Source organism: Extensimonas vulgaris (assembly GCF_003337425.1).
In the GTDB taxonomy this organism is placed as follows: Bacteria; Pseudomonadota; Gammaproteobacteria; order Burkholderiales; family Burkholderiaceae_C; genus Extensimonas; species Extensimonas vulgaris.
Map to the genome: position 1 here is coordinate 1 of NZ_QPJU01000005.1, position 57,671 is coordinate 57,671.

45 protein-coding genes and 1 pseudogene (1 of these 46 running past the window's edge) are annotated in these 57,671 nt (G+C 63.1%); 26 read left to right on the forward strand and 20 right to left on the reverse strand.

Going from position 1 to position 57,671, the window contains the following annotated elements; translation table 11 throughout:
• The first annotated feature begins 95 nt into the window (after positions 1-95).
• The 7 genes from DFR45_RS08335 to DFR45_RS08365 are packed head-to-tail and all read left to right on the forward strand — an operon-like array spanning position 96 to position 9,923.
• Positions 96-2,237, forward strand: a complete 2,142-nt coding sequence (locus tag DFR45_RS08335) for a glycosyltransferase family 2 protein (protein ID WP_114483256.1) — start codon at positions 96-98, stop codon at positions 2,235-2,237.
• A 34-nt stretch (positions 2,238-2,271) separates the two neighbouring features.
• Positions 2,272-4,035 (forward strand): HAD family hydrolase, encoded by a 1,764-nt coding sequence (locus DFR45_RS14360; RefSeq protein ID WP_144686947.1) that lies wholly within the window; start codon positions 2,272-2,274, stop codon positions 4,033-4,035.
• A 27-nt stretch (positions 4,036-4,062) separates the two neighbouring features.
• The gene (locus DFR45_RS08350; RefSeq protein ID WP_114483259.1) at positions 4,063-5,493 is read left to right on the forward strand and encodes a UbiA family prenyltransferase; all 1,431 of its coding nucleotides are present in this window, start codon (positions 4,063-4,065) and stop codon (positions 5,491-5,493) included.
• Positions 5,487-6,866, forward strand: a complete 1,380-nt coding sequence (locus DFR45_RS08355) for an FAD-binding oxidoreductase (RefSeq protein WP_114483260.1) — start codon at positions 5,487-5,489, stop codon at positions 6,864-6,866. The genes DFR45_RS08350 and DFR45_RS08355 overlap by 7 nt, the downstream gene beginning before the upstream one ends.
• 22 nt (positions 6,867-6,888) lie before the next feature.
• Positions 6,889-7,641, forward strand: a complete 753-nt coding sequence (locus DFR45_RS08360; RefSeq protein ID WP_114483261.1) for an SDR family NAD(P)-dependent oxidoreductase — start codon at positions 6,889-6,891, stop codon at positions 7,639-7,641.
• Positions 7,642-9,510 (forward strand): hypothetical protein, encoded by a 1,869-nt coding sequence (locus tag DFR45_RS14365; RefSeq protein ID WP_144686948.1) that lies wholly within the window; start codon positions 7,642-7,644, stop codon positions 9,508-9,510.
• A 14-nt stretch (positions 9,511-9,524) separates the two neighbouring features.
• Positions 9,525-9,923 (forward strand): GtrA family protein, encoded by a 399-nt coding sequence (locus DFR45_RS08365; RefSeq protein WP_114483424.1) that lies wholly within the window; start codon positions 9,525-9,527, stop codon positions 9,921-9,923.
• 30 nt (positions 9,924-9,953) lie between these two features.
• On the opposite strand, the gene cysN is transcribed toward DFR45_RS08365, so the two are convergent.
• Positions 9,954-11,864, reverse strand: coding sequence for a sulfate adenylyltransferase subunit CysN (gene cysN, locus DFR45_RS08370; protein WP_114483262.1), 1,911 nt, complete (start codon positions 11,862-11,864; stop codon positions 9,954-9,956).
• On the reverse strand, positions 11,864-12,766 hold the full coding sequence (gene cysD / locus DFR45_RS08375) for a sulfate adenylyltransferase subunit CysD (protein WP_241659456.1): 903 nt from the start codon (positions 12,764-12,766) through the stop codon (positions 11,864-11,866). Before cysD ends, cysN begins: the two co-directional genes overlap by 1 nt.
• A gap of 734 nt (positions 12,767-13,500) precedes the next feature.
• On the opposite strand from cysD, the gene DFR45_RS08380 reads away from it, so the two are divergent.
• A complete protein-coding gene (locus tag DFR45_RS08380; protein ID WP_114483263.1) occupies positions 13,501-14,280 on the forward strand; it encodes a sulfite exporter TauE/SafE family protein in 780 nt (259 codons plus the stop codon).
• A 21-nt stretch (positions 14,281-14,301) separates the two neighbouring features.
• Here DFR45_RS08380 and DFR45_RS08385 read toward each other — a convergent pair whose 3' ends face one another.
• Together DFR45_RS08385 and DFR45_RS08390 are read right to left on the reverse strand one after the other, a co-directional pair.
• Positions 14,302-15,399 (reverse strand): DUF1972 domain-containing protein, encoded by a 1,098-nt coding sequence (locus DFR45_RS08385; protein ID WP_114483264.1) that lies wholly within the window; start codon positions 15,397-15,399, stop codon positions 14,302-14,304.
• 77 nt (positions 15,400-15,476) lie between these two features.
• Positions 15,477-16,526, reverse strand: a complete 1,050-nt coding sequence (locus DFR45_RS08390) for a glycosyltransferase (RefSeq protein WP_158636999.1) — start codon at positions 16,524-16,526, stop codon at positions 15,477-15,479.
• A gap of 220 nt (positions 16,527-16,746) precedes the next feature.
• Between DFR45_RS08390 and phaZ the strand changes: the two genes are divergently transcribed.
• Both phaZ and DFR45_RS08400 read left to right on the forward strand, forming a co-directional pair.
• Positions 16,747-18,330 carry a polyhydroxyalkanoate depolymerase gene (gene phaZ / locus DFR45_RS08395; protein ID WP_114483266.1) on the forward strand — a complete coding sequence of 528 codons (1,584 nt, stop codon included), beginning with the start codon at positions 16,747-16,749 and terminating at the stop codon, positions 18,328-18,330.
• 5 nt (positions 18,331-18,335) lie between these two features.
• Positions 18,336-18,995: an RnfABCDGE type electron transport complex subunit B gene (locus DFR45_RS08400; RefSeq protein ID WP_114483267.1), complete on the forward strand. Its 660-nt coding sequence runs from the start codon at positions 18,336-18,338 to the stop codon at positions 18,993-18,995.
• Between the two features lie 301 nt (positions 18,996-19,296).
• Here the strand turns inward: DFR45_RS08400 and DFR45_RS08405 are convergent, their stop codons facing one another.
• The 4 genes from DFR45_RS08405 to puuE form a co-directional block, all read right to left on the reverse strand.
• Positions 19,297-21,594: an NADP-dependent malic enzyme gene (locus DFR45_RS08405; protein WP_114483268.1), complete on the reverse strand. Its 2,298-nt coding sequence runs from the start codon at positions 21,592-21,594 to the stop codon at positions 19,297-19,299.
• Positions 21,595-21,718: 124 nt separating this feature from the next.
• A complete protein-coding gene (locus DFR45_RS08410; protein ID WP_174564695.1) occupies positions 21,719-22,987 on the reverse strand; it encodes a M20 family metallopeptidase in 1,269 nt (422 codons plus the stop codon).
• A gap of 66 nt (positions 22,988-23,053) precedes the next feature.
• Positions 23,054-24,895, reverse strand: coding sequence for a 2-oxo-4-hydroxy-4-carboxy-5-ureidoimidazoline decarboxylase (gene uraD, locus DFR45_RS08415; protein WP_114483270.1), 1,842 nt, complete (start codon positions 24,893-24,895; stop codon positions 23,054-23,056).
• Between the two features lie 121 nt (positions 24,896-25,016).
• A complete protein-coding gene (gene puuE / locus DFR45_RS08420; protein WP_114483271.1) occupies positions 25,017-25,973 on the reverse strand; it encodes an allantoinase PuuE in 957 nt (318 codons plus the stop codon).
• Between the two features lie 101 nt (positions 25,974-26,074).
• On the opposite strand from puuE, the gene uraH reads away from it, so the two are divergent.
• Positions 26,075-26,425: a hydroxyisourate hydrolase gene (uraH, locus tag DFR45_RS08425; protein WP_114483272.1), complete on the forward strand. Its 351-nt coding sequence runs from the start codon at positions 26,075-26,077 to the stop codon at positions 26,423-26,425.
• 33 nt (positions 26,426-26,458) lie between these two features.
• On the opposite strand, the gene DFR45_RS08430 is transcribed toward uraH, so the two are convergent.
• Complete coding sequence (locus DFR45_RS08430; RefSeq protein WP_421782678.1) at positions 26,459-26,974, reverse strand: hypothetical protein; 516 nt, start codon at positions 26,972-26,974, stop codon at positions 26,459-26,461.
• 19 nt (positions 26,975-26,993) lie between these two features.
• Between DFR45_RS08430 and xdhC the strand changes: the two genes are divergently transcribed.
• On the forward strand, positions 26,994-27,884 hold the full coding sequence (gene xdhC / locus DFR45_RS08435; RefSeq protein ID WP_114483427.1) for a xanthine dehydrogenase accessory protein XdhC: 891 nt from the start codon (positions 26,994-26,996) through the stop codon (positions 27,882-27,884).
• 94 nt (positions 27,885-27,978) lie between these two features.
• On the opposite strand, the gene DFR45_RS08440 is transcribed toward xdhC, so the two are convergent.
• A complete protein-coding gene (locus DFR45_RS08440) occupies positions 27,979-30,060 on the reverse strand; it encodes a sodium-translocating pyrophosphatase (RefSeq protein ID WP_114483273.1) in 2,082 nt (693 codons plus the stop codon).
• A 240-nt stretch (positions 30,061-30,300) separates the two neighbouring features.
• Between DFR45_RS08440 and ppa the strand changes: the two genes are divergently transcribed.
• The gene (gene ppa / locus DFR45_RS08445) at positions 30,301-30,843 is read left to right on the forward strand and encodes an inorganic diphosphatase (protein WP_114483274.1); all 543 of its coding nucleotides are present in this window, start codon (positions 30,301-30,303) and stop codon (positions 30,841-30,843) included.
• 64 nt (positions 30,844-30,907) lie between these two features.
• On the opposite strand, the gene DFR45_RS08450 is transcribed toward ppa, so the two are convergent.
• From DFR45_RS08450 to DFR45_RS08490, 10 genes and pseudogenes are all read right to left on the reverse strand, one after another.
• Complete coding sequence (locus tag DFR45_RS08450) at positions 30,908-32,125, reverse strand: CaiB/BaiF CoA transferase family protein (RefSeq protein WP_114483275.1); 1,218 nt, start codon at positions 32,123-32,125, stop codon at positions 30,908-30,910.
• A gap of 139 nt (positions 32,126-32,264) precedes the next feature.
• Positions 32,265-33,431, reverse strand: coding sequence for an acyl-CoA dehydrogenase family protein (locus DFR45_RS08455; protein ID WP_114483276.1), 1,167 nt, complete (start codon positions 33,429-33,431; stop codon positions 32,265-32,267).
• A gap of 282 nt (positions 33,432-33,713) precedes the next feature.
• Positions 33,714-34,517 carry an enoyl-CoA hydratase/isomerase family protein gene (locus tag DFR45_RS08460; protein ID WP_114483277.1) on the reverse strand — a complete coding sequence of 268 codons (804 nt, stop codon included), beginning with the start codon at positions 34,515-34,517 and terminating at the stop codon, positions 33,714-33,716.
• A 136-nt stretch (positions 34,518-34,653) separates the two neighbouring features.
• Positions 34,654-35,511, reverse strand: coding sequence for a MaoC/PaaZ C-terminal domain-containing protein (locus DFR45_RS08465; protein ID WP_114483278.1), 858 nt, complete (start codon positions 35,509-35,511; stop codon positions 34,654-34,656).
• Positions 35,512-35,524: 13 nt separating this feature from the next.
• A complete protein-coding gene (locus DFR45_RS08470; RefSeq protein WP_114483279.1) occupies positions 35,525-36,445 on the reverse strand; it encodes an SDR family NAD(P)-dependent oxidoreductase in 921 nt (306 codons plus the stop codon).
• A 27-nt stretch (positions 36,446-36,472) separates the two neighbouring features.
• Positions 36,473-36,583 (reverse strand): annotated as a pseudogene (locus DFR45_RS14815) (thiolase C-terminal domain-containing protein); the annotation flags it as partial.
• Positions 36,584-36,653: 70 nt separating this feature from the next.
• On the reverse strand, positions 36,654-37,829 hold the full coding sequence (locus DFR45_RS08475) for an acyl-CoA dehydrogenase family protein (RefSeq protein WP_114483280.1): 1,176 nt from the start codon (positions 37,827-37,829) through the stop codon (positions 36,654-36,656).
• Positions 37,826-38,992, reverse strand: coding sequence for an acyl-CoA dehydrogenase family protein (locus DFR45_RS08480; protein ID WP_114483281.1), 1,167 nt, complete (start codon positions 38,990-38,992; stop codon positions 37,826-37,828). The genes DFR45_RS08475 and DFR45_RS08480 overlap by 4 nt, the downstream gene beginning before the upstream one ends.
• Before the next feature lie 108 nt (positions 38,993-39,100).
• A complete protein-coding gene (locus DFR45_RS08485) occupies positions 39,101-40,267 on the reverse strand; it encodes an acyl-CoA dehydrogenase family protein (RefSeq protein ID WP_114483282.1) in 1,167 nt (388 codons plus the stop codon).
• Positions 40,268-40,284: 17 nt separating this feature from the next.
• Positions 40,285-42,327 (reverse strand): oxidoreductase, encoded by a 2,043-nt coding sequence (locus DFR45_RS08490; RefSeq protein WP_114483283.1) that lies wholly within the window; start codon positions 42,325-42,327, stop codon positions 40,285-40,287.
• 324 nt (positions 42,328-42,651) lie between these two features.
• Between DFR45_RS08490 and DFR45_RS08495 the strand changes: the two genes are divergently transcribed.
• The 13 genes from DFR45_RS08495 to DFR45_RS08555 form a co-directional block, all read left to right on the forward strand.
• Entirely contained in the window at positions 42,652-43,815 is a 1,164-nt protein-coding gene (locus DFR45_RS08495) for an acyl-CoA dehydrogenase family protein (protein WP_114483284.1), read from the forward strand.
• Positions 43,816-44,604, forward strand: coding sequence for an enoyl-CoA hydratase/isomerase family protein (locus DFR45_RS08500; RefSeq protein ID WP_114483285.1), 789 nt, complete (start codon positions 43,816-43,818; stop codon positions 44,602-44,604). It abuts the gene before it with no gap.
• An 88-nt stretch (positions 44,605-44,692) separates the two neighbouring features.
• Positions 44,693-46,300, forward strand: coding sequence for a carboxyl transferase domain-containing protein (locus tag DFR45_RS08505; RefSeq protein WP_114483286.1), 1,608 nt, complete (start codon positions 44,693-44,695; stop codon positions 46,298-46,300).
• A gap of 90 nt (positions 46,301-46,390) precedes the next feature.
• Positions 46,391-48,400 (forward strand): acetyl/propionyl/methylcrotonyl-CoA carboxylase subunit alpha, encoded by a 2,010-nt coding sequence (locus DFR45_RS08510; protein ID WP_114483287.1) that lies wholly within the window; start codon positions 46,391-46,393, stop codon positions 48,398-48,400.
• Between the two features lie 28 nt (positions 48,401-48,428).
• On the forward strand, positions 48,429-49,397 hold the full coding sequence (locus tag DFR45_RS08515) for a hydroxymethylglutaryl-CoA lyase (RefSeq protein WP_114483288.1): 969 nt from the start codon (positions 48,429-48,431) through the stop codon (positions 49,395-49,397).
• Between the two features lie 162 nt (positions 49,398-49,559).
• The gene (locus tag DFR45_RS08520) at positions 49,560-51,164 is read left to right on the forward strand and encodes an acyl-CoA carboxylase subunit beta (RefSeq protein WP_114483428.1); all 1,605 of its coding nucleotides are present in this window, start codon (positions 49,560-49,562) and stop codon (positions 51,162-51,164) included.
• Positions 51,165-51,195: 31 nt separating this feature from the next.
• Entirely contained in the window at positions 51,196-51,993 is a 798-nt protein-coding gene (locus tag DFR45_RS08525; RefSeq protein WP_114483289.1) for a crotonase/enoyl-CoA hydratase family protein, read from the forward strand.
• Positions 51,990-54,071 (forward strand): ATP-binding protein, encoded by a 2,082-nt coding sequence (locus DFR45_RS08530; protein WP_241659452.1) that lies wholly within the window; start codon positions 51,990-51,992, stop codon positions 54,069-54,071. The genes DFR45_RS08525 and DFR45_RS08530 overlap by 4 nt, the downstream gene beginning before the upstream one ends.
• Positions 54,068-55,219 (forward strand): acyl-CoA dehydrogenase family protein, encoded by a 1,152-nt coding sequence (locus tag DFR45_RS08535; protein WP_114483290.1) that lies wholly within the window; start codon positions 54,068-54,070, stop codon positions 55,217-55,219. The genes DFR45_RS08530 and DFR45_RS08535 overlap by 4 nt, the downstream gene beginning before the upstream one ends.
• The gene (locus DFR45_RS08540) at positions 55,216-56,286 is read left to right on the forward strand and encodes an MBL fold metallo-hydrolase (protein WP_114483291.1); all 1,071 of its coding nucleotides are present in this window, start codon (positions 55,216-55,218) and stop codon (positions 56,284-56,286) included. The genes DFR45_RS08535 and DFR45_RS08540 overlap by 4 nt, the downstream gene beginning before the upstream one ends.
• A gap of 9 nt (positions 56,287-56,295) precedes the next feature.
• Positions 56,296-56,778, forward strand: a complete 483-nt coding sequence (locus DFR45_RS08545) for a PaaI family thioesterase (protein ID WP_114483292.1) — start codon at positions 56,296-56,298, stop codon at positions 56,776-56,778.
• Positions 56,775-57,209: a PaaI family thioesterase gene (locus DFR45_RS08550; protein WP_114483293.1), complete on the forward strand. Its 435-nt coding sequence runs from the start codon at positions 56,775-56,777 to the stop codon at positions 57,207-57,209. The genes DFR45_RS08545 and DFR45_RS08550 overlap by 4 nt, the downstream gene beginning before the upstream one ends.
• Positions 57,210-57,243: 34 nt before the next feature.
• On the forward strand, positions 57,244-57,671 hold the 5' end (the start) of the coding sequence (locus DFR45_RS08555; RefSeq protein ID WP_114483294.1) for an SDR family oxidoreductase. 451 nt of this gene lie beyond the right edge of the window; 428 of the gene's 879 nt are visible here — the first part of the coding sequence; its start codon is at positions 57,244-57,246; the stop codon falls past the right edge of the window.

Genomic DNA, 57,671 nt, shown 5'->3' on the forward strand with positions numbered 1-57,671 from the left:
GAGAGGTTGAAGGGATTGCCAGACATCATTCGCGGATTCTTTAGGCATCCTGAATGCGGGTTTGTGAACTAATTTTGTTTATTGCTTAGTATCTTATGGTGAACCCTGATGTCGCAGCGGCGGTAGCGCGCGGTGATTTCATATCCGGAGCTGAGCATTATCGACTATACGGTAAAAACGAAGGTAGGGTTGCGTCGATAGATGCTTATATTACATATTTAGCCAACACGATTGCCGCCCAAAAAAACGCCATCGCTGAATTAGAGGAGGGAATGAAAAACCGAGAGCGCGAGGTTGCCTTGCTCTCTTTGACAATCCAAAAATATGCGTCGTCTAGAAGCTGGCGAATCACCAAGCCATTACGATGGCTGACTGCGGCAAGCCGTGGCGGCAGTTTGCTTATGCGTCGCGCCTATACCAAAGCAAAAACTGAAGGTTTGTCTGCTGCAATGGCGCGTGCCGTGCAAATCTGCAGAAAAGAAGGTTTGCTTCATGCAGTTTCACAAAGAGCACTCCCCCCCCCTGCCGAAGCCGGGCAGAGCATAGGCACTGGCTCTGTTTTGCACGGGGGCTATACCTATATCGAGCCGGCAGCGCCTGCAGACCTGAATGTGCAGTTGGAAAAAATGGCAATCAAGCCCATGTTTTCCATTGTCGTTCCGGCATATAACACGCCGCCGGCCTTGTTGACCGCCGCGATCGAATCGGTAAAAAAGCAATGGTACCCGTATTGGGAGCTGATATTGGTCAACGATGCCAGCCCTGCACGTGAAACACGCGCGGCGCTTGAGCGAGTCGATGACAAACGCATCAAGATTCTTCATTTGGGAAAAAACGCTGGAATTTCTGGCGCTACTAATGTGGGATTGGATGCGGCAAGCGGTGATTACATTGTTTTCATGGATCATGATGATGAAATCACGCCAGACTGTCTTTATGAACTAGCAGCTTGCATCAACCGTGAAGACCCCGACTTTATTTACAGTGACGAAGATAAACTAACCGAGACAGGTGAATTCACCGAGCCGCATTTCAAGCCTGATTGGTCCCCTGACACGATGATGAGCACGATGTTCACTTGCCACGTGTCCTGTGTGCGCCGCAGTGTCCAGAAAGCGGTAGGTGGCCTGCGCTCGGAAGTCGATGGCTGTCAGGATTGGGACTTTGTGCTGCGTCTGGTGGAGCATACATCGCGCATCAGTCATATCCCCAAGGTGCTATACCATTGGCGGATGATTCCAGGCTCGACTGCAATTGATATTGCTGCTAAATCATATATTTTAGAGTCGTCAAAAAAAGTGCGTGAAGACGCACTTGCCCGCCGAGGTTTGGCTGGTCGTGTGGAGCCGGTAGCGCAGGTGCCAGGATATTTTCGTGTGGCTTATGCCCTGCGCGGCACTCCGCTGATATCGATCATCATCCCCACGCGTGACAATGAGAAGATTCTTCGCCAGTGCATAGACTCGATTTTCACGCGGACGCAATACGAGAATTTTGAAATCATCCTGCTGGACAATGGTTCAAAAGATTCTGCCACGCTGGCATATCTGGAGACGCTGCAAGCACATGAAAAAATCATGGTTGTGCGACATGATGCACCGTTCAATTATTCTGAACTGAACAATATAGGTGCACGCCATGCGCGCGGAGAGTTGCTCTTGTTCCTGAATGACGACACAGAGGTGCTGCAAGCCGATTGGCTGGAGCGCTTGGGAGGATATGCCCAGTTGCCGCACGTCGGCGCCGTGGGTGCCAAACTGCTTTACGCTGGCGGGAAACAAGTCCAGCATGCTGGACTTGTGAATCTGGAGACAGGACCTGCACATGCCATGCTGCGCATCAATGTCGATGCGCCCGGATATTTCATGCGCAACCTGCTCGAATACAACTGGCTTGCCGTGACCGGAGCCTGCCTGATGGTGGAGCGCGCCAAGTTCATGCAGGTGGACGGCTTTGCTGAGAGTTTGCCTGTTGCCTATAACGATGTCGATTTTGGCATGCGATTGCATGCCGCGGGCTTTTACAATGTTGTCGTGCCGGCGGTGCATTTGATCCACCATGAATCGGTGAGCCGTGGCAGCGATCATATGGACCCCGAAAAACTGTCTCGACTGAAACGTGAAATGCGTGCGTTGTATGCGCGCAACCCGAGGTATTTTCAGTACGACCCATTTTTTAACATCAACTTCCATCCAAACGGCATCAATTTCGACATTCCGGCATGTCGAGTCAATTAGGTCGTACCGAGTAGTAATAGATTGGAGGGCGGGAATGGATGTTCATGCCTTGATGGCTTCGGCAGAACTGATTTCGTTTGATTTTTTTGACACGCTTTTTTTCCGGCGGGTGAAAATTCCTGAAACCGTTTTTGATCTCATTGGAAAAAAGCATGGTCTGCCAGATTTCAAGCAGATGCGCGTGGCGGCGCAGCAAGAAGCCTTTCGGCGGATGATCAAGGATGGCAGACGTGAAATCAGCTTGCGAGACATCTACGATTGTTTTCCAGTAACGAGTGTTCCTACTGATGTCTTGATGGCGGATGAATATGCGCTGGAAATTTCCCTTCTGGCGCCCAATGCTGAGGTCGTGAGCTGGCTTGAATCAGCCATTGCAGCCGGCAAGCGTGCGGTGGTTACCTCCGACATGTATTTACCGCGAGATTTCTTTGAGCATGCACTGGTGACGCATGGAATCGGGCAACTGCCGCTTTATGTTTCTGCCGATCGCAATGCGACAAAGCGCGATTTTGGCGAGCTTTTTGATTTGCTTGCCGCGGAGCAAAAGGTAGCGCATGCAAGCATTTTGCATATTGGCGACAATCCAATGGGTGATGTTCAGCGTGCAAAAGAAAAGGGCTTGAAGGCGCATCATTATGTACCCGCTGCGGATCGCGCATTGCATAAATCCGCTTCGCTGGCGAGCTCTGTTGCGCATGGCTTGTTGCAGTCGGCGGGCCATATGGAAATTCAAGCCGGCAGCTTTGAGGAGTTTGGTTATCTTTATGGCGGCCCCGCCATGGTCGGCTTCCTGGAGTGGATCAAGAAGCAGAGCCTGAAAGCCGGATTTGAGCATGTTTTATTTTTGGCCAGAGATGGATTTTTGCTGGACAAAATAGCGCGCCACCACTCTCCCGATGGCTTGCCTCCGTTTTTATATTTCATGGGCTCGCGCACTGCCTTCTCTTTGGCAGCGATGACCGATGAAAATTTCGATGCCTATATTCCTTTTTTGCTTTCCGGCAGCATAGGCTTGTCACCCAGCGAGTTGCTGGAGCGCATTGGTGTGCCGGTGCCCGCGGCAAAACTTCTGCAAGATTTTGGATTGGGTAATGATGCAGTGGTGTCGCAGGCGTTGCTGCCGAGGCTTGAGCACTTCATTAAGTTCTATCGGTGGGAGATATTGAAGGTTTGCCGCCGCAATCGGCGTGCACTTTATCAATATCTTCGGAGTGCGGACATAAAAGATGGCGCGCGCATTGCTTTGGTGGATGTGGGGTGGCGCGGCACGACGCAAGAGGCTTTCGAAAAAGCCGTCAAGCCATTCATGGAATTGGACGTGACCGGCTTATATTTCTGTTTGGCCCAAACAGCAGAGACCCGGGCGCGCATGGCATCGCAAAAAATGATGCCGATGATCCGTTCGGAAGAATTCGGCAATAATATAGTGAACGCCTTATATGAAAAGAGACTGGCCGTTGAAATGTGCTTTAGTGCGCCGCATCACTCCATTATCGGCCTCCTGCCGGGCATTGACGGTGTAGAGCCCGTCTATGATCCAGGGCGTGGAGACACCGCAGAAACGACGCTGCATGTGTGCGACATACTGAGAGGAATCGAAAAATTCGCTGCTGACTATTACTCAATGCAGCGCCGCATTTCAACGTGTATTTCGCCTAATATGCTCATACAGCCTTTGCTTGAATACATTACACAGCAACAGGTTGACTCTTTTCATATTTTTGAGAAGGTTAAAAATTTTGATGCCTGGGGCAGCTCAAAAAATCTTGCGCTCACGTTGAAGTCTTATGCAGCTTGAACGAGGCCATTGTTCTGGATATACGCGATGAACATCCCCCTCGTCATCGACCTCGACGGCACGCTGATCCACACCGACATGCTGCACGAAAGCACGCTGCGCCTGGTGCGCGACGCGCCGCTGCAGCTGCTGCGGCTGCCGTTCTTGCTGGCAAGGGGCAAAGCCGTGCTCAAGCGCCACATAGCGCAGCGCAGCAGCTTCGACCCCGCCGCACTGCCCTACAATCAGCCTTTGCTCGAATGGCTGCAAAGCCAGCGCGCCGCAGGCCGCAAACTCGTGCTTTGCACGGCCACAGACGCCACCATCGCGCAGGCCATTGCCGACCATTTGGGTCTGTTCGATGAAGTCATCGCCAGCGACGGCAGCACCAACGTCGCCGGCGCACACAAAGCGCAAGCCCTGCGCGAACGTTTCGGCCAAGGGGGCTTCGACTACGCAGGCAACGCCGCGCCAGACCTGCCCGTGTGGGCCCAGGCGCGCAAAGCCATCGTGGTCAACGGCAACGCGGCACTCGTGCAAAAAGCCCAAGGCATCGCAGAGGTAGAGCACGTCTTCCCGCCGCAGCCCGCAGGCATAAGTACCTTGCGGCGCATGCTGCGCGTGCACCAGTGGCTCAAAAACCTGCTGCTCTTCGTGCCCCTTCTGGCCGCGCACCAGCTCGGCAACGGCCCAGCCTGGCTGGCGCTGCTGCTGGCTTTTGCGTCTTTTAGCCTGTGCGCCTCGTCGGTCTATATCGCCAACGACCTGCTCGACCTCGAAAGCGACCGCCTGCACCCCCGCAAGCGGCTGCGCCCCTTCGCTTCCGGGCAAATGCCGGTATGGCAGGGCGTGGTCTTTGCGCCGTTGCTCCTGCTTGCCAGCTTGCTGCTGGCCACCTTCGTAGGCGGGCAATTTTTGCCCTGGCTGCTCGCGTACTTCGTGCTCACCTGCGCGTATTCGTGGGGGCTCAAGCGGCTGGTGCTGGTGGATTGCCTGACGCTTGCGCTGCTCTACACGCTGCGCATCGTCGCCGGCGCCGCCGCGGTAGGGCAGGCGCTGTCGTTTTGGCTGCTGGCGTTTTCGGTGTTTTTGTTCCTCTCGCTCGCCTTCGTCAAACGCTACGCCGAGCTCGAAGTGCAGGTCTTGAGCGGCAAACAAAAAATCCACGGCCGCGGCTACCACACCACCGACGCGCCGATCGTGCAAACCATGGGCATCGTGTCTGGCTACGCCAGCGTGCTGGTGCTGGCGCTATACCTCAACAGCGACGCGGTGCTGCGCCTGTACCGTGCGCCGCAAGTCATCTGGGGCGCCGTGCCGGTCATGCTGTTTTGGGTCAGCTGGATGTGGCTGCAAGCCCAGCGCGGGCAGATGCACGATGACCCGCTCGTCTTCGCCGTCAAAGACCGCGCCAGCCTGGCCGCCGGTGTGGCGTTCGTCGCCATCATCGCCGCTGGCGCAGTGGGCTGGCCATGGTGACGCAAGCGCCAGCGGCACCACCGCCCACCCCAGCCACAAGCACGCCCGTCAGCGCCTGGGGCCGGTTGCAAAGCGCGCCACACCACGTCGTCCCCCTCACGCAACCCGAGCAGGTCGGCTCCACGCTGGCGCGCACCCGGCCGGGCCTCGCGCACGGCATGGGCCGCAGTTATGGCGACGTGGCGCTGAACCCCGGCGGCACGCTCTGGCGCACCACCGGGCTCAACCACTTCATCGCTTTTGACGAAGCCAACGGCCTGCTGACCTGCGAAGCCGGCGTGCTGCTCAAAGACATTCAGCGCACGCTGCTGCCGCGCGGCTGGCTGCTGCCGGTGACGCCGGGCACGCAACTCATCACCGTGGGCGGCGCCATCGCCAACGACGTGCACGGCAAGAACCACCATGTATTCGGCTCTTTTGGCGACCATGTGCAGCAACTGTGCCTGGTGCGCACCGACGGCAGCACCCTGGGCTGCGGCCCCACGCAAAACCCCGACTGGTTTGCCGCCACCGTGGGCGGGCTGGGCCTGACGGGCGTCATCACCCAGGCCACGCTGCAACTGCGCCGCGTGGCCGGCCCCTGGTTGGAGGCTGAAACCATCGCCTACACCAGCTTGGAAGAGTTCTTCCACCTCGCCGATGCGTCCGAGGCCGACTGGGAGCACACCGTCTCGTGGATAGACTGCCTGGCAGGCAGCCAAGACAAACCCGGCGGCACGTCAAGCAGCGCACGCGGCATCTTTCTGCGCGCCAACCCAGCCCAAACCACGCCACACCCCACCCCTAAGCCACCCGCCGAGCGCCAGCGCCGCATGCCCTTCGTGCCGCCGGTGTCGCTCGTCAACCGGCTGACGCTGCGCCCCTTCAATACGGCGTACTACCGCCTGCACCAATGGCGGGCCGGGCGCAGCCTGGTGCATTACGAACCCTTTTCTTACCCGCTGGACAACCTGCTCGACTGGAACCGTATGTACGGCCCGCGCGGGTTTTACCAATACCAAAGCGTGGTGCCGCGCGCCGTGGGGCACGGTGCCGTGCAGGCCATGCTGCAAGCCATCCGGCGCGCGGGCGAAGGCTCGTTTCTGGCCGTGCTCAAAACCTTTGGCAAGCGGCAAAGCGTGGGCATGCTCAGTTTTCCGCAACCTGGGGTGACGCTGGCGCTCGACTTTCCCAACCGCGGCGCACGCACGCACAAGCTCTTCGAGCAGCTCGACGCCATCGTGCGCGAAGCCGGCGGGCGCCTTTACATGGCCAAGGACGCACGCATGCCGCGCGAACTGTTCGAAGCCGGCTATCCGCGCCTGCCAGAATTTTTGCCTTACCGCGACCCAGGCATCCGCTCGGCGCTGTCGCGTCGTTTGATGGGAAGTTGACAGGAATGAATCGAGACATTGAATGAGCGACCCCAAAAGAATCGTCATCGTCGGCGCCACGTCGGCCATTGCCGAGCATTGCGCCCGGCTGTGGCTACAGCAAGGGCCGGCGCACCTCACGCTGATCGGCCGCGACGCACAGCGCACCGAGCGCGTGGCAGCCGACCTGCGCGTGCGCAGCGCGCAGTCCACCATCGACGTGCTGACGGCCGACTTTCTCGACCCCGAGGCCATTCAGGCCACGGTCAACCGCCTTACGGCACCAGGCCCGATCGATATCGCATTGATAGCGCATGGCGCACTGCCAGAGCAGGCTGAGTGCCAAAAAGACCTGAAACTCTGCCGCGACGCGCTGGAAGTCAACGCCATCTCACCCGCGCTGTATGCCGAGGCTTTTGCAGGCCCGATGCAGGCCGCCGACCGCGGCACGCTGATCCTCATAGGCTCGGTGGCCGGCGACCGCGGGCGCAAGTCCAACTACGTCTATGGCGCCGCCAAAGGCTTGGTCACGCGCTACGCGCAGGGCCTGCAACACCGCCTGGCCGCCACGCGCGTGAAGGTGGTGCTGGTCAAGCCCGGCCCCACGGATACGCCCATGACCGCGCACCTCAAAGGCCAGGGCGCCAAGCTCGCGCCGGTGGAGGATGTGGCGCGGTGCATCGTGCGGGGGGCGGACAAGGGCAAGACGGTGATTTATGCGCCGGGGAAGTGGGCGCTTATCATGTGGGTGGTGCGGCATTTGCCGAGGGTGGTTTTTAATCGGATGGGTATTTAAATGTCTCTGGAAGATGCTGATGCGCAATTATTTAAAGTGACGAATATGCAAAATAAAAAAATTACTCGCTTGCTGACGTATGTGCCGGCATTGATTTTGGTAATATTTTTTTCGTACAGGTGGCGATATTTTCAACTAGATGACGCCTTGATTTACCTGCGATACATCAAAAACTTCCAGAATGGTTTTGGGTTGGTTTACAACCCCGGGGAGCGATTTAATGGCCTCACGTCTCCTTTGTATTCATATATTACGTTATTACTGTCTTTTGTTGTCAGTAATTTACAAATTTTATCCATCTCGCTGTCGGGGTTGTTTTTATTTATAGCCTCTGCGCTTGGTGGTGAGCTTTTTTCTGAGTCCATTTACGGCAAGGTGTTAACAAGCGTCGCCGTAGCCAGTTTTGGCTATTTCTACTTCACCTTTGGTATGGAAACAACTTTGTTTCTTGCATTAATTGTCGCATCGCTTTATTTATACAAGATTCAGTCCAATTATCTTGTCATTGCCCTTGCGCTTTTGGTTAATACGAGAAGTGAAGGTGTTTTTCTGGCCCTACCACTCGCGCTTGATGCAGTGGCTAGAAAAAGACTCCCGCCATTAAAATTTATCATTGCCGCTGCTCTATTGTTTTTGGTTCCTTTTGTAATAAATTATATCTATTACGGCAGCCCTTTGCCTGCAACAGGTAGCGCCAAAATTGGCCAAGGGAAATCAGGTCTTTGGGGGGAGCGATGGATATTTTTGAATAGCGGGTATTTGGATCAAATGGCCTTTTCTGGAAACAAAATTGTGAGGTGGATATTTGTTGTATTGTCTGCAGCTGGTGCAATAATTTTAGTAAGAAAAAGAGCTGCCTTTTATTCATTGATTTTTATTTTTCTTCTTTTCTCATTTTATTCACTCATGAATATTCCAAACTATCACTGGTATTACGCGCCTTTCTTTTATTTTGGAATATTATTTTCTTCCCGGGCGCTCGAAAGCCTTGCCTGTTGGATTGGCGGTAATTTTGGGCGTTTAGCTCGCGCGGGAGCTATTGGAGTATTTTTGTGCGGCGTTGCTTATTTTTTCTTTCAAACAAGTGCATCTGTTGCGACGGGCAATAGGGAGGATTATGCCAAGATAGGGATATGGTTAAAGAACAATACCCCACCTAATGCCTCCGTCGCCATGGTGGAAGTGGGTACCGTAGGATGGTATGCCGATAGAAACATAATCGACATACTAGGATTGACGAATAAATACAATGCAGACTTTATAGCCCGGAGAGATTTTACCGGCTGGTTCGAAAAGTATCAACCTGACTATATATTGCGTCATGAGCCGCGATGGGGGCATGAGCAATCTACGGAAATCTTAGAAGGTCAGCGCGCATATATCCCTGATGAAAGATTCAACTTCCCTGGCTATGTACTTTTGCGGAAGTCACCATATTTTTCGAACGCCGACATTGCCAAAATATCCGTTAATTTCAAAAAATCAAAAGAAATTTTGATGGAAATGATGCAGTCCACCAATGTTACGGCGCCCTTTGTTCAAATCGAAGGCGATCATATTTTTGCCCATGCGCCATCTGAGCTTTCAATCAGGTTGCCAAAGGATAAATCAAAAATTGATTTTTTTTACGGGATACGGGAAGGCGCCGCCGGAAAACATCATGGCATCTGTTTTGACCTATTTTTAAAAAGTAGTGGAGCAAACATATTTCATGACTGCATACAGCCCGAGACGGCGCCGCAGGACATGCGGCGCAGCAAGTCGTTGAATATGGATAATATTGCGAATGATACGCTGATTTTTAGAAATAATTGCGAATCATCCTGCGACTATGCTTGGTCGTATTGGGGTGTTTATTCTTTAGATTGACGGTTGCCGCCTTTATGCGCCTGACGATCTTCTATATTCTATTTGCCGCAATCGCATCTTTTGCAAACATCTTTGCCCAAGATGTATTCGTTCGGCTATATCATGGCGTGTATGCCATTACGCTTTCGATTTTCGTCGGCACATTCATTGGCTTGCTGGTCAAGTATTGGCTTGACAAGCGTTACATCTTTCGGTTTCGCACTCTGAGTGCGGCGCATGATATCCGCACCTTTGTTCTATATTCCGCAATGGGCGTTCTGACGACGGTTATTTTTTGGGCTTTTGAGTTTGGATTTCAGGAAATTTTTCAAACAAAGCAGATGCGATATCTGGGTGGGCTGCTCGGTTTGTCTTTGGGGTATTTTTTGAAGTATAAAATGGATAAACGTTTCGTTTTTGTGGCCGTTGATTGAGTTTTTTATTGCATGAATCTCAGAATGACACTATTTGCACCCAGCCAGATGGCAGCTTATCTTCGCAACCGCGTCTTTGGCGTCAACGACTCCCGTATTGATGGTTAAGGCGGCTGCCGTGGGTGGCTCATACGGGCTATTGATCCCCGTCATGTTCGGCAGTTGACCGCTGCGCGCCTTTTTGTATAGGCCCTTGGGATCGCGCTGCTCGCACACTTCCAGCGGTGTGTCCACAAACACCTCGATGAAGTTGTCTTCGCCAATCAGTTCCCTGGCCATCTGCCGCTCCGCCCGAAATGGGCTGATGAAGGCGGTCATTACGATCAGGCCGGCGTCCATCATCAGCTTGGCCACTTCGGCCACGCGGCGGATGTTTTCCACCCGGTCGGCGTCGGTGAAGCCCAGGTCTTTGTTCAGGCCCTGGCGCACGTTGTCGCCATCCAGAATGTAGGTGCGCTTGCCTTGGGCGTGCAGTTCTTTCTCCAGCGCGTTGGCGATGGTGGATTTGCCTGAGCCGGATAGCCCGGTAAACCAGATGACCTTGCCTTTGTGGCCGTTGAGCCGTTCGCGGTCTTCGCGGGTGATGCTGAGCGCTTGGCGGTGCACGTTTTGTGCCCGGCGCAGGTTGTGGCGGATCATGCCGGCGGCGACCGTGGCGTGGGTGAATTTGTCCACCAAGATGAAGCCGCCCAGCGTCTGGTTGGCGGTGTAGGGGGCGAACACGAGCGGCTTGCTCAATGCCAGGTTGACCACGGCGATGTCGTTCAGCGCCAGTTGTTTGCACGATTCGTGCGCCTGGGTGTTCACGTCCAGGCGGTATTTGAGGCTGGTGATGCTGGCGCCGGCCCATTGGTTTGCCAGTTTCAGTTCATAGGCGCGGCCTAGCAGGCCGGGTTCGTCGTGCATCCACACCAGGGTGGCCTCGAACTGGTCGGTCATTTCCAGCGGTTGGGCGGCCAGGGCGATCACGTCACCGCGCGAGGCATCTAGCTCCCGATCGAGCACCAGGGTCACTGCGTCGCCGGCCTGGGCGGTGTTCAGGTCGCCATCGGCGGTCACGATGCGCGTGAGCGTTGCCGTCTGGCCCGAGGCGGTTACGCGCAGTTCGTCGCCCAATGCCAAGCGGCCCGCGGCGAGCGTGCCGCTGAAGCCCCGAAAGCTGGCGTTGGGGCGGTTGGCCCACTGCACCGGGAATATGGCTTTGTGTTGGCTGGGTTTGGGGATGTCGATGGTTTCCAGGCAGCCCATCAGCGTGGGCCCTTGGTACCAGGCGGTGTGCGGGGAGCGGGCGGTGACGTTGTCGCCCTGGAGGGCTGACACGGGGATGGGCGTGATGCTTTGGAAGCCGAGCGCTTCGGCAATGGTGGCGAAGTCGGCAGCGATGGTGTCGAAAACGGTTTTCTGGTAGCCGAGCAAGTCCATTTTGTTGATGGCCAGCACTACGTGTTTGATGCCGACCAGCGACACGAGGTAGGCGTGGCGGCGGGTCTGGGTGAGCATGCCCTGGCGGGCATCGATGAGCAGCACCGCGACATCGGCCGTAGAGGCACCCGTAACCATGTTGCGGGTGTATTGTTCGTGCCCCGGGGTGTCGGCCACGATGAACTTGCGCCGGGGGGTGGAGAAGAAGCGGTAGGCCACGTCGATGGTGATGCCTTGTTCCCGCTCGGCGGCTAGGCCGTCCACAAGCAGGGCAAAGTCGATGTCGTTGCCCTGGGTGCCGTACCGACGGGAATCGGCTTGCAGGGTGCGCAGCTGGTCGTCAAAGATTTGCTGTGATTCCCACAGCAGGCGGCCAATCAGCGTGCTTTTGCCGTCATCCACGCTGCCGCAGGTAATGAAGCGCAGCAGGTCTTGCTGGGCTTGCCGGGTCAGCCATTCGCGGACGGTGGCTGCTTTGGGGGGGCAGGACGGGGTGGGGGTTTTCTTGGGGCGCGCCATCAGAAATAGCCTTCCTGTTTTTTCTTTTCCATGGAGCCGGCGCTGTCGGTGTCGATCTTGCGGCCTTGGCGCTCGGACTGGCGGGTGTTGATGGTCTCGAGGAGGATGTCTTCAATCGTTTCGGCTTCGGACTCTATGGCGCCGGTGAGGGGGTAGCAGCCCAGGGTACGGAAACGTACTTTCCGGATTTCGATTTGTTCTCCGGGCAGCAGGCGACAGCGTTCGTCATCGACCATCATGATCATCTCGGGCCGCACGACCACGGGCCGCGGCTTGGCGAAATACAGCGGCACTACGGGAATGTTTTCTTGGTAGATGTATTGCCAGATGTCCAGCTCGGTCCAGTTCGACAGTGGGAATACGCGGATGCTCTCACCTTCTTTTTTGCGGGTGTTGTAGAGGTTCCAGAGCTCGGGGCGCTGGTTTTTCGGGTCCCAACGGTGGGTGTTGGTGCGAAACGAGAAGATGCGCTCTTTGGCGCGGGACTTTTCTTCATCGCGCCGGGCGCCGCCAAAAATCACGTCGAATTTGTAGTGGTCAAGCGCCTGTTTGAGCGCTTCGGTTTTGCTGATGTCGGTGTGCAGCGCGGAGCCGTGGTCGAACGGGTTGATGTTTTTTTCGATAGCCTCGGGGTTGGTGTGCACGAGCAGGTCCATGCCGCTTTCGCGGGCTATGAAGTCTCGGAACAGGTACATCTCCTGAAATTTCCAGCGGGTGTCCACGTGCAGCAAAGGAAATGGCGGTGGTGCAGGGTAGAAGGCCTTGCGGGCCAGGTGCAGCATGACGCCGCTGTCTTTGCCGATGGAATACAGCATCACGGGATTTTGGGCCTCCGCTACGGCTTCGCGGAGGATGTGGATGCTCTCGGCCTCCAGCCGCCTCAGATGGGGCGACGGCGCCAGGTCGGGTTTGGGGTTGCCGCCCAGGCGCAGCCCTGAAGGCAACACGGGTTGGTAGGCCTGGGGGCAGAGCTGGATGTTTGGCAAGTTAGGTTCACCACGCAAGCAGGCCACCAAGGCGCCGTGTGGAAATACGGCGATGGGTTTGCCAATGTGGCGCTGCAAGTCGGTGATGGCTTGTAGGGCTGCCTCTCGTTCCAGGCGCGGCATTGGTACCCAAAATCGTGCACCGCGGGCGTCATTGGCGTGCAAGCAGGGTTGCCCGCTGGGCAGGATAGCTATCTGTGCAAGCAGCACCCGATCACGTCGCTTGCGGGCTTGGGCTATGGCCCAGTCCAACACCAGGCGGTTGGGTGTGCGGTCACGTTCGTCCAGCAAGTCGGCTTCTGATAGCTCTTTGGGCAAGATGCCCAGTGCGTTCAGACGGCGCTCTGCGGTGCGCTTGGTATCTGCCTCGCCCGTGGCTTTGAGGTGCTTGAAAGCGAGCTCGGTGTCCCAGACGCGCGGGGCGTCCAGCCGCAGCAGGGCAGGGTCTTGATTTGTCGCATTTTGCATTTTGTTGATATTTTCTGTGTTTCACACTTGACGATGAACTATCATCCATCGTTTTTACTTAGCATATCACCTTATGCGACAAATCAAATGCTTGTTGCCCGTCGAAAACGGGTGTGCGTTGCCCGGCTTTTTGCCGGCGTGTCCTGTGCGCTGCACGTGCACACGGCCGAGGTGAGCTGGGCATGGTGGACGCGGGCTATGTGCTGGCTGGTTCTTTGACAGGGTTCATGGTCGGCTTGACGGGGGTGGGGGGCGGCGCCTTGATGACCCCGATCTTGCTGATCTTCTTTGGCGTGCCGCCCACTGCAGCGATTGCTACCGACCTGTGGTTTGCGGCAATCACGAAGCTGGTTGGCGCGAGGGTGCATCACATGCGCGGCAGTGTGGATTGGCACGTGGCCAAGCTGCTTTGGCTGGGGAGCTTGCCCATGGCGGCGTTGATCGTAGGCATGGTGGGCTGGGGAGTTGCTGCGGCCAAGGTGGCGTGGCTGACAAAAGCCATTGGCGTGGTTGTGTTGATCGCGGCCATTGGGCTGCTGTGTGCGCCGCAGTTGCTTGCCTATGCAAGAGTGCGCGGGATCGGTCGGGCCGACCGATTCAGGGCTGCGCAGCCGGCCTTGGCCGTGGTGTCTGGAGCGGTGCTGGGTTTGTGTGTGGCATTGACGTCGGTGGGCGCCGGTGCACTGGGTAGCGTGCTGCTGCTTTGCCTATATCCACAGCGTATGACACCCCATCGGCTGGTGGCCACCGACATCGTGCATGCCATTCCGTTGGCGGTAGTGGCTGGGCTGGGATACTTGTTTGCCGGAATGGTCAATGGCCAGCTGTTGATGAGCCTATTGGCGGGCTCTATCCCGGCGGTGCTGCTCGGGAGCCTGTTGGCAGAAAAAATATCGGGCCGCTGGATTCAGCTTTGTTTGGCCCTGGCGTTGATGGGGTCTGGATTGAAGGTGCTGTTATAGGGGGCAGGTGTCGGCTTTCGGCTATTGAAGGCGCTCACCTTTTACGAGACGAGCGCAAATTTGCACATATTTTTTTGCAATGGTATAAGCGGTATATTTGCTTTCGGATTGCGGTAAAGAGCTGCCGAGGTGCTGGTCTGAATTAAAAATATTTTCGAGGGCTTCTGTTAATTGGCTTGCCGATGAAAAATAAAGCGCCCGATCTTCTGCTGTGGCACGGTTGAAGGCCACATCAAAGCACAATATGTGGCAGTCGTAGAAAAGCATCTCCACAAGGGAGGGGTTGGTTCCGCCCACACTATGGCCGTGTAGATAAATTTGACAGGATTGGCGCAAGCTTGCTAACTTTTGCGATTCATAAGTAGAATCCAACATCACTATGCGCGGATTGTTTTTGTATTTTTGATGCAATTGGTTCGCGTAGGCGCTGTGTTTCCAGTTTCCCACGATGGTATAGCAATTCATGGGTGAAGCCAAAAACCCTTCAATCAGCATTTCCAGGTTGTTTTCAGGCTCTATGCGGCATATGGTGAGGGCCGTACCGAGTTGCACATCTATGCCCGGGAGCCGCAGTACGTGGTCTCCTGGATAAGCGACCAAGCTGCTTTTGTGTCGTGTGCAAGGACTCAGGAAGGGTGCAAGGGCTGCGTTGTCGTAAATCACGTGATGCGCGAACCGCTGGGCCGTAATGCCAGACAGACGCAAAAACCAGCGTTGCAAGCGGCTGTGTTTGCCGCGGCGCCATTCGATTCCATCGACATTGACGATGAGTTTTTTGCCGTTGAAGTTGCACATGAGGCGAAAGAGTGGAAACCATAAACCACCCGAAACTCCAAGAACGATGATGTGACTTGCGCGTCGAAAGACGCACATGAATGCCAGGGCATCATGAAAAATAGAACTCGCGCCATTTGCGCGCAGGGGAATAAAAACGCGGTGAACACCGTTCCAAGGAGTGGACTTGTCTGGGTAAAGACGAGCGTCACAGGTCACGGTGACGGCCCGTACCATGCGGGCTATGACGGGGGCGCAATGTTCTACGAATGCTTCAAAACCGCCATAGCGGTTGGGTAGGCCGGCGGAACCGATGAAGGCAATATGGAAAGGATAACGGTGCATTGTGGTCGGCTTGCCACCTCATCGTTCGGAAGTCCGGGCACATGATAAGTGGCTTGAGAGCGGCATGGCTTTATGTGCTATGGGTGAGGAGGTCTGGAGTGCACAAGAGCATCGCCCGTTTTTGGATTTGGGTGCGGGTTTTCTTGTGGGCTATTCCGGTCTTGTGAATGGCGAGGCTGGAATAACAAGAACGCTGAAAGTAGCTTTCGTTTGAAAGTGGGGCCTGTATGCAGCGCCAGTTGGGCCAGAAAGATTCTGGCGCGCCAAGTAAGTTGACCGGAGTTTGCCAGGCGAATCCATTTTCGATCGGTGGTGTTCAGCGATATTGCTGGGGCGTGCGCCAGGTCTTTGGCAAAGCCCAGCGCTTGTTGGGTTACTTGAAGGGCAAAGCGGCGGGTGCGGCGAAACCTCTCAAAGAGGGGGCGTCGCCGGTGCGCGCCAAGTACGTTTCGGGCGTGCTGGCGGTAGAGCGAGAGCGGGCTTTGTCCATACCAGACGATGCGCCCAGCGCGGCTGGCCCAAAGTACGATGGCCCAATCGTGCATGAGGTAGTGGCGCGGTGTTGCATGCTGGCACACATAGCGCAGCAACTTACCGGAAATAGCCAATGTGTGGCCGACAACCGGGTTGCAAAGCAACAAACGGTCAGCGGCCAGATCGCGGGGGACTTGGTAGGGGTTGCCTGTGTAAAAACTGGTCTGTAAGGGTTTCAGGCTCGAATCGACGATGTGGACATCGTGAAACACCGCCAGCATGCCTGAAGGGGTGCGGGCGATTTCGCGGCGGAAAGTGGCGCACATGGCTTGCACCTTGCCCGGTAGCCAGACATCGTCTTGGTCGGCAATGAAGATGCAGTCATCGTCTTTAACCTGCCGCTGAACCTGCGCAAAAGCGTGGAAAAACGACAGCGCTGGGCCGGGGGCATCTGGCTGTCTATGTAAGGTGTAAGGCTGGTGGGGCGTCAAGGTGCGAAACGCTTCAGCAATGCGCGTGACGGTGTCGTCGGTGGAGGCAAAGTCGAAAATGTGAAAGTGATCGATGGGTTCGCTTTGCCTGAGGATGGAGGCGAGCTGGGTTTGCACATAGGCACCGCCGTTGTGGCAGCACATGATCAAGTGGGTTGGCATGCCGGATTCTGAGTGTTCGTGGGGTCTGATGGTAACGGAGGGCCACGGTGAAAGAGAGTGGCTGCGCAGCCGCGGCACGTTGGTCACACCGTCAGCTTTCGCGCCAGCCGCGTGCCCTGCAAGCGTGTTTCTGTGTTTCTGGCATGCAAAAATTTCCCTGCAAAACAAGCCGCGTGCTGGTATATTTTGCTGCACCGCAACATAACCGGACGGTCCAGCCATGCTCTACCACCTTTACGAAGCCCAACGCTCCCTCATGGAGCCTTTTGCCGACTTTTCCCTGGCGGCCTCCAAGCTGTTCAGCAATCCTATGTGGCCTTTGAGCGAAACGCCGATGGCGCAGCGCATGGCCGCGGGCTTTGATTTGTTTTACCGCCTCGGCAAGGACTACGAAAAGCCCGAGTTCGGCATCCATATGGTTGACGTCGATGGCGTGGATGTGGCGATTGCCGAGCGCGTGGAGATCGACAAGCCTTTTTGCGAACTGCGCCGCTTCAAGCGCTTTTCCGATGACCCGGCCACGCTTGCCAAGCTCAAGAACCAGCCTGCGGTGCTGATCGTCGCGCCCCTGTCGGGCCACTACGCGACGCTGCTGCGCGACACCGTGCGCACCATGCTCAAAGACCACAAGGTCTATATCACCGACTGGAAGAACGCGCGCCTCGTGCCCTTGTCGCAGGGCGAATTCCACCTCGACGATTACGTCAACTACGTGCAGGAGTTCATCCGCCACCTGCAGAGCATCTACGGCAACTGCCACGTGATGAGCGTGTGCCAGCCCACGGTGCCGGTGCTCGCGGCCGTGTCGCTGATGGCGAGCCGCGGCGAAAAGACGCCGCTGAGCATGACCATGATGGGCGGCCCCATCGATGCGCGGCGCTCGCCCACAGCGGTCAACAGCCTGGCCACGACGCGCAGTTTCGAATGGTTCGAAAACAACGTGATCTACCGCGTGCCCGAGACTTTCCCTGGGGCGGGGCGGCGCGTCTATCCCGGCTTTTTGCAGCACGCTGGTTTCGTGGCCATGAACCCCGATCGGCATGCAAGCAGCCACTACGACTACTTTTTGAACCTGATCAAGGGCGACGATGCGAGTGCCGAGTCGCACCGCCAGTTTTACGACGAATACAACGCCGTGCTCGACATGGATGCCGACTACTACCTCGAGACCATCCACACGGTGTTTCAGGAGTTCAAACTGGTGCGTGGCACCTGGGAGGTGCGTTCGCCCTCGGGTGAGCTCGAGCCCGTGCGCCCGCAGGACATCAAAAACACGGCCTTGTTCACCGTCGAAGGTGAACTCGACGACATCTCCGGCTCGGGCCAGACGCGCGCCGCACATGACCTGTGCACCGGCATCGTGCAAAAGGAGCAATTCCACTACGAGGTGCCCGGCGCCGGGCACTATGGCATCTTCAGCGGTCGGCGCTGGCGCGAAATGGTCTACCCACGGGTGCGTGACTTCATCCTTGCGCACCAGCCTGCGGCGCAAACGTCGGTTGCGCAAGTGGCAATCGCTGCTCCAGTGCCCGCAGAACCCTCGGCGGCAGCGCAAGAAAATGAACAAAATCCCCCGGAAGCGGCCGCCAAAACTACCCATGTAGCTACTAAAAAAGTAGCGAAAAAGACCGCGCCCTCGGCTTCCGGGCAGGTTGCGTCTGCGCCTTCGGTGGCTACGCAATGGGTGAGCGGTGCAGCCGCGCCGGCGCACACTTCCGCAGCGGCTACCACCGCACAGGCGCCCCAAGCGGATGCAGCGCCGGTCGCTGGCGCAGCTCCTGGCGCTGCTGAAGCCTCGTCCTGACCGGAATGGCAGCGAGGGCTTCGGAGCTTGCGCAGCAAATCGCTGCGCTGCTGCCACAAACGCAGTGCATGCGCTGTGGCTACCCCGATTGTGCGGCTTACGCGCAGGCCATTGCCGTGGGCGAGGCAGCGATCAACCGCTGTCCGCCCGGCGGTGCCGAAGGTGTGGCGCGGCTTTCCGCCCTCACGGGCAAGCCACCCATGCCCCTCGATGCGGCATGTGGCCAGGAAACAGTGCGCAGCGTTGCTTTCATCGATGAAAGCGCTTGTATAGGTTGCACGCTGTGTCTCAAGGTGTGCCCCACCGACGCCATCGTGGGCACGAACAAGCGCATGCACACCGTGATCGAGGCGCATTGCACGGGCTGCGAGCTCTGCCTGCCGGCGTGTCCGGTCGATTGCATCCAGCTCGAAAATGCGAGCGGCACGGCCACGGGGTGGAACGCGTGGTCGCAGGCCCAGGCCGAAGCTGCACGCGAGCGCTACGCCCGGCACCAGCGCAGACGCGCCGCGCCAAGCGTCACACTGACGCCTGCTCCAACTGCGGCCCAGCCGCGGGCGACGGTGCTGACGCCTGTCTCTCCATCTTCCGCGCAGGCGCGGCAAGCGGCCATCGCTGCAGCCATGGAGCGTGCCCGGGAAAAGAGGCGAGGGACTGCGGGGTAAAAAAATCTGCGCACAGTTTCTGTGCGTCCAATCAGATAACAGAAGCAGCTGCCGCGGGCAGCGTAGCGGTACAGCTGCTTTGCCTCGTGCGAAGCCGAGCAAGTGAGGCTGCTCGAATTGCTATTTATAGAGTAGCAACTGGCGCTTGAAGGATGAGCCTCAAAAGCCCATTTGATGCCAAATTTTACGGGTGCAGCCTCTGCGGCGATCAATGGCCGCCCCATAGCGAGACTATGGGGCAAGAAGCCGGTAAAAAATGGGCCGCTGCGGCGCATTCGCAGCCGACGATTCCAAGCTGGGCTCAGACTTTCGGCGCGGCTGCGTTGGCGGCCGCCAGCGCGGTCATGTTGACCACGCGGCGCACGGTCGAGGAGGGCGTGAGCACGTGCGCCGGGGCCGCCGCGCCGAGCAGGATGGGGCCGATGGTGGTGCCATGCGCGCTCGTGGTTTTGAGCACGTTGAAGAGGATGTTGGCCGCGTCCAGGTTGGGGCAGATCAGCACGTTGGCGGCGCCGCTGAGCGTGGCGTCGAGCAAGCTGTTGCGGCGCACGTCTTCGGACAGCGCGGCGTCGCCGTGCAGCTCGCCGTCGCACTCGATGTGCGGCGCGAGCTCCTTGAACAGGTCGCGCGCGTGGCGCATCTTGCGCGCCGAGGCGCGGCTCGAAGAGCCGTAGTTGGAGTGCGACAAAAACGCCACCTTGGGTGGCAGGCCGAAGCGCTGCACCTCTTCGGCGGCCATGAGCGCGATGGCCGCGAGCTGCTCGGCGCTCGGGTCTTCGTGGATGTAGGTGTCGGCGATGAACAAGGTGTATTGGTCGAGCATCAGCGCGTTCACGGTCGCGAGGCCCGGCGCGCCTTTTTTCACGCCGAGGATGTCGCGGATGTGTTCGAGGTGACTGTCAAAGCGCCCCACCAGCCCGCACAGCATGGCGTCGGCGTCGCCCAGGTGCACCATCAGGGCGGCAATCAAGGTGTTGGAGCGGCGCACCGCGGCCTTGGCGGCCTCGGGCGTGACGCCATTGCGACCCATGAGGCGGTGGTAAGTCTCCCAATACTGGCGAAAGCGCGGGTCGTCCTCGGGGTTGCAGATTTCCACGTCGCTGCCGGGCTGGATGCGCAGGCCCGCTTTGGCGATGCGCGCAGCGATCACCGCGGGGCGGCCGATCAGAATGGGGCGCGCGAGCCCGTCATCGACGGCCACCTGGGCTGCGCGCAGCACGCGCTCGTCCTCGCCTTCGGCGTAGGCCACGCGCCGCGGCTGGGCTTTGGCCGCGGCGAACACGGGGCGCATGAACATGCTGGTCTGATAGACGAAGCGCGAGAGGCTCTCGCGGTAGGCGTCCAGGTCGGCAATGGGGCGCGTGGCTACGCCCGACTCGGCCGCGGCCTGCGCCACGGCGGGGGCGATGCGCAATATCAGGCGCACGTCGAACGGCGTGGGGATCAGGTAATCGGGCCCGAAGCGCAGCTCCTTGCCGGCATAGGCGGCGGCCACTTCGTCGCTCATCTCGGCCTTGGCCAGGTCGGCGATCTGGCGCACGCAGGCGAGTTTCATGGCGTCCGTGATCTTGGTCGCGCCGCAGTCGAGCGCGCCGCGGAAGATGTACGGAAAGCACAGCACGTTGTTGACCTGGTTCGGGTAGTCCGAGCGGCCCGTGGCGATGATGCAGTCGGGGCGCACGGCCTTGGCGAGCTCGGGACGGATCTCGGGCTCGGGGTTGGCGAGCGCGAGGATGATGGGCTTGTCCGCCATGGTCTTGACCATCTCGGCCGTGAGCACGCCGGGCGCCGAGCAGCCGAGGAACACGTCCGCGCCCTGCACCACGTCGGCGAGCGTGCGCGCGCTGGTGTTTTGTGCGTAGCGCGCCTTGGACTCGTCGTAGCCGCCGGGGCGGCCTTCGTAGATCACGCCCTTGGAGTCCACCATGAAGACGTTCTCGCGCCGCACGCCGAGCTCCACCATGACATCGACGCAGGCGAGGGCCGCTGCGCCCGCGCCCGATACGGCCACCTTGACCGCATCGATGCGCTTGCCCACGAGCTCCAGCCCGTTGAGCAGTGCGGCGCTCGAGATGATGGCCGTGCCGTGCTGGTCGTCGTGGAACACGGGGATGTTCATGCGCTCGCGCAGCTTGCGCTCGATGTAAAAGCACTCGGGCGCCTTGATGTCCTCGAGGTTGACGCCGCCCAGCGTGGGTTCGAGCGCGGCGATGATTTCGACGAGCTTGTCCGGGTCGCGCTCGGCGAGTTCGATGTCGAAGACGTCGATACCGGCGAACTTTTTGAACAGGCAGCCTTTGCCTTCCATCACGGGCTTGCCCGCAAGCGGGCCGATGTCACCCAGACCCAGCACGGCCGTGCCGTTGGTGACCACGCCCACGAGGTTGCCGCGCGCCGTGTAGTCGAAGGCCTTGGACGGGTCGGCGTGGATGTCCAGGCAAGGGTAGGCCACCCCGGGCGAATAGGCGAGCGAGAGGTCGCGCTGGTTCGACAGCGGCTTGGTCGGGCTCACGGAAATTTTGCCGCGCACGGGCGTGGCGTGGTAGGCGCGCGCGGCGTCGCGCAAAACTTGTTCGGCGGGCGAGAGGGGTTTGGTCATGCGGTCGTCAAGTGAAGTAGTCTCAACCCCCCGAATTTACCCGCAGCACGCCCGCATGTAGGCGCCCCTTGTGCACGGTCGGACGCAGCCACCGGTTTTTACCGGCGTACAGGCGCCGAGAGCGTCAGGTCAGCAGGTCGCAGAGCGTGCGCGCCACCACCTTGGTGGCGCGGCGCAGGTCTTGCAGGTCCAGCCGCTCGTCGGCGCGCTTGGCGTGCGATTCGAGCACGCTGCGCGGGCCGGCGCCGTAGATCACGCCGGGGATGCCGCGCTCCACGTACAGGCGCACGTCGGTGTAAAGCGGCGTGCCGCGGGCCGGGATGGGCTCGCCGAACACGGCCGCGCCGTGCTTTTGCAGCGCCTGCACCAGCGGCGCGTTGCCCGGCAGCGGCGTCATGGCGCGCGCGAGCAGCAGGCGCCGGATGTCCACGCGCAGGGCGTCGCCGCCGGCACTGTCGTAGCCGCGCTCGGCGTTGAACTGCTGCGCAGTCGTGGCGATGAGCGTGCGCAGCTGTGCCTCGACTTTGGCGGGGTCTTCTTCGGGGATCATGCGCCGGTCGAGCTTGAGCACGACTGTGCCGGGCACCACGTTGGTGTGCGTGCCGCCGTCGATGCGGCCGATGTTGAGGTAAGGGTGCGTGATGCCGGGCACCTGGGACGTGATCTGGCGGTACCTGGCGTTCTCGGCGTACAGCGCGTTCATGATGGCGACGGCGCCTTGCAGCGCATCGACGCCGGTGTCGGGCACCGCGGCGTGCGCCATCTTGCCGTGCACGGTCACTTCGAGCTGCAGGCAACCGTTGTGCGCCACCACCACTTCGTAGCTGAAGCCCGCGGCCATCATCAGGTCGGGTTGCGTCAGGCCCTGGCGCAGCAGCCAGTCGGGGCCGAGTTCGCCGCCGAATTCCTCGTCGTAGGTGAAGTGCAGCTCCACCGCGCCGCGCTGCGGCCGCGCCACGGCTTCGAGCGCGCGCACGGCAAAGCTGTAGGTGGCGAAGTCGCTCTTGCTTACCGCGGCGGCGCGGCCGTAGAGCTTGCCAGCGACGATCTCGCCGCCGTAAGGGTCGTGCGTCCAGCCCTCGCCGGGCGGCACCACGTCGCCGTGAGCGTTGAGCGCGATGGTTTTGCCGCCCGTGCCGTAGCGCCGGCGCACGATCAGGTTGGTGATGCTTTGCATGCCGTGCGCGCGCACCTCGGCAGCGGGCACGGGGTATTTTTCGGCGGCAAAGCCCCAGGCGGCGAGCAGCTCGGCCGTCTTGTCGGCGTGCGGCGCGTTGTCGCCGGGCGGCGTGTCGGTGGGCACGCGCACGAGTTGCTGCAGGAAGGCGACTTCTTCGTCGAAGTGCGCGTCTATCCAGGCGTCGAGCGGGGCGTAGAGGTTTTCTTGGGGCATGGTTTTATGCATGAAATTGGCCTCTAGCGCTTGTGTAGTAAGCGCTAGCAGCTATTTTTATGGGAGCTATACGAGTATTTCCCGAGCCAGGTTTTCGAGCAACTTCTGCAGCGCGCGCACGGCGAGTTCCATGTCGTCGCTGGTGGTCGATTCGAGCGGGTTGTGGCTGATGCCGCCGTTTTCGCCGCGCACGAACAGCATGGCCTGTGGCAGGATCTGGTGCAGCTTCATGGCGTCGTGGCCTGCGCCGCTGGGCAGGCGCTGCACGGGCAGGCCCAGCGCCTGCACGGCCGCCTCCCAGCGGCGCTGCCACGCGGGCGCGCTGGGCGCGGCGGCCGCGCGCAGGGTTTCCTGCAGCGCGTACTGCAGGCCGCGCCGGGTGGCGATGCGCTCGACCTGCGCCAGCACGTCGGCGGCCATGCGGTCGCGCTGCGCGTCGCTGGGCGCGCGCAAGTCCAGGCTGAAGCTGCAGCGCCCCGGCACCACGTTGACCGAGCCCTGCGGCACGCCGAGCTGGCCCATGGTGGCGACCGAGTCGCCGTCCTGCGCAGCGCGCTGCTCCAGGTACAGCGCCAGCTCGGCGGCGGCGCAGGCCGCGTCGCGGCGGCGGTTCATGGGGGTGGTGCCGGCGTGGCTGGCCTCGCCGATGAATTCACCAAGATAGCGCACGCTGCCGTTGATCGCGCTGACCACGCCCAGCGGCAGGTTCAATTCGCACAGCACCGGGCCTTGTTCGATGTGTACCTCGACGAAGCCCAGGTACTGCGCCGGGTCGCGCCGCAGGCTGGGGATGTCTTCGATGCGCAAGTCGGCGCGCTGCATGGCTGCGCGCAGCGTGATGCCGGCGGCGTCGCGCTGGTCGAGCCAGGCCGGGTCGAAGTCGCCCACGAGCGCGCTCGAGCCCAGGAATGTGGCGGCAAAGCGCTGGCCTTCTTCTTCGGCAAACGCCACCACTTCGAGCGCAAAGGGCAGGCGCCGGCCGGTGCGCGCGAGTTCGCGCACGCAGGCGATGGGCACGAAAATGCCCAGCCGCCCGTCGTACTTGCCGGCGTTGCGCACGGTGTCGTAGTGCGATCCCGTGAGCAGCGCGCGTGCGCCCGGCGTGGCGCCGTGGTAGCGCCCCACCACGTTGCCCACGGCGTCGATGTGCACGGCGTCGAAGCCGCTGGTTTGCATCAGCGCGTGCAGCTCGGCCGCGCAGGCGCGGTGCGCGTCGCTGAGGTAGGTGACGCAGAGCTGCCCGTGTTCGGCAAACCCGGGCTCGCTGTGGCGCGCGAGCTGCTCGTGCCAGTCCCAGACCATGTTGCCCAGCGCCGGCGTGAAGCCGAATTTATCGTTCAGGCGCAACTCGGCAATGCGGTGGATGTTGCGCAGCGCTTCGGCGCGTTCGGCGTCGGGGTGCTGGTGCAGGCGACGCGCCAGGGTATCGATGATTTGCGCGCGCTGCAGCCCCGTGCCGCGTGGCCCGCGCACCGCGAGGATGAACGGGAAGCCAAAGCGTGCGTTGTAGGCGGTGTTGAGCTCGTGCAGGCGCGCAAACTCCTGCGGCGTGCAGGCCGTGAGGCCGGCCTGGTTTTGTTCCTGCGCAGATTCGGCCGTGAGGCTTTGTGCGATGGCGGCCTTGCCCGCGAGCTCGGGGTGTGCACGGATCAGCGCGAGCTGTGCGTCCGTGTCGGCGCACGTGACCACTTCGGCCATGGCGTATTTGAGCTGCGCGAGCGACTCGAACGGGCGCTGGTGCAGCGCCGCGGCCGCGATCCAGGGCGAATGTTCGTAGATGCCGGCGAGCATCTGCAGGGCTTCGGGCTCGGGGGCGGCGTTGAGCTGGTCTAGGAGCCTGTCGGACTTTGGAGTCGTCGGCTGCGAATGCGCCGCAGCGGCCCATTTTTTACCGTCTTCTTGCCCCATAGCACCACTATGGGGCGGCGAATCCGGCAAAAACTGGCCTCGCTGGGGCGCATTCTCGCTTTCGACGCCCAAAGTCCGACAGGCTCCTGGTGTGTAGGGCATGGCGCTGTGCATGCTTGGGTCACGCTTCGGGGGTGGGGCAGGGGTGCGTGGCCGCCCAGTGGCGCGCGATGTCTATGCGCCGGCACACCCAGACTTTGTCGTGCTGCAGCACGTAGTCCAGAAAGCGCTGCAGCGCCGTGATGCGCCCCGGGCGCCCGAGCAGGCGGCAGTGCATGCCCACGCTCATCATCTTGGGCGCATTCGCGTCGGCGGGGTCGCCCTCGGCATAGAGCGCGTCGAAAGTGTCCTTCATGTAGTGGAAAAAGGGCTCGGCGTGCGAAAAGCCCTGCGGCAGCGCAAAGCGCATGTCGTTGCAGTCCAGCGTGTAGGGCACGATCAGTTGCGGCACCACCTGGCCGTCGCTGCGCCGCACCTTCATCCAAAAAGGCAGGTCGTCGCCGTAGTAGTCGCTGTCGTAGGCAAAGCCGCCATCGTCGGCCACGAGCCGGCGCGTATTCGGGCTGTCGCGCCCCGTGTACCAGCCCAGCGGGCGCGTGCCCGTGAGCTGCGTGAGTATTTCCATGGCCTGCTGCATGTGGGCGCGCTCCACGTCCTCGGGCACGTTCTGGTAGTGGATCCACTGCAGGCCATGGCAGGCAATTTCGTGCCCCTGCTGCACCAGTGCCCGTGCGAGTTCGGGGTGGCGCGCGAGCGCGCTCGCGACGGCGAACACCGTGAGCGGCAGCCCGCGCTCGGCGAACGCGCGCACAATGCGCCACACACCCACGCGCGCGCCGTACTCGTAGATGCTCTCCATGCTCATGTGGCGCGCGGGGTAGCTTTCGGGGTTGAACATTTCCGAGAGGAATTGCTCCGAGCCCGGGTTGCCGTGCAGCACGCAGTTTTCACCCCCTTCCTCGTAGTTGAGCACGAACTGCACGGCGATGCGCGCGCCGCCAGGCCATTGCGCATGCGGCGGCCTGGGGCCGTAGCCAATCAGGTCGCGTGGGTAATCGAGCGTGGTGTCGTAAAACATGGGGCGTTCCAAAAAACATGGTCATGTGCACGAAGATTGCATGTGCAGTTTTCGTGCCCACAAGTTTGTAAGGCCTGGGCGTATTTTGAGGAGATTTCGAGATGGGCTTGAGTACCCATGTGCTGGACACCATGCACGGCTGCCCCGCTGCCGGCATGGAAGTCGCACTTTACGAGATGCACGGCGAGGCCGCGAGCTTGCTCAAGCGCGTGGTGCTGAACCAGGACGGGCGCAGCGCCGCGCCCCTGCTCGACGATGTGAGCCTGCGCTGCGGCACCTACCGGCTGCGCTTCAACGTTGCGGGATATTTTGCGGCGCGCGGCGTGGTGCTGCCACAGCCGAATTTTCTCGATCAGGTGAATCTGGACTTTGGCGTCGCGCACGCCGACCAGCATTACCATGTGCCGCTGCTCGTGAGCCCCTGGAGCTATGCCACCTACCGCGGCTCCTGAGAGGCCGAGGCGCATGGCCGGCACTTTGCTGACTTACATCTGCCCTTCGGTCAGCGTGTCGAGCTGAAAGTGCCCGCTCTTGTCCCACAGCCAGACGTCGGTGTAAGTGACGCGGCCCATGCGCTGCGGCGCAGGGTAGGGGGCGGCGGCGCGCGCGATGCGTTCGATCTCGGCCACGACCTCAGGCGCATGGCTGGGTGCACGCTTCCAGTGCAAGGCGGTGACGCGGCCCGCGCGATCGATTTCTATGTCGAGCACGCCGATCGCATACAGCATGGGTGGCAGTTTGCCCTGGTAGATGCGCCCCGCGTTGCGCTCATAAAGGTGCCGTGCTGCGTCCTGGCGGTAGGCGCGCGGTGTGCTGGCGGACGAGGCATGCACGGTTTCGGTGCCTGGCAGGACGCTGTCTTGTGCAGAAGGCGAAGCCGTGGGGGCCTGGGGCGGCGACTTGCACGCCGTCACCATAGCGGTGATGGCGGTCAACAGGCTGGCAAGCCGCCAGCGGCGGGGTTCGGTGGCCGTTTCGGGCGGGGGAGGGAGCGAGGACATGGGTACGCTGGAGATGGAAATGGCGGAATTGCGTAACCTGCAGGTTCTGTGGAGCACATTGGCTGCGGGCCAGGCTGCCTGCCTGGTGCGCGTGGAGTCTATCCAAGGTTCGGCGCCAAGGGAAGCCGGCGCGTGGATGTTGGTGTTTGCCGCGCAGGTCTTCGGCAGCATAGGCGGCGGACATCTGGAGCACCAGGCTATCGCGCAGGCGCGGCGCTTACTGGCTGCGCGCGGCGTACCCGGTGCGCCCGATGGTGACGCTCGCGCCAGCGATACCCCGCTGCGGCTGCATTACGCGCTTGGCCCCGCGCTGGGTCAGTGCTGCGGCGGCGCGGTCGAACTGGGGTTTGTGCTCGTCGGCAGCGCCGACGTTCCTGCGCTGAAACTGCGCCTTGCACCGCGCCGCCACCCGCTCGCGCTGTTCGGCGCGGGGCACGTGGGGCGCGCGCTCGTGCAAGTGCTCGCGCCGCTGCCATTTGCCGTGCGCTGGTTCGACAGCCGCGAGGATGCCTTTCCCGCTCAGCCGTGCGATGCGCCGATGTTGCCGGAGGAGGCTTTGCGCTGCGAGCATTCCGAGCCGGTGCACGGCGCCGTTGCCAGCCTCGCGCCGGGCACGCGCGTGCTCATCATGAGCTTCAGCCACGCCGAAGACTTTGCGCTCGTGCACGCCTGCCTGCGCCGCCAGCGCGCACGCGGCGACCTGCCCTTCATCGGCTTGATCGGCAGCCGCACCAAGTGGGCCACGTTTGCAAGCCGCCTGCGTGCGCGTGGCTTTGCCGAGCACGAGCTGGCGCACATCACCTGCCCCATTGGCGTCCCTGGCATCCGCGGCAAGGAGCCAGCAGTGATCGCCGTCGCCGTGGCTGCGCAGCTGTTGCAGACCCTCACGCCGCAAGGTTCAGAAGCATAAAAAAACCTGCCGCGGCTGAATGTCTCGACCGGGGCAGGCTTTTGTGCTGCGCATGCGCCACCCCCAAAGAGACGGCGGCAGCGGCTTTTTTATCTCAACCCGCGTGGAACTTGACCACCAGCGGCACCACGAGCAGCGCGACGATGTTGATGATCTTGATCAAGGGGTTGATCGCGGGGCCGGCGGTGTCTTTATACGGGTCACCCACGGTGTCGCCCGTGACGGCGGCCTTGTGGGCCTCGCTGCCCTTGCCGCCGAAGTGGCCGTCTTCGATGTATTTCTTGGCGTTGTCCCAGGCACCGCCGCCCGTGCACATGCTGATCGCGACGAACAGGCCCGTGACGATGGTGCCCATCAACAGCCCGCCCAGCGCCTTGGGCCCGAGCAGCAGGCCGACCGCGATCGGCGTGATCACGGGCAGCAGGCTGGGGATCACCATTTCCTTGATGGCGGCGGCCGTGAGCATGTCCACAGCCTTGCCGTATTCGGGCTTGGCCTTGCCTTCCATGATGCCGGCGATGGTGCTGAACTGGCGGCGCACCTCGACCACCACGGCCCCTGCGGCACGGCCCACGGCCTCCATGGCCATGGCACCGAAGAGGTAAGGAATCAAGCCGCCGATGAACAGGCCGACGATCACCATGGGCTCGGAGAGGTCGAAGCGCACGCTCTGGCCCAGGGCTTCGAGCTTGTGCGTGTAGTCGGCAAACAGCACCAGCGCGGCCAGACCGGCCGAGCCGATCGCGTAGCCCTTGGTCACGGCCTTGGTGGTGTTGCCCACGGCATCCAGCGGGTCGGTGATGTCGCGCACGCTGCTGGGCAGCTCGGCCATTTCGGCGATGCCGCCGGCGTTGTCGGTGATCGGGCCGTAGGCGTCGAGCGCCACCACGATGCCCGCCATGCTCAGCATGGACGTGGCCGCCACGGCAATGCCGTACAGGCCGCCGAGCTGGTACGCGACGATGATCGCTATGCACACGAACAGCACCGGCCAGGCCGTGGAGCGCATGGACACACCGAGCCCCGCGATGATGTTGGTGCCGTGGCCGGTGGTCGAGGCCTGGGCGATGTGCTGCACGGGCGAATACTGCGTGCCGGTGTAGAACTCGGTGATCCACACGAGCAGCGCCGTCAGCACCAGGCCCACCACGCAGGCACCAAAGAGCCGCATCTGCGCCCCCGTGCCGCCGAGCGCGTTGTCAGGGACGATCCAGGTGGTCACGAAATAAAACGCGATCAGCGAGAGCACGCCCGCGATCGCCAGCCCTTTGTAAAGCGCAGGCATGACGTTCTTCATGCCGGGCGAAGCCTTGACGAAGAAGCAGCCGATGATGGACGCGATGATGGACACCGCACCGAGCGCGAGCGGATACACCATGGCCTGGCCGGGCGCCGCCGCCACGAGCAGCACGCCGAGCACCATGGTGGCGATCAGCGTCACGGCGTAGGTCTCGAACAGGTCGGCAGCCATGCCGGCGCAGTCGCCCACGTTGTCGCCCACGTTGTCGGCGATCACGGCGGGGTTGCGCGGGTCATCCTCGGGGATGCCGGCTTCCACCTTGCCCACGAGGTCGGCGCCCACGTCCGCGCCCTTGGTGAAAATCCCGCCGCCCAGCCGCGCGAAGATAGAGATCAGCGAAGAGCCGAACGCGAGGCCGATCAGCGGGTTGAGCAGGCTGCTCAGCGACGCCGAGGCGCCCGCATGCCCGCTCGAGGTCAGAAACCAGGCAAAGCCGCTCACGCCGAGCAGGCCCAGGCCCACCACCAGCATGCCCGTGATGGCGCCGCCGCGAAACGCCACGTCGAGCGCCGGGCCTATGCCTTGCGTGGCCGCCTGCGCAGTGCGCACGTTGGCGCGCACCGAGACGTTCATGCCGATGAAACCGCAAGCGCCCGAAAGCACGGCCCCGAGCACGAAGCCGATCGCCGTCGTCACGTCGAGAAAAATGGCGATCAGGATCGCCAGCACCACGCCGACGAGTGCGATGGTTTTGTATTGGCGCGCCAGATAAGCCGCAGCGCCGGCCTGGATGGCGGCGGCGATTTCCTGCATGCGCGCGTTGCCCGCGTCCTTGGAAAGAATCCAGCCGCGGGCCCAGATGCCGTAGGCCACCGCAACCAGTCCGCAAACCAAAGCCAGGATGAGAGGGGAAGTCAGTGCTGAGTTTTCAGCCATTCGGTTCTCCTAGATGAGTCAGTCGCACGGAAGGAGACACAACGCATCGGATGTGCTCCCGCTGCGTTGCTTCCTCGTGCCTTCGACGGTCGAAGACGCGATTGGCCAACGCCGGCAATTTAACGCAAAAGGCCCTGTCCCTGACAAGGAAAAGCGCGTCTGCGCCCCTAAAATCAGGGTTAGTCCTAGGGCAAACATCGTCTTAAGGGCCAAAAATTTCTCACTCTTCGTTATTTATCAATGTCTCTGAACAACGTCTCTCCAGGCAAAAACGCCCCCGAAGCCTTCAATGTGGTGATCGAAATCCCGATGAACGCCGACCCGATCAAGTACGAGGTGGACAAAGAGTCGGGCGCCATCTTCGTGGACCGTTTCATGACCACGTCCATGCACTACCCGACCAACTACGGCTATGTGCCGCAGACCCTGTCGGGTGACGGTGACCCGGTCGACGTGCTGGTGATCACGCCGCATCCCTTGATTCCCGGCGTGGTCGTGCCCTGCCGACCGCTGGGCATTTTGCTGATGGAAGATGAGGCGGGCATAGACGGCAAAGTGCTCGCCGTGCCCACCAACAAGGTGCTGCCCGTTTACACGCACTGGCAGTCGGTGAACAACGTGCACCCGATGATCCTCAAGTCCATAGGCCACTTTTTCGAGCATTACAAAGACCTCGAAGAAGGCAAATGGGTCAAGATCATCGGCTGGAAGGGCGTAGCCGAGGCCAAGCAGGAAATCCTCGACGGCATCACCAATTTCAGGCAGACCCAGAAAACCCAGTGAAGCGGGCGCGTCGCTTTTTCTGGCCGACCTTCGTGGGTCGGGGGCCAAACCCTGGCGCAGCGGTCTAATCTGGACGCGACTCCAAGACCACACCCTGGGCGAGCAGGGCTTCGATGGTTTCGCTATCGAAGCCAAAGGCTTCGAGCACTTCGCGCGTGTGCTGGCCGAAGCGTGGTGAGGCGCTGCGCGCGGCGCCTGGTGTGCGCGAGAGCTTGATCGGGATGCCGATCGCGCGCTTGCCCTCCACTTCGACGACCATTTTGCGATGCAAAGTGTGCGCGTCGGTGAGCACTTGAGGAATCAGGCGCACTGCGCCGGCAGGAATGCCCGCAGCGAGCAGATTGCGGCACAGTTCCTCGCCATCGACCTGCTGCAGATGGCCTTCGAGCAGGGTGCGCAGTTCGGCGCGGTGGCGAAAGCGCTCGGCGTTGGTGACAAAGCGCGGGTCTTCGGCCAATTCCGGGTGACCCAGAAATTCGCAGAGTTTTTTCCATTGCCCGTTGTTGCCTATGCCGAGGAACACCTCGCAGGTCTTGGTCGGGAACTTGTCATAGGGCACGATGTTGGAGTGGGCATTGCCGCTGAGTTGCGGCGTCTTGCCCGACTCGAGCCAGTTGGCACTTTGCGGGTGCAGCAGCGCGATGGCGCTGTCGTAGAGCGTCGCTTCGACGAATTGTCCGCGCCCTGAGCGTTGGCGTTCGATCACCGCGAGCAGCACGCCGATCACGGCAGAAAGGCCCGTGGCCATGTCCACCACGGGCACGCCGACGCGCAGCGGCCCGGTTTCTGGCGTGCCGTTGACGCTCATGAGTCCGCCCAGTGCCTGCGCCACGGCGTCGTAGCCCGGTGCGCCGCCGAGCGGGCCGTCGGCGCCGAACCCACTCACGCGGCAATGGATGAGGCGTGGGAAGCGCTCGCGCAGGGTTTGTTCATAACCCATGCCCCAGCGCTCGAGCGTGCCGATCTTGAAGTTTTCGATCAGCACGTCGCAGTCTTCGAGCATGCGCAGAACGATGTCACGCCCTGCAGGCTTGGACAGGTCGATCACGATGTCGCGTTTGTTGCGGTTGAGGCCGTTGAAGTAAGCCGCCGTGCCGTCCGCGGCAAACGGCGGGCCCCACGAGCGGGTTTCGTCGCCGGCAGGCGGCTCGACCTTGATGACTTCGGCACCGTGGTCGGCCAGGATCTGGCCACAGTAGGGGCCACCGAGAACGCGCGACAAGTCCAGCACTTTCAGTCCCGCAAGGGCGCCGAAGCCGGGCAGAGGAGTGGAAGAACGCATGAATGTGTGAAAAAGAATTGCGATGGATGCGCACCGACTTTACAAAAGCAAAAGGTGGACGCTGTCGGGCGAGCCACCTTGGCGAAACACTCGGATGGGTCTTTCCCGGCACAAGTCCGGGAAAGAGAGCCGTGCAGAGTCAGTACGAGCGTGGCAAACCCAGAACGTGCTCGCCGATGTAGTTGAGCACCATTTCACGGTTCAGCGGCGCCGTACGCAGCAGGCGCACCAGGCCATAGAGATCGTAAATGCCGTACTCCTTGGTGAAGCCGTTGCCTCCGTGCGTTTGAATCGCGGCATCGACCGCGTGGATGCCGGCCTCAGCGGCGGCATACTTGGCGATGTTCGCATATTCACCGCAGGGCAGGTTCTGGTCGAAAGCCCAGGCGGCCTTGCGGGCCATCAGCGAAGCCATTTCGATCTCGCTGTAGGCAATCGCCAATGGATGCTGCACGCCCTGGTGCGCACCGATCGGGGTGTTGTTGAACACCTTGCGGTCGTTGGCATAGGCTACGGCCTTTTTGAGTGCAAAACGGCCGACGCCGGTGCACAGCCCGGCCAGGATGATGCGTTCGGGGTTTAGCGTGTCGAACAAAATGGCGAAACCCTTGCCGACTTCGCCGAGCACGTCGTCTTCGGTCAGTTCCACGTCGTCGAAGAACAGTTGCCATTGGGTTTCAGGGACGGGGAAACCGACGGGGATCAGGGTCTTGCTGATCCCCTTCTTTTTCATGTCGACCATGAAAATCGTGAAGCCGTCGGTCTTTTTCTTGACTTCGGCGCGCGGCGTGGTGCGCGTCACGACCATCGCATAGTCGGCGCGGTTGGCGTCGGTAATGAATACCTTTTGTCCGGTGAGACGAAATCCTCCTTTGCCGTCGGGCTTGGCGATGGTGGTGATTTCCATCGAGTTCGAGCCGGCGTTGGGCTCGGTGATGGCGAAGCAGAATCTGATTTCATCGGCGCAGCCGCCGGGCAGCAGGCGGCGCTTCATGTCTTCGCTCGCATGCTTGGCGATCAGGCCCATGGTCATGGTCGGGCCAACCACGAGGTTCAGCAGCGGGATGCCATTGTTGGAGAGGCCTTCCATGAACAGCAGCATCTCCGTCATGCCCTGGCCGGCGCCGCCGTAGGCTTCAGGCACCATGATTCCCAAGAAGCCGTCATTGGCGATTTGCTTGTAGAGCTCGGCTGGGGGCTCGTTCTTTTCGGCGTAGGTGCGCCAGTAGCTGTGGTCGAACTGCTGCGAGATACGGTCGCCGTACTCGTAGATCATCCGCTGCTCTTGGGTGAGTTGAAAGTCCATGGCAGTCGTTCCTTGATGCGCTTGGTTGGGGTGGATTGGGAAAAAGGCTTCGCCCAGCGATGCGCCGAGTGAAGCCTTTTGCTTTTGTGCGGCAGTGCTGGGTTCAACCCAGATTGTCCATTAGGCGGTGCTGCGCACCTACGCGGGCGTTGGCGGACGTCTGCCGGTCATTTTGGCCGCGGCTTCGGCGTCCATGGCACTGGCCATGGACTTCTCACCCGCGACCAAACTGCCGCGCCAGCCGCCTCGCCACCATCCCGCGTCCTAATGAACAATCTGGGTTCAATCCTGTGCCGAAGGGAACTTGGGCGCGCGTTTTTCGCGCACCGAGGCCACACCTTCCTTGGCGTCTTCACCGAGGAAGCACAGCATTTCCATCGCGAGCGAGCTCTCGAAGATCGGACGTGCGACGTTCATCCAGCCGTTCAAGGAACGCTTGGTGAAACGGATCGCCTGCTGGCTGCCCGTGGCCAGCTTGTTGGCGACTTCCATGGCTTTGTCCATGAGTTGCGCGCGCGGCACGCACAGGCTCACGAGGCCGATGCGCTCGGCCTCTTTGCCCGAGACGAACTCGGCCGTCATGAGGTAATACTTGGCCTTGGCCATGCCGCACAGCAGCGGCCAGCAGATCGCGGCATGGTCGCCTGCAGCGACGCCGAGCTTGACGTGGCCATCGGTGATCTTGGCTTCTTCGGCCATGATGCTGATGTCGGCCATCATCGCCACGGCCAGACCTGCCCCCACGGCCACGCCATTGATCGCGGAGATCACGGGTTTGTCGCAGGCCATCACGTTGTAGACGATGTCCGAGGCCTCGTTCATGACGTTGCTGATGGTCTTGGGGTTGCCGACCATGTCGGTGATCCAGCTCAGGTCGCCACCGGCCGAGAAAGCCTTGTCACCGGCGCCCGTGATGACTGCGACCCGCGTCTTGGGATCGTCGTTCACGACGCCCCAGACTTTGGTCAGCTCCCAGTGCAGGCGGCCATTGGTGGCATTCATGACCTCGGGGCGGTTGATGGTGATGAGCAGCACCCCATTGGGCTTGTGCTCGAATTTGAGGAATTGGAAGTCAGAGTAGTTCATCGAAGTCTCCTTGGAAGGAAGTGGAAAAAGAACATGATTTACGCAAATCGGGCTCGGGCAAGGTGTGCGCCCCATGGCAAAACACTTTGCAGCATCCTTGTTTGCGTAAATCCCAAAGAAAGAAGCGAAGGGGCTCTCAGCGCAGCTCGGCGCGGCCGTTGTTGAGCACCATGACGTTGCGCTCCACGGCGAGCGCGCGGAAAGAAACCACCTTGCCGTCGACCCACATTTCGGTGCGGATCGTCTCGCCCGGATAGACGGGCGAGGAGAAGCGCACGTCGATCGAGCCCAGGGCGTGCGGATCGCCACCGCACACGGTTTTGACGATGGCCCAGCCCGCGATCGCATAGGTGGCCAGGCCGTGCAGGATGGGACGTTCGAACCCTGCAGCACGCGCCACGGCGGGCTCGGCGTGCAGCGGGTTGTAGTCACCCGAGAGGCGGTAGATCAGCGCAGCGCGCGGCTGCGTGGCGAAGTCGGTGCTGTGGTCTATGGGGCGGTTTGGCAGTTCGTGCACGCTCTTGACCGGCCCCGAGGGGCCGCCAAAACCGCCGTCGGCGCGGCAGAAGGTGGTGGAGCTCAAAGTGGCGAGCAAGTCGCCGCTCGCGGCATCGACGACGCTGCGCTCGGTGTAGATCAGCGCGCCCTTGCCCGGGCCTTTGTCGATGATGCCGGTCACGCGCGTGCGGCCTATTACATCCCCCTCGGGTGGAATCGGGCGGTGCAGCTTCAGCCCTTGCTCACCATGCACCAGGCGGACCCAATCGACACCCGTCGCCGGGTCTTTGAGCCACATGCCAGGGTAGCCGAGCACCACTGGCAGCGTGGGCAGGGCGAGGAGGTTTTTCTCATAGACGAAGCGCAGTTCGGTCTCGTCGCACGGGTCGGTGCCCAGACCGACGCCGAGCGCATACAGCATGGTGTCGCGCTGCGTGTAGCGGTGCCGCACGTCCTCGAAACGCCATGCCATGAGTTTGTCGTAGTCGATTGCCATACAGGCCTCCGTGTCAGACCGGATCCCACGAGAAGACGATGTTCGAAGTCTCGAGAGGATAGAAGTTGGGTTTCATCGCGGGCAGCACGCGCTCGGCGATGGTCTCGGGTGTCCAGCCTTCCGCGGTGTGCATGCCGCGGATCGGGCGCGGCTGGCTCATGAGGAAGATTTCATTGCCGCGCACCGCAAAAATCTGCGCTGTGACTTCGGCGGCAGCATCGCTCGCGAGGAAGGCGGCCATGGGAGCGATCTGCGCCGTGCTGAGCTTTTGCAGCTTGGCCACCCGCGCTTGCTGCTCGGGCGTGTCGGTCGGGATGGAGCCGATCATGCGGCTCCAGGCGAAGGGCGAAATGCAGTTGGAGCGCACGTTATAGCGCTTCATGTCGCCGGCAATGGTGCGCGAGAGGCCGACGATGCCGAGTTTGGCCGCTGCGTAGTTCGCCTGCCCGAGGTTGCCGATCAGCCCCGAAGTGGAAGTCATGTGCACGTAGGCGCCCGACTGCTGCGACTTGAAGTGCGGTGCCGCCGCGCGCGAGACGTAAAAGCTGCCGTTCAGGTGCACGTCGATGACGGCCTTCCATTCCTCGGGCGACATGGCAAAAAACATGCGGTCGCGCAGGATGCCGGCATTGTTCACGACGATGTCGATGCGGCCGAAGTTGTCGAGTGCGCACTGGATGATGCGGTTGGCTGCATTCCAGTCGGACACGCTGTCGGTGGAGAGCGCCGCCTGGCCGCCCATGGCCTTGATCTCATCGACCACTTGCTGGCCGGGGCTGGGGTCGTTGCCTTCGCCCGTGACGGAGGCGCCGATGTCGTTGACCACCACCTTGGCGCCTTGCGCCGCCATTTCGAGCGCGATGTCGCGCCCGATCCCGCGGCCCGAGCCGGTGACGACTGCGACCTTGTCTTTGAGCATGATGCCTTTGTGCATGAGGGGACTCCTGGTTGTTGAGAAAAATCAGACGGTGGCTGCCGTGCCCAGCAGCGCCGTCACCTGGCTGGAAAGAACGCCGCCATTGCCATGGCATAGCGCGACTTGCACATCAGGCGCCTGGCGCACGCCGGCCTTGGGCTTGCCGGCGTGATGGCGCCCGAGTCATTGTTGCCGGGGCCGGCGAAAGGGCTGGGCTGGCCGATGTTCATGTGGGCAGCTTCAGCACGTTGGATGCAAGAATGTTGCGCTGGATCTCGTTGCTGCCGCCGTAGATCGTGGCTGGGCGGGCGTTGTAGAACGAGGTCAGCGCATCGACCGGGCCGCCGGGCAGTTCGATCGATCCGGGTGTGCCGCCGTTGGCGCCCATGATGTCCACGAGCAGGTCAGCGAGGCGCGAATAGGTTTCAGTGGCGAAAATTTTGAGCATGGAGACATCCGGCCCAAGCGTTTCGCCGCGCTTGACCTGTTCGATGAAGCGGCCGTAGAGCGCGCCGAGGTCGGCCACGTCGAGCGCGAGCTTGGTGTAACGATCGACGAAACCCGCATCGTCGAACAAGCCGAGGCGTTCGGCGGCCTCTTGCACGCGCGCCAGGGCGTATTGGCTTTGCTTGGGGCTGCCAAGGAAGATGCGCTCGAAACCCAGCAATGCCTTGGCGATCGTCCAGCCCTTGTTGAGCTCGCCTACGATGTTGGTGCGCGGCACGCGCACGTTTTCGAGGAACACCTCGCAAAAATCCTCACCACCCGCGATGTTGCGGATCGGGCGTACGCGGATGCCCGGCGTTTGCATGTCGGCCAGCAAAAAGCTGATGCCTTCTTGCTTCTTGGCGGACTTGTCGGTGCGCACGAGCAGGAAGATGTGCGTCGCGTCCTGCGCGAGCGTGGTCCAGATTTTTTGTCCGTTGACGATGAAGTCGTCGCCATCGAGCACGGCCTCGGTGCGCAGGCTCGCGAGGTCCGAGCCCGAGTTGGGCTCGGAATAGCCCTGGCACCAGATGTGTTCGCCCGCAAGGATTTTGGGCAGGTAATAGGCGCGCTGCTCCTCGGTGCCGTACTGGATCAGCAGCGGGCCGACCATGGTGATGCCCATGTCGGGCGCGCGGCCCACGCCCCAGCGCTCCTGCTCTTCGATGAAGATGATGAGCTTTTCGGGCGACAGGCCCATGCCGCCATACTGCGTGGGCCAGCTGGGCGCAAGCCACCCCTTTTGGGAGAGTTTGAGGTACCAGTCCTTGATCTCGGCCCAGCGCAGGCGGCGTTTGGGGTAGCGTAGTTCGCTCGGATATTCGGCTTCGAAAAATGCGCGCACCATGGCGCGGAAGCTCTCGTTGTCCATGGCGTTCCAGTCGGTGCTGGAGGGGGCTGTTGCTGCGGTGTTCATGCGTGTTCCTGCTCGGTGAGGTTGCGGGTGAGGGCGGCGTAGCGGCGGCGCTGCTGCGTGCCGTTGCCCAGCCAGGCCGAGAGCACCAGGGCGCGCTGCAGGTACAGGCCCAGGTCGTATTCGTCGGTGACGCCGATCGCGCCATGCAGTTGCACGGCCTCACGCGCCACCTGCAGGCCGGCGTCGGAGGCGCGCGCCTTGACGCGGCTTGCCATGGCCGAGCGCGCCGTGGCGGACGTGTCGGGGTGGTCGAGCAGGGCCAGGGCCTGCGCGAGCACGCTCGCGGTCAGCTCTTGCTGGATCAGCAGGTCGGCAGCGCGGTGCTGCAGCGCCTGAAAGCTGCCGATGGGCTTGCCGAATTGCACGCGTGAGCGCAGGTATTCGAGCGTCATGGCGAACATGCGGCGGATCAAGGCCAGCAGTTCGGCGCTCGTGAGCACCAGGGTTTCGTCGTAGGCGCGCGTCAGCGCGGCAACGGCCGCAGGGCCTTCGGCCAAAAGGTTTTGCGCCGGCACGCGCACGTCGGCGAGCTCGACTTCGGCGGCATAGCTGCCGTCGGCCAGCGGGCGGCTGTGCAGGCTCAGCCCCGCGGCATCGGCAGGCACCCAGACCAGCGCCAGGCCCTCAGCACCTTGGGCGCTGACGATGAAGCCGTCGGCGCCCGCGCCGGGACGCACATGGCGCTTGTGGCCCTGCAATTGCAGGCCATGCGCCGTGCGCTCGAGCCGGGTGCTCGCATGTTCAAGGTGGTCTTTGGCGCCGGTGAGGTCTTCCTGCCAGGCCACGGCCGGCAGCAGCGTGCCAGCGGCCAGGTCGGCCAGCAACTGGTTCGCGAGTGCGCCTTGGCCTGCGTGTGCGAGCAGGCGGCCCGCGAACACGAGTACGGGCACGACGGGCTCGGGCGCTACCTGCGCCGCGAGCGCGCCGGCCACTTCGGCCATTTCAGTCAGGCCCTGTGCATAGCCGCCCTGTGCCTCGGGCACCAGCAAACCCGTCCAGCCCTGTTCGGCAAGCGCGGCCCAGAAACCACGGTCGAAGCCGGGCAACTGCTGGCGCAGCGCGCGGGCGCGCGTGAGGGGAGATTCCTTGCTGGCGAAACTGAGGGCGCTTTCACGCAAGAGAGAGAGTTGTTCAGCGCGTTCGCTGTCGGTGGTGGTGCTCATGGTCGGATCGGTTCTGGCATGAAAGAAGAGTTTGAGATCTGGCAAGGAGCCGCAAGCCGCTTGGAGCAGCTGGCACAAAGCCGGCGGCAGGCAAAAGCCATGGGTGGTTCAGTACGATTTGGGCAGCCCCAGCACCTTCTCGGCGATGAAGCACATGATGAGCTGTGGACTGATGGGCGCGATGCGCGGGATCATGATTTCGCGCAGGTAGCGCTCGACGTGGTATTCCTTGGCGTAGCCAAAGCCGCCCAGCGTGGCCATGGCGCGCTGGCAGGCGTTGAAGCCGGCCTCTGCGGCGAGGTACTTGGCGGCGTTCGCATCGGCGCCGCATTCGAGTTTGTGGTCGTACTTCCAGGCGGCGCGCATGGCCATGAGCTCGGCGGCTTCGAGCTCCATCCACGATTGCGCGAGCGGGTGCTGTATGCCCTGGTTTTTGCCGATCGGGCGGTCAAACACCTCGCGTTCTTTTGCGTATTGCACGGCGACTTCGAGCGCCTTGCGGCCCAGGCCCACGGCTTCGCCCGCGATCAGCACGCGCTCGGGGTTCATGCCATGAAGGATGTATTCGAAGCCGCGGCCTTCTTCGCCGATGCGGTCTTCGACGGGCACACGCAGGCCGTCGATGAAGACCTGGTTCGAATCGACGGCCTTGCGGCCCATTTTGTCGATCTCGCGCACCTCGACGAAGCGGCGGTCGAGATCGGTGTAGAACAGGCTCAGGCCGAAGGTGGGTTTTTTGCACTCTTCGATCGGCGTGGTGCGCGCGAGGATGAGCATTTTGTCGGCCACCTGCGCGGTCGAGATCCAGACTTTCTGGCCGCTCAAGATGTAGTGGTCGCCGGCGCGCTCGGCGCGCGTCTTGAGGCGCGTGGTGTTGAGGCCGGTGTTGGGCTCGGTGACGGCGAAGCAGGCCTTTTCCTTGCCCTGGATCAGTGGCGGCAGCATCCGGCGCTTTTGTTCTTCGGTGCCGAAGACCGCCACGGGCTGCAGGCCGAAGATGTTCATGTGCACGGCCGAAGCGCCCGACAGGCCCGCGCCCGACTGAGAGATGGCCTGCATCATCACCGTGGCTTCGGTGATGCCCAGGCCACCGCCACCGTATTCGGGCGGCAGGCAGATGCCCAGCCAGCCACCGTCAGCGAGCGCGCGGTGCAGCTCGTGCGGAAAGCCGCCGACGCGGTCGCGCTCGAGCCAGTAAGCGTCGTCGAAGCGGGCGCAAATCTTGCCAATGGCCTCACGGATGGCTTCGTGTTCTTTGGGGATGGAAAAGTCCATGGGCGTTTCCTGATGTTTCAAGCAATGGCATAAGCCAAGCGTGTGCCTTGGTCGATGGCGCGCAGGGCATCGAGCTCGGCGGCCACTTCGGCGCCGCCGATCACGTCGGCAGCGATGCCTTGCGCGCGCAAGGCGGCGGCGAGCGTGTTTTCGCTTTCTTGGCCAGCACACAAGACGATGGTGTCCACGGCAAGCGTCTGCGGCGTGCCATTGACGCGCAGGTGCAGACCTTCGTCGTCGATGCGTTCGTAGCTGCAACCCGAGAGCGTGCGCAGATTGCGGCGTGCGAGCTCGGCCTTGAGCGCCCAGCCTGTGGTGAGGCCCAGTGTGCGGCCAGGTTTTTCGGGTTTGCGTTGCAGCAGCGTGACTTCGCGCGGCGCTTCGATGGGGGCCGGTTGCGTGAGGCCCCCGGGGGCATCGGGCGAGGTGTCCACGCCCCATTCGGCGAAAAAGGCTTGCACGCTTTGCTGCGCTTCGTGCGGGTCGTGCAGCAAAAAAGCGGCGACGTCGAAGCCTATGCCGCCTGCGCCTATGATGGCCACGCGCCGGCCCGCCTGCACCTTGCCTGAAAGGATGTCGCCATAGCCTGCGACTTTGGGGTGTTGGATGCCGGGAATTTGCGGCGTGCGCGGGCGCACGCCGGTGGCCACGACGATGCGCTCGTAGTTTCCCGCGGCCAGCGTGGCGGCATCGGGGCGCGATTGCAGGCGCAGCTCGATGCCGTGGCGTTCGATGCTATGCCGGAAGTAGCGCAGCAGTTCCTCGAACTCGCTCTTGCCGGGCACGGCCTTGGCCAGATTCAGCTGGCCGCCGATCACCGGGCCGGCCTCGTAGAGCGTTACCGCATGGCCGCGTTCGGCCGCCGTGATCGCGCAGGCCAGGCCGGCGGCGCCGGCACCGACGACGGCCACTTTGCGCTGCGCCCGGGGTGGCGGCAGGCGCGCAAATTCGAGCTCATGGCAGGCGCGCGGGTTCACGAGGCAGGTGGCCGGGCGCTCGGCGAAGATGTAGTCGAGGCAGGCTTGGTTGCAGGCGATGCAGGGCGCGATCTCGTCGGCGCGGCCTTGTGCGGCCTTGTTCACGAAGTGAGCGTCGGCAAGAAAGGGGCGCGCCATCGACACCATGTCGGCGTCGCCACTCGCGAGGATTTTTTCGGCCAGCGCGGGCGTGTTGATGCGGTTCGAGACGATGACCGGGATATCGACGGCTTTTTTGATGCGCGCTGCGGCAAAACGCCAGGCCGCGCGCGGCACCACGTAGGCGATCGTGGGAATGCGTGCCTCGTGCCAACCTATGCCGGTGTTGAGCAGGTCGGCGCCTGCGGCCTGGATGGCTCGTGCGAGGTGCAGGATTTCATCGGCGGGCGCGCCACCTTCGACCAAGTCGAGCGCCGAGATGCGGTACATGAGCAAAAAGCCCGGCCCCACGCGGGCGCGGGTGCGGCGCACGATCTCCAGGGGCAGGCGGTGGCGGTTTTCCATGCTGCCGCCGAATTCGTCGGTGCGGTTATTGGTGCGCGTGACGGTGAACTGGTTGATGAGATAACCTTCGGAGCCCATGATCTCCACGCCGTCGAAGCCGGCGCGCTGCGCGAGCTGAGCGCAGCGCGCGTAGTCGTCTATGGTCTGCCAGACTTCTTGCGTCGTCAGGGCGCGCGGTGCGCGTGGGTTGATCGGCGAAGGAATCGCAGAAGCGCCGACGGGGTGGGCGATTTTGGCGTAGCGCCCCGTGTGCAGCACTTGCAGAAGAATCTTGCCGCCCGCGGCGTGCACGGCGTCGGTGACGGGTTTGAGCTCGTCAGCCTGCTCGGGCGTCACGAGCATCGGGCCGTTTTCGTCGAGCCGGCCGTCGCTGCAGGGCGCATAGCCGCCCGTGACGATCAGCCCGGCGCCGCCACGCGCGCGCTCGGCGTAAAACGCGGCCAGGCGTTCGATGGGATGGTCGAGCGATTCGAGGCGCGTGTGCATGGAACCCATCAGGGTGCGGTTGCGCAGCACATGGGCGCCAGCCCGCAAGGACGAAAGCAGCGTCGGAAAGGTGGTGGCGGTGGCGTCGTGCATTGCGAAAGTCCCCTGGAGTAATGTCTAACTAACAACTGTTCGGTGCTATTATAGGGCCTAGCAGCCTGTCGGACTTTGGGCGTCGATAGCGAGAATGCGCCCCAGCGAGGCCAGTTTTTGCCGGATTCGCAGCCCCATAGTGGTGCTATGGGGCAAGAAGCCGGTAAAAAATGGGCCGCTGCGGCGCATTCGCAGCCGACGACTCCAAAGTCCGACAGGCTGATAGCTTTGCGCTCCAGCGCGTTGCTCGTGCAGCGATTGTTTCGTGACGGGCGACGGGTTGCCGCAGGTGGTTTCAGCAACATTTCCCCAGGAGGCCCTACGATGATCTTGAATGACGACCAGATTGCGCTGCGTGACGTGGCGCGGCGCTTTGCCCGTGAAAAACTGCGCCCTTACTATCAAAAGCGAGAGTCTGAGCCAGGCATTGACCGGGCTTTGTTCCGCGAAATGGGCTCGTTGGGCTTGATTGGTGTCGATCTGCCGCAGGAGTATGGCGGGCTGGGTGAAAGCGGTGTGACCGCAGGCGTGATCATCGAGGAAATCGCCTACGCCGACTTCAACGTGAGCTACCTGCAGCTGCTCGGCTCCTTGATGGGCGCGATCATCCACGCCAATGCCTCGCCCGAGCTCGCGCGCACCTGGTGCAGCCGCATCGTTGCGGGCGAGGCCATCGTGGCGCTGGGCCTGACCGAGCCGCGCGGTGGCTCGGACGCGGCCAATCTGCAGCTCAAGGCGCGCCGCGACGGCGATGAATACATCCTCTCGGGCGAGAAAACTTCCATTACGTTCTCCGATCAGGCCGATGCCATCGTCCTCTTTGCGCGCACCGGCAAGCCCGAGGACGGCGCGCGCGGCATCAGTGCCTTCCTCGTCGATCTGAACCAAAAAGGTGTGCAGCGCACGCGCTTCAACGACCTGGGCAGCAAGATCATCGGCCGCGGTTCGGTCTTTTTCGACGACGTGCGCGTGCCTGTGGCCAACCGCCTCGGCGAAGAAGGCAAGGGCTTCACGCAGGTGATGCAGGGCTTCGACTTCAGTCGGGTGCTGATCGCGCTGCAGTGCGTCGCCGCAGCGCAGGCCTCGATCGACGAAGCCTGGGAATACACCAAGGAGCGCCACGCCATGGGTGCGCCGCTCGCGCAGTACCAGGGTGTGAGCTTCCCGCTCGTGGAGTTCGAGACGCAGATCGCCGCGTGCCGCCAGCTCTGCTACCACGCGCTGGCCCTGCGCGACGCGGGCATGCCGCACACGGCGGAGGCCGCGATGGTCAAGTGGATGGGCCCCAAGACCGCGTTCGACGCCATCCACCAGTGTCTGCTGACGTTCGGCCACTACGGCTGGTCCATGGACTTGCCGCACCAGCAGCGCCTGCGCGACGTGATGGGCCTGGAGATCGGCGACGGTACGGCGCAGATCATGAAGCTCATCGTGGCGCGCGAGCGCGTGGGCCGAGCCGCGGTGCAGTACGCGAAGGAGAACAAGTAAATGAGCGAATCCCCTCCGGTGATCGTCAGCCGCAGCGGCGCGGTGGGTGTGATCGAGCTCGCACGGCCCGACAAGTTCAATTGCCTGTCGCTGGCCGTGCACGCCGCACTCGAGGCGGCCATCGACGACTTCGAAAAGCCCGGCTCCGGCGTGCGCGCAGTCTTGATCCGTGCCCAGGGCAAGCATTTTTGCACCGGCGCCGATCTCGACGAGGTCAAGTCGCTGCGCAGCGACCAGGCCAAGATCGAGCACTTCATCCGCTACGGTCACAGCGTGCTGCGCCGGCTCGAAGCGAGCCCCTTGCCCATCGTGGCAGCCTGCCAGGGGCTGGTGCTCGCGGGTGGTACCGAGTTGATGCTCGCCTGTGACGTGGTCTTTGCCGCCAAGGACGCGCGCTTCGGCGACCAGCATGCGCAGTTCGGCCTGGTGCCGGGCTGGGGCGGCAGCCAGCGCTTCCCACGCATCGTGGGCCTGCGCCGCGGGCTGGACTTGTTCTTCACGGCACGCTGGATAGACGCCGATATGGCGCTGCAGTGGGGCTTGGTGAACTACGTGGTCGAGCCCGAAAAACTCGCGGAAGCGGCGCTCGAATACTGCACCAAGATCACCACGCGCAGCCGCGCCGGCATTGCCACCATGAAGCGCCTGGCGCGCGAGGGGCTCGAAGGCTCGCTCGCCGATGGCCTCAAGCTCGAACAAGACATCGTCACGGGTGCCTTGCTCAGCGAGGACGTCAGCGAGGGTTTGGCGGCCTTCGAAGGGCGCCGCGCCCCTGTTTTCAAGTCCTGAGTCAGGACGTCCCGCGCAGCGTGCGTGGTGTCTCCGGCCTTCGCCGGGGCCATGCGCGCTTCGCTCCCGTGCTTTTCGACACCGCACCATGACCATTCTTTCTTCACGCATTTCCACGTCGGACGAGGAATTCCGGCGCAACCAGGAAGCCTACGAGGCAGCGCTTGCCGACTTGCAGGCGCGGCGCCGGCGTGCGCTCGCGGGTGGGCCGCCCAAGGCGCGCGAAAAGCACCTGGCGCGCAACAAAATCCTGCCGCGCGAGCGCGTGGAAGTGCTGCTCGACCCGGGTTCGCCGTTTCTCGAAATCGGCATGCTCGCGGGCGAAGACATGTACGAGGGCGTGCCGCCCGGCGCGAGCATCATCACCGGCATCGGCCTGGTGCAGGGGCGCCCGTGCATGATCATTGCCAACGACGCCACCGTCAAAGGCGGCACCTACTACGGCATGACCTGCAAAAAGCACGTGCGCGCGCAGCAGATCGCGTGGCAGCACCGGCTGCCGTGCATCACGCTGGTGGACAGCGGCGGCGCCTTTTTGCCCGACATGGCCAACATCTTTCCCGACGCGGGGCAGTTCGGCAGCATCTTCAACAACCAGGTGCGCATGTCGGCCGAGGGCATACAGCAGATCGCCGTGGTGCTCGGGCCTTGCACGGCCGGCGGCGCCTACATCCCGGCGCTGTGCGACGAGGTCGTGATCGTCAAGGAGCAGGGCTACATGTACCTCGGCGGCCCCGAACTCACGTTTGCCGCCACGGGCGAGACCGTGGATGCCGAGTCGCTCGGCGGCGCCAAGATGCACTGCAGCGTGAGCGGCGTGACCGACCACATCGCCGAGGACGACCGCCACGCGCTCGCGATCACGCGCGAGATCGTGCGCGACCTTGGCGAGGTGCCCAAGCCGCGCTGGACGCGCCAGCCCTCGCTGCCGCCGCGCTACGACCCGCGCGAAATCTACGGCATCATCAGCCGCGACCCCAAATTCCCCACCGACACGCGCGAAATCCTCGCGCGCTTCGTCGATGACAGCCGCTTCCAGGAATTCAAGCCCCTGTATGGCGACACCCTGCTCACGGGCTTTGCGCGCATCCATGGGCACGAAATCGGCATCCTCGCGAACCAGGGCGTGCTGTTTCCCGAAAGCGCGATGAAGGCGGCGCATTTCATCGACCTGTGTTGCCAGCGCGACATTCCGCTGTTGTTCATGGCCGACGTCACGGGCTTCATGGTCGGGCGCGCGGCCGAGCAGGCCGGCATCGCCAAGGCCGGCGCGAAGATGATCACGGCCATGGCCTCGGCCAACGTGCCCAAATACACCATCATCATCGGCGCCTCGTATGGCGCGGGCTATCTGGCCATGTGCGGGCGGCCGTTCAACCCCACGGCCATGTTCGCCTGGCCCACGGGCCGCGCCGCGATCATGGGGCCCGAGCAGGCCGCCACCGTGATGGCGCTGGTGCGCCGGCAGATCAACAAGAGCGAGGGCAGGGAGTGGACGCCCGAGGAAGAAGAGGCTTTCAAGGCGCCCGTGCGCAAGATCTATGAGGACTTCCAGCCCGCGAAGAATTTTTCTTCCAACCTGTGGGTGGACGGCATTCTCGATCCGGTCGAAACACGCGACGCGATGGGCCTGCTGCTCGACCTGGCCTCGCGCACTGCGGCCAAGCCGACGCCGTTCGGCATCTTCCGTTTCTGAGAGGCTGAGAGTTTTGCTTACGGGCAGTGCCGACGCACCGGGTTTGTGTGCCGCTGCGGCGGTTCTCTTCGATCCACAGAGTTTCACGAGATGATCAAAAAAGTCCTCATTGCCAACCGCGGCGAAATCGCCTGCCGCATCGCGCGCACCTGCCGCAAGCTCGGCCTCGAAGTGGCCACCGTGCATTCGAGCGCGGAGCGTTTTGCGCGCCACGTGCGCGAGATCGGTGAATCGGTCGAAATCGGCGGCGCCGCGCCCGCCGAGAGCTATCTGCGCATAGACGCCATCGTGGCGGCTGCACGCCGCGTCGGTGCTGATGCGGTGCACCCGGGCTACGGCTTTTTGTCTGAAAACGCCGACTTCGTGCGCGCGCTCGACGCCGCGGGGCTGACCTTTATCGGCCCGCGCGCCGAAACGATGGAGCGCATCGGCGGCAAGGCCAGCGCCAAGATCGAGGCGCAGCGCGCCGGCGTGCCGGTGGTCCCCGGCAGCCCCGGCGGCATGAAAGACCCGGCCGAGGTGCTGCGCCTGGTGCGCAGCATGCCGCTGCCTGTGCTGCTCAAGGCCGTGGCCGGCGGCGGGGGCCGCGGCATGGCCGTGGTCGAGACGCTCGACGGCCTCGAAGGCCGCATCGAGAGCGCGATGCGCGAGGCTGAAAAGGCTTTTGGCAACGGCGAGCTGATCGTCGAGCGCTACCTGCCGCGCGTGCGCCACATCGAGGTGCAGGTTGCAGGCGACGGCCAGGGCCAGGCCATTCATCTATTCGAGCGCGAATGCACGCTGCAGCGCCGCCACCAGAAAGTGATCGAGGAGGCGCCCTCGGCCGGCCTGCCCGAGCCGCTGCGCCAGGCGATCCTGGCCGACGCGGTCAAGCTCGCCGCGAGCGTGGAATACCGCGGCCTGGGCACGGTGGAGTTCGTCGTCGCGGGCGACGAGTATTTCTTCCTCGAAGTCAACCCGCGCCTGCAGGTCGAGCACCCGGTGACCGAAGAAGTCACGGGGCTCGATCTGGTCGCGCTGCAGTTGCAGATCGCCGACAGCGGCGCCTTGCCGCTCACGCAGGACGAAGTGCGCTGCACGGGCCATGCGTTCGAGGCGCGGCTGTGCGCCGAAGACCCGGCCGCGGGCTTTCTGCCGGCCACGGGGCGTTTGCAGCTCGTCGATTTTTCGCGTGCCGGGGTGCGCATCGAGTCGGGCGTGGAAAGCGGGGACGAGATCTCGCCGTACTACGACTCGATGATCGCCAAGCTCATCGCGCATGGCCCCGACCGCGACGCCGCGCGCCGCGCTTTGCTCGCCGGCCTGCGTGCGAGCACGGTGATCGGCCTGCCGACCAACCTGCAATTTTTACAGGAGCTGCTCGAATGGCCGCAGACGCGCGATGCGAGCTTTCACACGCGGCTGATCGACGAGCGTTATGCGCCGGGTGCGGCCGCTGCGAGCGCTGCCGCACCGGGCAGCGCCGTGCCGATCGAACATCTCGCGGCCGCGGCGCTTTACTGGCATGGGCAATGGCGCGCGCAAACGCCCGAGCTCGGCTGCTGGACGCTGGGCGGCCTTACGGGCTGGCGCTTGAATACGGGCGCCATTGCGCCGGCGCCGCAGCCTGCGCTCGTGCTCAAGCAGGGTGCGAGCGAGTGGCCGGTGCGCTTTTCGGGCGTCACTGCGCAGGGCAGCTACCGGCTGCGCATTGGTGATGAAGAAATCGAGGCCACGCAGCGCCAAATCGGCGCAGGCCGCTATCTTTTGCTGTGCAAGGAGCACGCGCTGGAGCTCACGATCTGCGGCGCTTCTGAACAGATCGAGCTTGCGAGCGCGCTCGGCACGGCGGTGCTCTCGGCCACGTCCTACCTCGGCGGCGCGGCGAGCGACGCCGCGGCCAGCGGGCAGTTGCTCGCGCCCATGATGGGCAAGGTCGTGGCGGTGAAGGCGCAGACCGGCGACGCCGTCGTCACCGGGCAGACCGTGGTCGTGCTCGAATCGATGAAGATGGAGCTGCACGTCACGGCGCCTTTCAACGGCAACGTGAGCAGCCTGCGTTGCCAGGTGGGCGACATGGTCGAGCGCCACCAGGTGCTGGCCGAGGTCAGCCCGGTCTGAAGCTGAAAAATCACCCAAGGAGACCACCGTGAGCGACTTGCCCCGTTCCGTAGAGTTCCACGAAGAAGGCCCGCGCGAGGGTTTTCAGATGGAAAAGCAAACCTTCCCGCTGGCCGACCGCGTGGCGCTGATCAACGCCTTGTCGGCCGCCGGGCTCAAGCAGATCCAGGTGGCTTCGTTCGTGAGCCCGCGCGCGGTGCCGCAGATGGCCGACGCGCCCGAGCTGTTCGCGGCGATCACCAAGCGCCCCGGCACGCGCTACACGGCGCTGTGGCTCAACGACAACGGCTTCGAGCGCGCGCGCGCCTGCGAGCAGGTGGACCTCGACGGCAAGCTGATGTTCTACACCACCGAGCCGTTTTCGCAGCGCAACAACAACTGCAGCGTGGCCGAGGGTCGCGAGCGCCAGCTCGGCTGGCTGGACCGCTACATCGCGCTGGGCATCCCGGTCGAAAAAGCCTACGTGATCACGGCCTTCGGCTGCAACCTCGGCGGCCCCGTGCCGGTGTCGGCCGTGACCGACCACATTCGCTGGCTCATCGATGCCTGTGCCGACCGCAGCGTGCCGCTGCCCGCGCTCTACCTGGCCGACACCATGGGCTGGGCCAACCCTGAAGAGATCAAACGCCGCATCGCCGCGGTGCGTGAGCTTGCGCCCGACGCGGCCATCGGCCTGCACCTGCACGACACGCGCGGCGCGGGCGGTGCCAACGTCTATGCGGCGCTGCAAATGGGCGTGCGCCTGTTCGACAGCTCGGTCGCGGGCCTGGGTGGCTGCCCGTTCGCGGGGCACAAGCACGGCGGCGCGGCAGGCAACATCTGCACCGAAGACATGGTGTTCATGTGCGAGGAGATGGGCATAGAAACCGGCATAGACCTCGAGGCGCTGATCGAGGCCGCGCGCCTGGCCGAGCGCATCATCGGCCGCCCGCTCTCCGGGCACGTCATGCACAGCGGCTCGCTCAAGGCTTTTCGCGAAGGCGCTGCAGCGCACTGAAAAAATGGTTTTTTACTATTGAAAAAGAAGCTGCTAGCGCAGATGAATAAAGCGCCAATTGCTAGTTTTGTTTGTATATTTTTGTTATGAAATCTATAGCAATTCCCTGTGCCCGCAAACCTGCCCTGCAGCACCGGGCCTGTCGTCCAAGAGGTGGTGACCATGGCCGTGCTTGAGTCGCACATCGACGTGCGCGGCGCAGCGTTCGCGCAGAACCTGCGTTTTCACCGCGAAGAAATCGCGCGGCTGCGAGAGCGCTTGCGCGCGGCTGCGACGGGCGGGCGCGACGCGCACATCCGGCGCCACCGTGCGCGCGGCAAATGGCTGGTGCGCGAGCGCATCAACTTCATCGTCGATGACGGCACGCCTTTTCTGGAGCTTTCGCCGCTCGCGGCCTGGGGGCAGTACGGCAACGAGGTGCCGGGCGCGGGCATCGTCACCGGCGTCGGCATCGTGGCCGGGCGGCCCTGCATGTTCATCGCCAACGACGCGACCGTGAAGGGCGGCTCGTTCTTCCACGAAACCGTGAAAAAGCACGTGCGGGCGCAAGAGATCGCGCAGCGCCTGCGCCTGCCGTGCCTGTACCTCGTCGATTGCGGCGGCGCTTACCTGCCCGAGCAGGATCGCGTTTTTCCCGACAAAGACCACTTCGGCAACAGTTTTCACCGCCAATGCCGCATGTCGCAAGACGGCATCCCGCAGCTTTCCGCCGTGTTCGGCGGCTGCACCGCCGGCGGCGCGTACATTCCGGCGCTCTCCGACGAAGTGATCATGGTGCGCGGCAACGCGCGCATCCACCTGGGCGGCCCCTCCATCGTCAAGATCGCGATCAACGAGACGGTCGATGGCGAAACCCTGGGCGGCGCCGAGATGCACACGCGCGTTTCGGGCGTGAGCGACTACCTGGCCGACGATGAGGCGCAGGCGCTCGCGCTGCTGCGCCAGGTGGTGGCCAAGCTGCCGCCCGAGCCGGGCGCGCTCGCGCTCGTGCCGCCGCTGGCGCCGCGTCCGCCGCGCTATGACCCGGCCGAGCTCGACGGCATCGTGCCCGCCGACCCCAAGCAGCCCTACGATGCGCGCGAAATCATCGCGCGCCTGCTCGACGGCAGCGAATTCCACGAGTTCAAGCCGCTGTGGGGCGAGACGCTGGTCACGGGCTTCGGTGTGCTGCACGGCCAGCCCGTGGCCGTGCTCGCGAACAATGGCGCGCTCATCGCCGAGGCGTCGCTCAAGGGCGCGCACTTCATCGAACTGGCCAACCAGCGCGGCGTGCCGCTGCTGTTTTTGCACAACATTGCAGGCTTCATGGTCGGCAGCGAGGCCGAACGCGCCGGCATCGCCAAACACAGCGCGAAGATGGTTTATGCGCAGTCGTGCGCGCGCGTGCCCAAGCTCTCGCTGGTCGTGGGCGGCTCGTACGGCGCGGGCAACTATGGCATGTGCGGGCGCGGTTTCGAGCCCGAATTTTTGTTCGCCTGGCCGAGCGCGCGCGTGGCCACCATGAGCGCCGACATCGCGAGCAACGTCATGACCGAACTCGCGCGCTCCAACCTGCGCGGTCCGGCCGACGAGGCGCGCGTGGCCGAGGTCGAGCGCCAGGTGCGCGAACAATATGCGCGCCAGAGCGACCCGTATTACGCCACTTCGCGCCTGTGGGACGACGGGCTCATCGAGCCCTCGGCCTCGCGCGACGTGCTGGGCCTGGCGCTCGCGCTCGCCATGCGCCGCAGCGTGCCGCAGACGGCGACGCCCGTGTACCGCATGTAAGCCTTCCGCAAAAAGAAAGAAAGTCCGATCGATGACCACTCCGCATTTCGAAACCCTGCTGCTCGACATCGACGCGCGCGGCATCGCCCGCCTCACGCTGAACCGCCCCGACACGCACAACGCGCTCAACGCCACGCTGATCCATGAATTGCACCGCGCCGCCGAATGGCTGGGCCGTGCTGACGGCGTGCGCGCCGTGGTGCTCACAGGCGCGGGCAAGACCTTCTGCGCCGGCGGCGACCTCGGCTGGATGCAGGAAAACATGAAGAAAACCCGCGCCCAGCGTGTCAGCGAAAGCGGCGACCTCGCGCGCATGCTGCGCGCCCTGAACGAGATGCCGCTGCCGCTGATCGGGCGCATCAACGGCCCGGCTTACGGCGGCGGCGTGGGCATGATCTCGGTGTGCGACATCGCCATCGGCGTCGATAGGGGCGTGTATTCGCTCACCGAGGTGCGCCTGGGCCTGCTGCCCGCGAACATCGCGCCCTACGTGGTCGCGCGCATGGGCGAGGCGAACGCGCGCCGCACCTTCCTCACGGCGCGGCGCATGAGCGGGGCCGAGGCGCGCAGCCTGGGCCTGCTCTCCGACGTGGTGAGCGCCGAGCAGCTCGACGCCGCCGTCGAGCGCGAGATCGCCGACCTGCTGCAATGCGCGCCCGGCGCCGTCGCCGCGACCAAAAAGCTCATCGCCTACGTGCACACGCACGACCTCGACACCAACATGATCTACACCGCCGACAAGCTCGCCGACGCCTGGGAAACCGACGAGGGCCGCGAAGGCATCACGGCATTCTTTGCCAAACGCGCGCCGTTCTGGCGCCAGGGATGAGCATGTTCGACACCTTGCTGATCGCGAATCGGGGGGAGATAGCATGCCGCATCGCGCGCACCGCGCGGCGCATGGGGATGCGCACGGTGGCGGTGTATTCCGATGCCGACCGCGACGCGCTGCACGTGAGCGTCTGCGACACGGCGGTGCGCATAGGCCCGCCAGAGGCCGCGCGCAGTTATCTCGACGCTGCAGCCATCGTCGCGGCGGCGCGCGCGAGCGGGGCGCAGGCCATCCACCCCGGCTACGGCTTTTTGTCCGAGAGCCTCGCGCTGATCGAGGCTTGTGAAGCGGCGGGCATCGCCTTCGTCGGGCCCTCGCGCGAAGCCATACGGCGCATGGGCTCGAAGATCGAGTCCAAGCGCATCGCGCTCGCAGCCGGCGTGCCCGTGGTGCCGGGCTACCACGGCGACGCACAGGACGAGGCCACGCTGGTCGAAGCCGCTGCGGCCATCGGCTACCCCGTGCTCATCAAGGCCTCGGCGGGCGGCGGCGGCAAGGGCATGCGCGTGGTGCGCAGTCCGGTCGAGTTCGCGCTGGCGCTCGCCACCGTGCGGCGCGAGGCGCAGGCCGCGTTCGGCGACGACCGCGTGCTGCTCGAGCGCTACCTCACGCTGCCGCGCCACCTCGAGGTGCAGCTGCTGGGCGACAAGCACGGGCACCTCGTGCACCTGTTCGAGCGCGAATGCTCGATCCAGCGCAACCACCAGAAGGTCATCGAAGAAGCCCCCGCCCCGCACCTCGCGCCCGAATTGCGCGACGCGCTCTTGCAGCACGCGCTGACCATGGGCCGCGCCATAGGTTACGACAGCACGGGCACGATCGAATTCATCCACGACAGCCACACCGGCGAGAGCTTCTTCCTCGAAATGAACACGCGGCTGCAGGTCGAGCACCCCGTGACCGAGCTCACGGTGGGCATGGACTTGGTCGAATGGCAGCTGCGCGTGGCCGCGGGCGAGGCGCTCGCGTTCACGCAAGCGGACATTGCACAAAGCGGCTGCGCGATCGAGGCGCGCGTGTGCGCCGAGAACCCCGCCGCCGGTTTTGCGCCAGAAATCGGCCGCCTGATCCGCTACGAGGAGCCCAGCGGCCCCGGCATCCGCGTGGACAGCGGCGTGCGCACGGGCAGCGAAGTTTCGCTGTTTTACGACTCGATGCTAGCGAAAGTGATAGCGCACTCCGCAGACAGGGAGGGCGCTGCACGCCGATTGGTGCACGCGCTCGAGCGCACCGTGGTGCAGGGCGTGCACAGCAATCTGGAGTTCCTCGCCGACCTGGTGCGCCACCCGCACTTTGCGCAGGTGCTCTCGACGAACTACATCGCGCAGGCTTTCCCGCAGGGCTGGGCGCCGCGGCCGGAAGGTGAGCTGATGCGCGTCGCCGCAGCGCTGCACGGCGTGCTCGCGCGCCAGGCGGCGGCCGGCCCCTCGCCGTGGCAGTCGCTGGGCGCCTGGCGCCTGCCCACGGCCGCCAAGCCCGAGGGCACCCGCGTGCTGCTGCAAAACGCCGCGGGCCAGATCGTGCAAGCCCAGGTGTGGCCCGAGGGCGAATTCTGGTGCGTGCAGCTCGACCAGTCCGTGGCGCCCGACCAGCCGCCCGGCCAAGGCGAGGGCGAAGGCCCCAGCGAAGGCGAGGGCGCCGCCACCTACCGCGTGCAGGCGCGCTGGACGCCCGATGCGCTCGAGCTGCGCAGCGACGACGCCTTCGTGCGCTACGTGGTGGCGCAACAAAAGGGTGAGCAGGGTGAGCAGCTGTGGCTCACGGGCGCGGGCATCACACGCGCCTGGCACTGCGTCGATCGCTGGCAGCGCGCGCTGCGCGGCGCCGCTGGGGCGCACGAGCACAGCGGCAACCATCTGCGCGCGCCCATGCCGGGCATGGTCACGCAGGTGCCCGCGCAGGTCGGCGCGCAAGTGCAGGCTGGCGAGGTGCTGGTGCAGATGGAGGCGATGAAAATGGTGCACACGCTGAGCGCGCCCGCGCCCGGGCGTGTCGCCGAAGTACGTTGCCGCGCGGGCGACGCCGTGCGCGGCGGCGACGTGTTGGTGGTATTGGAAACAGAGGAAAACGCATGACAAACAACGACCCGATTTATTTCGACGAGCCACACCGGCAATTCCGCGACAACCTGCGCCGCTTCGTCGAGCAGGAAATCGTGCCCAAGGCCCTGCCCTGGGAGGACGAGGGCATGGTGCCGCGCGCGGTGTTGCGCACCATGGGCGAGCTCGGCTACCTGGGCATACGCTACCCCGAGCAATATGGTGGCTCCAATCTCGACACCGTTTACAGCGCGATCCTGGCCGAGGAGCTGGGGCGCTCGACTTTCGGCGGCTTTGCCGTCACGGTGCTCGTGCACACCGACATGGCCTCGCCGCACCTGGCCAACTACGGCAACCCCGAGCAGCTCGCGCGCTACCTGCCGGGCGTCACGCGCGGCGAAAAAATCTGCGCCGTGGCCGTGACCGAGCCCGACGCTGGCTCGGACGTGGCCGGCATCCGCACGCGCGCCGTGCGCGATGGCGACCACTGGGTGCTCAACGGCAGCAAGATCTTCATCACCAACGGCGTGCACGCCGACCTGTACTTCGTCGGCGCCAAGACCGACACCACGGCCAAGGGCTCGCGCGGCATCTCGATCTTCATCGTCGAAAAGGGCACGCCGGGCTTTCGCGTCGGGCGCAAGCTCAACAAGAGCGGCTGGCTGTGCAGCGACACGGCCGAGCTCGTGTTCGAAAACTGCCGCATCCCGGCCGCGAACCTGCTCGGGCAGGAGAACAAGGGCTTTTACCAGATCATGCGCAACTTCCAGAACGAGCGCATCGTGCTCGGCGCGCAGGCCGTGGGCGAGGCCGCGCGCGGTATCGAGCTGACGCTGGACTACGTGCGCCAGCGCAAGGCTTTCGGCGCCACGCTGTGGGACAAGCAGGCGATCCGCCAGCGCCTGGCGATGCGCGCCTCGCAAGTGGCCGCGGCGCGCCAGCTCGTCTATCACGCAGCCTGGCTCGATGCGCAGGGGCGCGAATGCGTCAAGGAAGTTTCCATGGTCAAGTCCTTGTGCGGCGAGCTCGTCAACGAGGTGCTCTACGACTGCCAGCAGTTCCACGGCGGCTTCGGCTACATGCGCGAGGCTGCGATCGAGCGCATGGTGCGTGACGCGCGCGTCGAAGCGATCGGCGGCGGCGCCACCGAAGTGATGCTCGAAGAAGTGGCCAAAAGGCTATGAACGCGCCCGCTGCTCCCGCTGCTGTCGCGGCACCCGCCGATGCAGAGGCAAACACGATCGCCGGCCTGCCGCTGCGCGAGGTCTTGCCCGGCATTCTGATGTTCACCCTGCCGGTCGAATACGGCATAGACCATGTCAACGTCTATCTGATCCAGGACGGCGCGGGCTGGTGCTTGTTCGACACCGGCTCGGACTGCGCCTCGGCGCGCCAGCTGTGGGAGCAGGCGCTCGCCGGGCCGCTGCAGGCCGGCTTGTCGCGCATCATCGTCTCGCACCACCACCCCGACCACATGGGGCTGGCCGTGTGGCTGCACGAGCGCACCGGCGCGCCGATCTGGATGCGGCCCGAGGAAGCCCACGTGGCCGAGCAGATGCACGTGCGCCGCGCTGAAGACCAGGCCGAGTGTGTGCGCTTCATCTGCCGCCATGGCCTGTCTGAGGCAGATGCCAAGGCCGTGGTGCACGACGTGCTGCAGGCCAGCATGGCCTGCGCCGTGCCCGAACATATCGAAACCATAGCACCCAATGCAAGGATCGCCATCGGAAACCACGTTTTCGAGGCCCTGGTGCTCGGCGGCCACAGCGTCGCGCAGGTGTGCCTGTACGAGCCGAACCTCAAGCTGCTGCTCACGGGCGACCAACTGCTCGAGCGCATCACGCCCAACATCGGCGTGTGGCCTTATGGCGAGACCGATCCGCTGCCGCGCTACCTCGACAGCCTGCGCACCATCGCCAAACTCGACATTGCCCACGTGCTGCCCGCGCACCATCGCGTGTACCAGGCCGGGGTGCAGCGTGCCCATGCGCTCGTGGCGCACCACGAGCGCGCCTTGCGCAAATTCCTGGCCAAGCTCAGCGCCCAGGGCATGAACGCGGCCGAACTCGGCCTGGCCGTCTATGGCGACCAGCACGAAGTGCTACATGCCTATCTGGCGATGGGCGAGACGCTCGCGCACCTGCTCTGGCTCGAACGCCAGGGCCATGTGCGGCGTGAAGAAACGCCCGCGCTCACGCGCTGGTATCCGGGTGCGAAGGCGGCAGAATTGCCCACCCTCTCACTTTCTTGAAGGATTGCGATGACAGATACGACGACAACGCCCGCGGAACAAGAATTGGTGGCGCGCTGGCAGAAATACATCCACGCCTCGCCCTACAACCGCGAGCTCGGTGTGCTCCCGCACGCCGCGCAGCCTGACTGGTTCGTGCTCAAGATCGATTACCAGGACTTTCTGGTCGGTGACCCGAAAACGGGCGTGATCCATGGCGGCGTGATCACGGCCTTGCTCGACGCGGCCTGTGGTTTTTCCATCTTCATGAAGCTGCCTGAACTCAAACCCATGGCGACGCTGGACTTGCGCATGGACTACCTCAAGCCCGCGACGCCAGGGCGCACGATCTTCGGCGGGGCGGTGTGCTACAAGCTCACGTCCGAGCTCGCGTTCGTGCGCGGTGCGGCCTACCACGACTCGCCCGACGACCCCTTTGCCATGGCGGTGGGCATTTACATGTTCACCTCGGGGCGCCCGGTGATCACCGAAAAAGTGGGAGGCATGCAATGAGCTGGGCCGACCGCATCAACCAAGCCCGCGCCAACAACGACTGGCGCCCGCTGATCGACGCCGTGCCGTTTGCGCGTTTCCTGGACCTGCGCATCGACGTCAAGGGCGAAGAGTTCACCTGCATCCTGCCGTTCCAGGAAAAACTCATCGGCAACCCCATCCTGCCGGCGCTGCACGGCGGCGCTACGGGCGGTTTTCTCGAATGCGCGGGGATTTTTTACCTGCTGTGGCACATGGACAGTCAAGAGCTGCCCAAGACCATAGACTTCAGCATCGACTACCTGCGCTCGGGCCGCCCCAAAGACACCTACGCCAACGTCTTCATGGTCAAGCAGGGCCAGCGCGTCGCCAACCTGCGCATCCAGGCCTGGCAGGAAAGCCCCGACAAACCCATCGCCCTCGGCCACGGCAATTTCATGCTGCGTGGCTGAGCGCCCACTACAAGTCCAAACCCAGGAGATTTTCATGGCACAAGCCACTTATCGTTCCGTCTTCCGCCCCGGCCTTTTTGCCGGCCAGACCGTGATCGTGACCGGCGGCGGCAGCGGCATAGGCCGCTGCACCGCGCACGAGCTCGCTAACCTCGGCGCCACCGTGGCGCTGGTGGGGCGCAGCATGGACAAACTGCAGAACGTGCAGGCCGAGATCGAGGGCGCTGGCGGCAAGGTCAGCATCCACTCGTGCGACATCCGCGACGAGCCCGGCGTCAAAGCCATGGTGGCCGACGTGCTCGCGCGCCACGGCAAGATCGACGGCTTGGTGAACAACGCGGGCGGCCAGTACCCGCAGCCAGTCAAGGACATCAGCTTCAAGGGCTGGGAGGCCGTGGTGCGCAACAACCTCACGGGCGGCTTTCTCGTCGCGCGCGAGGTGTTCAACCAGTGCATGGAGCA

Coding starts and splice junctions, on each gene's coding strand:
- DFR45_RS08335 (WP_114483256.1), top strand. CDS start 96: ATGGTGAACCCTGATGTCGCAGCGGCGGTAGCGCGCGGTGATTTCATA.
- DFR45_RS14360 (WP_144686947.1), top strand. CDS start 2,272: ATGGATGTTCATGCCTTGATGGCTTCGGCAGAACTGATTTCGTTTGAT.
- DFR45_RS08350 (WP_114483259.1), top strand. CDS start 4,063: ATGAACATCCCCCTCGTCATCGACCTCGACGGCACGCTGATCCACACC.
- DFR45_RS08355 (WP_114483260.1), top strand. CDS start 5,487: ATGGTGACGCAAGCGCCAGCGGCACCACCGCCCACCCCAGCCACAAGC.
- DFR45_RS08360 (WP_114483261.1), top strand. CDS start 6,889: ATGAGCGACCCCAAAAGAATCGTCATCGTCGGCGCCACGTCGGCCATT.
- DFR45_RS14365 (WP_144686948.1), top strand. CDS start 7,642: ATGTCTCTGGAAGATGCTGATGCGCAATTATTTAAAGTGACGAATATG.
- DFR45_RS08365 (WP_114483424.1), top strand. CDS start 9,525: ATGCGCCTGACGATCTTCTATATTCTATTTGCCGCAATCGCATCTTTT.
- cysN (WP_114483262.1), bottom strand. CDS start 11,864: ATGGCGCGCCCCAAGAAAACCCCCACCCCGTCCTGCCCCCCCAAAGCA.
- DFR45_RS08380 (WP_114483263.1), top strand. CDS start 13,501: ATGGTGGACGCGGGCTATGTGCTGGCTGGTTCTTTGACAGGGTTCATG.
- DFR45_RS08385 (WP_114483264.1), bottom strand. CDS start 15,399: ATGCACCGTTATCCTTTCCATATTGCCTTCATCGGTTCCGCCGGCCTA.
- DFR45_RS08390 (WP_158636999.1), bottom strand. CDS start 16,526: ATGCCAACCCACTTGATCATGTGCTGCCACAACGGCGGTGCCTATGTG.
- phaZ (WP_114483266.1), top strand. CDS start 16,747: ATGCTCTACCACCTTTACGAAGCCCAACGCTCCCTCATGGAGCCTTTT.
- DFR45_RS08400 (WP_114483267.1), top strand. CDS start 18,336: ATGGCAGCGAGGGCTTCGGAGCTTGCGCAGCAAATCGCTGCGCTGCTG.
- DFR45_RS08405 (WP_114483268.1), bottom strand. CDS start 21,594: ATGACCAAACCCCTCTCGCCCGCCGAACAAGTTTTGCGCGACGCCGCG.
- DFR45_RS08410 (WP_174564695.1), bottom strand. CDS start 22,987: ATGCCCCAAGAAAACCTCTACGCCCCGCTCGACGCCTGGATAGACGCG.
- uraD (WP_114483270.1), bottom strand. CDS start 24,895: ATGGGGCAAGAAGACGGTAAAAAATGGGCCGCTGCGGCGCATTCGCAG.
- puuE (WP_114483271.1), bottom strand. CDS start 25,973: ATGTTTTACGACACCACGCTCGATTACCCACGCGACCTGATTGGCTAC.
- uraH (WP_114483272.1), top strand. CDS start 26,075: ATGGGCTTGAGTACCCATGTGCTGGACACCATGCACGGCTGCCCCGCT.
- DFR45_RS08430 (WP_421782678.1), bottom strand. CDS start 26,974: ATGTCCTCGCTCCCTCCCCCGCCCGAAACGGCCACCGAACCCCGCCGC.
- xdhC (WP_114483427.1), top strand. CDS start 26,994: ATGGCGGAATTGCGTAACCTGCAGGTTCTGTGGAGCACATTGGCTGCG.
- DFR45_RS08440 (WP_114483273.1), bottom strand. CDS start 30,060: ATGGCTGAAAACTCAGCACTGACTTCCCCTCTCATCCTGGCTTTGGTT.
- ppa (WP_114483274.1), top strand. CDS start 30,301: ATGTCTCTGAACAACGTCTCTCCAGGCAAAAACGCCCCCGAAGCCTTC.
- DFR45_RS08450 (WP_114483275.1), bottom strand. CDS start 32,125: ATGCGTTCTTCCACTCCTCTGCCCGGCTTCGGCGCCCTTGCGGGACTG.
- DFR45_RS08455 (WP_114483276.1), bottom strand. CDS start 33,431: ATGGACTTTCAACTCACCCAAGAGCAGCGGATGATCTACGAGTACGGC.
- DFR45_RS08460 (WP_114483277.1), bottom strand. CDS start 34,517: ATGAACTACTCTGACTTCCAATTCCTCAAATTCGAGCACAAGCCCAAT.
- DFR45_RS08465 (WP_114483278.1), bottom strand. CDS start 35,511: ATGGCAATCGACTACGACAAACTCATGGCATGGCGTTTCGAGGACGTG.
- DFR45_RS08470 (WP_114483279.1), bottom strand. CDS start 36,445: ATGCACAAAGGCATCATGCTCAAAGACAAGGTCGCAGTCGTCACCGGC.
- DFR45_RS08475 (WP_114483280.1), bottom strand. CDS start 37,829: ATGAACACCGCAGCAACAGCCCCCTCCAGCACCGACTGGAACGCCATG.
- DFR45_RS08480 (WP_114483281.1), bottom strand. CDS start 38,992: ATGAGCACCACCACCGACAGCGAACGCGCTGAACAACTCTCTCTCTTG.
- DFR45_RS08485 (WP_114483282.1), bottom strand. CDS start 40,267: ATGGACTTTTCCATCCCCAAAGAACACGAAGCCATCCGTGAGGCCATT.
- DFR45_RS08490 (WP_114483283.1), bottom strand. CDS start 42,327: ATGCACGACGCCACCGCCACCACCTTTCCGACGCTGCTTTCGTCCTTG.
- DFR45_RS08495 (WP_114483284.1), top strand. CDS start 42,652: ATGATCTTGAATGACGACCAGATTGCGCTGCGTGACGTGGCGCGGCGC.
- DFR45_RS08500 (WP_114483285.1), top strand. CDS start 43,816: ATGAGCGAATCCCCTCCGGTGATCGTCAGCCGCAGCGGCGCGGTGGGT.
- DFR45_RS08505 (WP_114483286.1), top strand. CDS start 44,693: ATGACCATTCTTTCTTCACGCATTTCCACGTCGGACGAGGAATTCCGG.
- DFR45_RS08510 (WP_114483287.1), top strand. CDS start 46,391: ATGATCAAAAAAGTCCTCATTGCCAACCGCGGCGAAATCGCCTGCCGC.
- DFR45_RS08520 (WP_114483428.1), top strand. CDS start 49,560: ATGGCCGTGCTTGAGTCGCACATCGACGTGCGCGGCGCAGCGTTCGCG.
- DFR45_RS08525 (WP_114483289.1), top strand. CDS start 51,196: ATGACCACTCCGCATTTCGAAACCCTGCTGCTCGACATCGACGCGCGC.
- DFR45_RS08530 (WP_241659452.1), top strand. CDS start 51,990: ATGAGCATGTTCGACACCTTGCTGATCGCGAATCGGGGGGAGATAGCA.
- DFR45_RS08535 (WP_114483290.1), top strand. CDS start 54,068: ATGACAAACAACGACCCGATTTATTTCGACGAGCCACACCGGCAATTC.
- DFR45_RS08540 (WP_114483291.1), top strand. CDS start 55,216: ATGAACGCGCCCGCTGCTCCCGCTGCTGTCGCGGCACCCGCCGATGCA.
- DFR45_RS08545 (WP_114483292.1), top strand. CDS start 56,296: ATGACAGATACGACGACAACGCCCGCGGAACAAGAATTGGTGGCGCGC.
- DFR45_RS08550 (WP_114483293.1), top strand. CDS start 56,775: ATGAGCTGGGCCGACCGCATCAACCAAGCCCGCGCCAACAACGACTGG.